Source organism: Pseudomonas sp. PDM27, from assembly GCF_019219205.1.
GTDB lineage: Bacteria > Pseudomonadota > Gammaproteobacteria > Pseudomonadales > Pseudomonadaceae > Aquipseudomonas > Aquipseudomonas laurylsulfatiphila.
This window is the reverse complement of record NZ_JAHUWF010000009.1, coordinates 169,332-225,824: the sequence shown is the minus strand read 5'-3', so window position 1 is coordinate 225,824 and position 56,493 is coordinate 169,332. Positions and strand designations below refer to the sequence as shown.

Annotated in this window: 53 protein-coding genes and 1 pseudogene (2 of these 54 running past the window's edge); 31 read left to right on the top strand and 23 right to left on the bottom strand. The window is 60.2% G+C overall.

The annotated features are described in order from the left end of the window. From KW838_RS19610 to KW838_RS29725, 4 genes are all read left to right on the top strand, one after another. A protein-coding gene (locus KW838_RS19610) for an alpha-2-macroglobulin (protein WP_218502701.1) crosses the window boundary here: on the top strand, positions 1–3,373 show its 3' portion. Its footprint begins 1,187 nt before the window's first position; 3,373 of the gene's 4,560 nt are visible here — the last part of the coding sequence; its start codon lies off the left edge, out of view; it ends in the stop codon at positions 3,371–3,373. Continuing rightward, positions 3,351–4,982, top strand: a complete 1,632-nt coding sequence (locus KW838_RS19605; protein ID WP_218502694.1) for a DUF2300 domain-containing protein — start codon at positions 3,351–3,353, stop codon at positions 4,980–4,982. Before KW838_RS19610 ends, KW838_RS19605 begins: the two co-directional genes overlap by 23 nt. 3 nt (positions 4,983–4,985) lie before the next feature. After that, a complete protein-coding gene (locus tag KW838_RS19600; RefSeq protein WP_218502684.1) occupies positions 4,986–5,798 on the top strand; it encodes a YfaP family protein in 813 nt (270 codons plus the stop codon). 598 nt (positions 5,799–6,396) lie between these two features. Further along, the gene (locus KW838_RS29725; protein WP_218502682.1) at positions 6,397–8,622 is read left to right on the top strand and encodes a calcium-binding protein; all 2,226 of its coding nucleotides are present in this window, start codon (positions 6,397–6,399) and stop codon (positions 8,620–8,622) included. A gap of 567 nt (positions 8,623–9,189) precedes the next feature. On the opposite strand, the gene KW838_RS19590 is transcribed toward KW838_RS29725, so the two are convergent. The 9 genes from KW838_RS19590 to KW838_RS19550 form a co-directional block, all read right to left on the bottom strand. Next, positions 9,190–9,936, bottom strand: a complete 747-nt coding sequence (locus tag KW838_RS19590) for a S24 family peptidase (protein ID WP_218502680.1) — start codon at positions 9,934–9,936, stop codon at positions 9,190–9,192. A gap of 229 nt (positions 9,937–10,165) precedes the next feature. Further along, positions 10,166–10,693, bottom strand: a complete 528-nt coding sequence (gene ppa, locus KW838_RS19585; protein ID WP_007894323.1) for an inorganic diphosphatase — start codon at positions 10,691–10,693, stop codon at positions 10,166–10,168. 113 nt (positions 10,694–10,806) lie between these two features. Then, positions 10,807–11,619 carry a zinc-dependent peptidase gene (locus KW838_RS19580; RefSeq protein WP_102702054.1) on the bottom strand — a complete coding sequence of 271 codons (813 nt, stop codon included), beginning with the start codon at positions 11,617–11,619 and terminating at the stop codon, positions 10,807–10,809. Positions 11,620–11,623: 4 nt separating this feature from the next. Beyond that, positions 11,624–12,280 carry a DedA family protein gene (locus tag KW838_RS19575; protein WP_095965734.1) on the bottom strand — a complete coding sequence of 219 codons (657 nt, stop codon included), beginning with the start codon at positions 12,278–12,280 and terminating at the stop codon, positions 11,624–11,626. Between the two features lie 234 nt (positions 12,281–12,514). Next, positions 12,515–12,976: an N-acetyltransferase gene (locus KW838_RS19570; protein ID WP_104451315.1), complete on the bottom strand. Its 462-nt coding sequence runs from the start codon at positions 12,974–12,976 to the stop codon at positions 12,515–12,517. Between the two features lie 114 nt (positions 12,977–13,090). Beyond that, positions 13,091–13,927, bottom strand: a complete 837-nt coding sequence (eutC, locus tag KW838_RS19565) for an ethanolamine ammonia-lyase subunit EutC (RefSeq protein ID WP_371317877.1) — start codon at positions 13,925–13,927, stop codon at positions 13,091–13,093. After that, positions 13,924–15,318, bottom strand: coding sequence for an ethanolamine ammonia-lyase subunit EutB (locus KW838_RS19560; protein WP_102702056.1), 1,395 nt, complete (start codon positions 15,316–15,318; stop codon positions 13,924–13,926). Before KW838_RS19560 ends, eutC begins: the two co-directional genes overlap by 4 nt. A gap of 194 nt (positions 15,319–15,512) precedes the next feature. Further along, entirely contained in the window at positions 15,513–16,886 is a 1,374-nt protein-coding gene (gene eat, locus KW838_RS19555; protein ID WP_104451318.1) for an ethanolamine permease, read from the bottom strand. A gap of 272 nt (positions 16,887–17,158) precedes the next feature. Then, positions 17,159–18,679, bottom strand: a complete 1,521-nt coding sequence (locus tag KW838_RS19550; RefSeq protein WP_218502677.1) for an aldehyde dehydrogenase family protein — start codon at positions 18,677–18,679, stop codon at positions 17,159–17,161. Positions 18,680–19,082: 403 nt separating this feature from the next. On the opposite strand from KW838_RS19550, the gene KW838_RS19545 reads away from it, so the two are divergent. The 4 genes from KW838_RS19545 to KW838_RS19530 all read left to right on the top strand — a co-directional run bounded on the left by KW838_RS19545 (position 19,083) and on the right by KW838_RS19530 (position 23,441). Next, a complete protein-coding gene (locus KW838_RS19545; protein ID WP_218502676.1) occupies positions 19,083–20,999 on the top strand; it encodes a sigma-54-dependent Fis family transcriptional regulator in 1,917 nt (638 codons plus the stop codon). A gap of 186 nt (positions 21,000–21,185) precedes the next feature. Next, positions 21,186–22,535 carry a UDP-N-acetylmuramate:L-alanyl-gamma-D-glutamyl-meso-diaminopimelate ligase gene (gene mpl, locus KW838_RS19540; RefSeq protein WP_218502674.1) on the top strand — a complete coding sequence of 450 codons (1,350 nt, stop codon included), beginning with the start codon at positions 21,186–21,188 and terminating at the stop codon, positions 22,533–22,535. Continuing rightward, positions 22,532–23,164: a flavin prenyltransferase UbiX gene (gene ubiX / locus KW838_RS19535; protein WP_015096988.1), complete on the top strand. Its 633-nt coding sequence runs from the start codon at positions 22,532–22,534 to the stop codon at positions 23,162–23,164. Before mpl ends, ubiX begins: the two co-directional genes overlap by 4 nt. Further along, the gene (locus KW838_RS19530; protein WP_102700923.1) at positions 23,157–23,441 is read left to right on the top strand and encodes a YceK/YidQ family lipoprotein; all 285 of its coding nucleotides are present in this window, start codon (positions 23,157–23,159) and stop codon (positions 23,439–23,441) included. The genes ubiX and KW838_RS19530 overlap by 8 nt, the downstream gene beginning before the upstream one ends. Before the next feature lie 146 nt (positions 23,442–23,587). Here KW838_RS19530 and KW838_RS19525 read toward each other — a convergent pair whose 3' ends face one another. The 3 genes from KW838_RS19525 to KW838_RS19515 form a co-directional block, all read right to left on the bottom strand. Next, the gene (locus tag KW838_RS19525) at positions 23,588–24,229 is read right to left on the bottom strand and encodes an oxidoreductase (protein ID WP_102700924.1); all 642 of its coding nucleotides are present in this window, start codon (positions 24,227–24,229) and stop codon (positions 23,588–23,590) included. Between the two features lie 27 nt (positions 24,230–24,256). Further along, positions 24,257–25,975, bottom strand: coding sequence for a C13 family peptidase (locus tag KW838_RS19520; protein ID WP_218502672.1), 1,719 nt, complete (start codon positions 25,973–25,975; stop codon positions 24,257–24,259). A 114-nt stretch (positions 25,976–26,089) separates the two neighbouring features. Beyond that, positions 26,090–26,545: a MaoC family dehydratase gene (locus KW838_RS19515; RefSeq protein ID WP_007979717.1), complete on the bottom strand. Its 456-nt coding sequence runs from the start codon at positions 26,543–26,545 to the stop codon at positions 26,090–26,092. 193 nt (positions 26,546–26,738) lie between these two features. On the opposite strand from KW838_RS19515, the gene KW838_RS19510 reads away from it, so the two are divergent. The 8 genes and pseudogenes from KW838_RS19510 to KW838_RS19475 all read left to right on the top strand — a co-directional run bounded on the left by KW838_RS19510 (position 26,739) and on the right by KW838_RS19475 (position 30,639). Beyond that, positions 26,739–27,101, top strand: a complete 363-nt coding sequence (locus tag KW838_RS19510) for a CidA/LrgA family protein (protein WP_015096984.1) — start codon at positions 26,739–26,741, stop codon at positions 27,099–27,101. Beyond that, entirely contained in the window at positions 27,098–27,814 is a 717-nt protein-coding gene (locus KW838_RS19505) for an LrgB family protein (protein ID WP_102700926.1), read from the top strand. Before KW838_RS19510 ends, KW838_RS19505 begins: the two co-directional genes overlap by 4 nt. A gap of 10 nt (positions 27,815–27,824) precedes the next feature. Next, complete coding sequence (locus KW838_RS19500; RefSeq protein ID WP_007998442.1) at positions 27,825–28,415, top strand: LON peptidase substrate-binding domain-containing protein; 591 nt, start codon at positions 27,825–27,827, stop codon at positions 28,413–28,415. Positions 28,416–28,912: 497 nt separating this feature from the next. Then, on the top strand, positions 28,913–29,116 hold the full coding sequence (locus tag KW838_RS19495) for a cold-shock protein (protein WP_102700927.1): 204 nt from the start codon (positions 28,913–28,915) through the stop codon (positions 29,114–29,116). A gap of 79 nt (positions 29,117–29,195) precedes the next feature. Then, positions 29,196–29,405, top strand: coding sequence for a hypothetical protein (locus KW838_RS19490; protein ID WP_102700928.1), 210 nt, complete (start codon positions 29,196–29,198; stop codon positions 29,403–29,405). Between the two features lie 130 nt (positions 29,406–29,535). Then, on the top strand, positions 29,536–29,739 hold the full coding sequence (locus KW838_RS19485; RefSeq protein WP_102700929.1) for a cold-shock protein: 204 nt from the start codon (positions 29,536–29,538) through the stop codon (positions 29,737–29,739). A 256-nt stretch (positions 29,740–29,995) separates the two neighbouring features. Continuing rightward, positions 29,996–30,276 (top strand): annotated as a pseudogene (locus KW838_RS19480) (ATP-dependent protease); the annotation flags it as partial. A gap of 111 nt (positions 30,277–30,387) precedes the next feature. Continuing rightward, positions 30,388–30,639 carry a hypothetical protein gene (locus KW838_RS19475; protein WP_218502664.1) on the top strand — a complete coding sequence of 84 codons (252 nt, stop codon included), beginning with the start codon at positions 30,388–30,390 and terminating at the stop codon, positions 30,637–30,639. 135 nt (positions 30,640–30,774) lie between these two features. Here KW838_RS19475 and KW838_RS19470 read toward each other — a convergent pair whose 3' ends face one another. Both KW838_RS19470 and KW838_RS19465 read right to left on the bottom strand, forming a co-directional pair. Next, a complete protein-coding gene (locus KW838_RS19470) occupies positions 30,775–32,091 on the bottom strand; it encodes a bifunctional DedA family/phosphatase PAP2 family protein (protein WP_102700931.1) in 1,317 nt (438 codons plus the stop codon). A 194-nt stretch (positions 32,092–32,285) separates the two neighbouring features. Further along, positions 32,286–32,984 carry a DNA-3-methyladenine glycosylase gene (locus KW838_RS19465; RefSeq protein WP_218502662.1) on the bottom strand — a complete coding sequence of 233 codons (699 nt, stop codon included), beginning with the start codon at positions 32,982–32,984 and terminating at the stop codon, positions 32,286–32,288. A gap of 189 nt (positions 32,985–33,173) precedes the next feature. On the opposite strand from KW838_RS19465, the gene KW838_RS19460 reads away from it, so the two are divergent. From KW838_RS19460 to KW838_RS19400, 13 genes are all read left to right on the top strand, one after another. Next, positions 33,174–34,445, top strand: coding sequence for a glutamate-5-semialdehyde dehydrogenase (locus tag KW838_RS19460; protein ID WP_218502660.1), 1,272 nt, complete (start codon positions 33,174–33,176; stop codon positions 34,443–34,445). 1 nt (position 34,446) lies between these two features. Further along, a complete protein-coding gene (nadD, locus tag KW838_RS19455) occupies positions 34,447–35,136 on the top strand; it encodes a nicotinate-nucleotide adenylyltransferase (RefSeq protein ID WP_007975898.1) in 690 nt (229 codons plus the stop codon). 73 nt (positions 35,137–35,209) lie between these two features. Then, entirely contained in the window at positions 35,210–35,704 is a 495-nt protein-coding gene (rsfS, locus tag KW838_RS19450; protein WP_007975896.1) for a ribosome silencing factor, read from the top strand. A 9-nt stretch (positions 35,705–35,713) separates the two neighbouring features. After that, a complete protein-coding gene (rlmH, locus tag KW838_RS19445) occupies positions 35,714–36,181 on the top strand; it encodes a 23S rRNA (pseudouridine(1915)-N(3))-methyltransferase RlmH (protein WP_007937439.1) in 468 nt (155 codons plus the stop codon). Between the two features lie 12 nt (positions 36,182–36,193). Then, a complete protein-coding gene (gene mrdA, locus KW838_RS19440; protein ID WP_102700933.1) occupies positions 36,194–38,089 on the top strand; it encodes a penicillin-binding protein 2 in 1,896 nt (631 codons plus the stop codon). A 31-nt stretch (positions 38,090–38,120) separates the two neighbouring features. Further along, entirely contained in the window at positions 38,121–39,224 is a 1,104-nt protein-coding gene (gene rodA, locus KW838_RS19435; RefSeq protein WP_102700961.1) for a rod shape-determining protein RodA, read from the top strand. Positions 39,225–39,241: 17 nt separating this feature from the next. Next, entirely contained in the window at positions 39,242–40,252 is a 1,011-nt protein-coding gene (gene mltB / locus KW838_RS19430) for a lytic murein transglycosylase B (RefSeq protein ID WP_218502657.1), read from the top strand. Beyond that, a complete protein-coding gene (locus tag KW838_RS19425) occupies positions 40,252–41,259 on the top strand; it encodes a septal ring lytic transglycosylase RlpA family protein (RefSeq protein ID WP_102700935.1) in 1,008 nt (335 codons plus the stop codon). The genes mltB and KW838_RS19425 overlap by 1 nt, the downstream gene beginning before the upstream one ends. A 185-nt stretch (positions 41,260–41,444) precedes the next feature. Beyond that, positions 41,445–42,602: a D-alanyl-D-alanine carboxypeptidase family protein gene (locus tag KW838_RS19420; protein WP_218502655.1), complete on the top strand. Its 1,158-nt coding sequence runs from the start codon at positions 41,445–41,447 to the stop codon at positions 42,600–42,602. Positions 42,603–42,685: 83 nt separating this feature from the next. Further along, on the top strand, positions 42,686–42,961 hold the full coding sequence (locus KW838_RS19415; protein ID WP_218502645.1) for a DUF493 domain-containing protein: 276 nt from the start codon (positions 42,686–42,688) through the stop codon (positions 42,959–42,961). Continuing rightward, the gene (gene lipB, locus KW838_RS19410; protein ID WP_007975880.1) at positions 42,961–43,608 is read left to right on the top strand and encodes a lipoyl(octanoyl) transferase LipB; all 648 of its coding nucleotides are present in this window, start codon (positions 42,961–42,963) and stop codon (positions 43,606–43,608) included. Before KW838_RS19415 ends, lipB begins: the two co-directional genes overlap by 1 nt. Before the next feature lie 25 nt (positions 43,609–43,633). Further along, positions 43,634–44,632: a lipoyl synthase gene (gene lipA, locus KW838_RS19405; RefSeq protein ID WP_162130289.1), complete on the top strand. Its 999-nt coding sequence runs from the start codon at positions 43,634–43,636 to the stop codon at positions 44,630–44,632. Positions 44,633–44,806: 174 nt separating this feature from the next. Then, positions 44,807–45,754: an LD-carboxypeptidase gene (locus KW838_RS19400; protein ID WP_218502643.1), complete on the top strand. Its 948-nt coding sequence runs from the start codon at positions 44,807–44,809 to the stop codon at positions 45,752–45,754. A 95-nt stretch (positions 45,755–45,849) separates the two neighbouring features. On the opposite strand, the gene KW838_RS19395 is transcribed toward KW838_RS19400, so the two are convergent. The 5 genes from KW838_RS19395 to leuS form a co-directional block, all read right to left on the bottom strand. Further along, the gene (locus KW838_RS19395) at positions 45,850–47,172 is read right to left on the bottom strand and encodes a lytic murein transglycosylase (protein WP_218502642.1); all 1,323 of its coding nucleotides are present in this window, start codon (positions 47,170–47,172) and stop codon (positions 45,850–45,852) included. A gap of 61 nt (positions 47,173–47,233) precedes the next feature. After that, the gene (gene arfA / locus KW838_RS19390; protein ID WP_015096971.1) at positions 47,234–47,398 is read right to left on the bottom strand and encodes an alternative ribosome rescue factor ArfA; all 165 of its coding nucleotides are present in this window, start codon (positions 47,396–47,398) and stop codon (positions 47,234–47,236) included. Between the two features lie 183 nt (positions 47,399–47,581). After that, a complete protein-coding gene (gene holA / locus KW838_RS19385) occupies positions 47,582–48,619 on the bottom strand; it encodes a DNA polymerase III subunit delta (RefSeq protein WP_218502871.1) in 1,038 nt (345 codons plus the stop codon). A 39-nt stretch (positions 48,620–48,658) separates the two neighbouring features. Continuing rightward, a complete protein-coding gene (gene lptE, locus KW838_RS19380; RefSeq protein ID WP_102700962.1) occupies positions 48,659–49,264 on the bottom strand; it encodes an LPS assembly lipoprotein LptE in 606 nt (201 codons plus the stop codon). 87 nt (positions 49,265–49,351) lie between these two features. Next, complete coding sequence (gene leuS, locus KW838_RS19375) at positions 49,352–51,958, bottom strand: leucine--tRNA ligase (RefSeq protein WP_218502632.1); 2,607 nt, start codon at positions 51,956–51,958, stop codon at positions 49,352–49,354. A 281-nt stretch (positions 51,959–52,239) separates the two neighbouring features. Between leuS and KW838_RS19370 the strand changes: the two genes are divergently transcribed. Together KW838_RS19370 and KW838_RS19365 are read left to right on the top strand one after the other, a co-directional pair. Further along, a complete protein-coding gene (locus tag KW838_RS19370; protein WP_015096967.1) occupies positions 52,240–52,560 on the top strand; it encodes a hypothetical protein in 321 nt (106 codons plus the stop codon). Positions 52,561–52,664: 104 nt separating this feature from the next. Beyond that, positions 52,665–53,444, top strand: a complete 780-nt coding sequence (locus tag KW838_RS19365) for a YdcF family protein (protein WP_102700941.1) — start codon at positions 52,665–52,667, stop codon at positions 53,442–53,444. Positions 53,445–53,562: 118 nt separating this feature from the next. Here the strand turns inward: KW838_RS19365 and lnt are convergent, their stop codons facing one another. The 4 genes in view from lnt to KW838_RS19345 are tightly spaced (at most 8 nt apart) and all read right to left on the bottom strand, a layout consistent with a single transcriptional unit that may run on beyond the window. Further along, a complete protein-coding gene (gene lnt, locus KW838_RS19360; RefSeq protein ID WP_218502615.1) occupies positions 53,563–55,086 on the bottom strand; it encodes an apolipoprotein N-acyltransferase in 1,524 nt (507 codons plus the stop codon). 8 nt (positions 55,087–55,094) lie between these two features. Then, entirely contained in the window at positions 55,095–55,934 is an 840-nt protein-coding gene (locus KW838_RS19355) for an HlyC/CorC family transporter (protein WP_007975860.1), read from the bottom strand. Positions 55,935–55,939: 5 nt separating this feature from the next. Continuing rightward, complete coding sequence (ybeY, locus tag KW838_RS19350) at positions 55,940–56,434, bottom strand: rRNA maturation RNase YbeY (RefSeq protein ID WP_015096963.1); 495 nt, start codon at positions 56,432–56,434, stop codon at positions 55,940–55,942. Beyond that, positions 56,427–56,493, bottom strand: the 3' portion of a protein-coding gene (locus KW838_RS19345) for a PhoH family protein (RefSeq protein WP_102700943.1). Its footprint extends 941 nt past the window's final position; the window shows 67 of its 1,008 coding nt (coding positions 942–1,008); its start codon lies beyond the right edge, outside the window; it ends in the stop codon at positions 56,427–56,429. The genes ybeY and KW838_RS19345 overlap by 8 nt, the downstream gene beginning before the upstream one ends.

Below are 56,493 nucleotides of genomic sequence, written 5' to 3'. Positions count from 1 at the left end.
GGGCCGCTTCCAGTTGCCGGACAATGCCGTGGCCGGTGGTTATGAACTGCGTTTCACCTACAAGGACCAGACCTACAGCAGCGCCTTCCGCGTCGCTGAATACATCAAGCCGCACTTCGAGATTTCGCTCAATCTGGCCAAGCAGGATTACCGCACCAGCGAGCCGGTCAAGGGCAACCTGGTGCTGCTGTACCCGGACGGCAAACCGGTGGCCAATGCGAAATTGAGCCTGAGCCTGCGCGCCCAACAGCTGTCGATGGTCGACAACGAGCTGCAGTACCTCGGGCAATTTCCGGTGGAGCTGACCAGTACCGAACTGACCACCGACGCCAAGGGCAACGCAACGCTCGACCTGCCCGCCGCCGACAAGCCGAGTCGCTATATGCTCACCGTGTTCGCCAGCGACGGCGCGGCGTATCGGGTCAAGACCACCAAGGAAATCCTCATCGACCGTGGCGCGGCGAACTTCCGCTTGAGCGCGCCCCGACGCTTCAGCGCGGTGGGCGACAAGGTCGCGTTCAGCTACACCCGCGAAGGCGAGCAGGCGCAGGCCGTTACACCGGGCAGCTACGGCTGGGTACGTCTGGAAGACCAGAGCACCGGCGAAGGCAAACTTGCGGCAACCGACAAAGGTTTCACCCTGGCCTTTGACCGACCGGGCACCTACAACCTGACGCTCAAGGATGACCACGGTCGCGTGGTCGGCGCCACCGGGCATTCGGTCACCGGGGAAGGTGTCAAAGCCGTACCCGGTACCGTGGAAATCGTCCTCGACAAATCCGAGTACATCACCGGCGATGAAGCGCTGGCGCTGATCACTTTCCCGGAACCGGTCAACGATGCCTTGCTGTCGCTGGAGCGGGACAAGGTCGAGGCGACCGCGCTGCTGTCCAGGGGCGGTGACTGGCTGAAGACGGAAAAGCTCAGCGATACTCAATACCGCGCGCGCATCCCGGTGAAGGACGGCTTCGCGCCGAACCTGACCTTCTCGGTGCTGTACACCAAGGGCGGGCAGTACAGTTTCCAGAACGCCGGCATCAAGGTGGTGACGCCACAGATCGACGTGGTCATCGCCACCGATAAAGACACCTACCAGCCGGGCGAAACCGTCTCGGTGGACCTGACGACTCAATTTGCCGGTAAGCCGATCCCGGGGCACCTGACGGTCAGCGTGGTCGATGAAATGGTCTACGCGCTGCAACCGGAAGTGGCGCCGAGCATCGACCAGTTCTTCTATCACCCGCGGCGCAACAACGTGCGCACCAGCGCCAGTTTGTCGTTCATCAGTTATGACGTCGCCTTGCCGGGCAGCCCCGGTGCACCGGGCAAAGCCAATCGCAGTGAGCGCGGCGTGAAGGTGCTGGAACGGCCGCGTCGCGAGGACGTCGACACGGCGACGTGGCAGCCAGAATTGCTGACCGACGCCAACGGCAAAACCCGCTTCACCTTCAAGATGCCCGACTCCCTGACCCGCTGGCGCATCACCGCCAGGGCCATCGCCGATGACGGTCAGGTCGGGCAGAAGAAGCAATTCGTACGCTCGGAAAAACCGCTGTACCTGAAGTGGAGCGGGCCGAGTCGATTCCGTACCGGCGACAAACCGGACCTCGGAGTGTTCGCCTTCAGTCAGGCCGAGAAACCGGTCAAGGCCGAATTGGTGACCCGTTACGCCGGCAACGAACAGCGCCTGCCTGTGACCCTGAACAGCGGCATCAACTTCATACCGTTGCCGGCATTTGAACTGGCCAATGGCGAGTGGAGCGCCGAGCTGGTGCAGGACGGCAAAATCGCTGATGCATTGGCGGTGCACCTGAGCGCGACCGGTGAAGGCTGGCGGGTGACGCAATCCCAAAGTCTCGATGTGAGCAGCGGCGATACACCGCTGACTCTGCCGGCAGACGCGACCGATATTCGCCTGCGTCTGGATGACAGTCCGCAAGCGTTGTTCCGTTCGGCCCTCGACGACCTGTTGAGCTACCCCTACGGTGGTGTCGAGCAGACCGCCAGTCGTCTGTTGCCGTTGAGCATTGCCTACCCGACGCTGGCGGCGAATCCGCAGATCCGCGATCGCTTGCGCCTGATCATGCAAAACAGTCGCCTGCGACTGGTACAAATGGCCGGTCCTTCGGCGAGCTTCACCTGGTGGGGCATGGACGGCGAGCCGGACGCGTTCCTCACCGCCTACGCCTATTACGCCGACTGGCACGCCAGCCGGGTACTGGACCTGAGCCTGCCGCCGGAGCATTGGCAGCGAGTGCTGGAGGTCTACGCCAAACAGGCGAACAACACGCCGCTGTTGCAGCGGGCGCTGATCCTGTCGTTCGCCAAACAGATGCAGTTGCCTGTCAACACCTTGCTCAGTGGCCTGATGGATGATCTGGCGAAAGCGGGCGAGGGCACTGCCGCCAACCTGATGGAAGACGGCGAAGACAGCCTCGTCATGAGCGACCCGGATTCAGCCTTGGGACTGGCTGCCGCGCGAGTGTTGACGGCCTCGCTGGCCAGGCAGGCGAAGGTCGCTGTGCCGGATGCGTTCAACCGGCAACTGGCCGACGCGCAGCAACGTCTGGCGTTCAGTTCCCAACCGTTTGCCGAAGCGCTGAACCTGTCGCTGCAACCCTTCGATCAGGCTCATGCCCAGGCGTTGTTGCAACGCCTGTTGCCGCAGCAATCGACCCTGGAACGGGCATTGGCGCTCACCTGGCTGCAGCGCAGCATCGAGCAGGCATCGCCCACCATTGCATTGGCGCCGGGTGAAGGCTGGAAGAAACAGTACGGGGTTTCTGGCGAGATGTATTGGACGTGGCAGGGGCCTGCGCCAGTGCCGGCGGTATTGATGCTGAGCGGGGTGCAGGAGCGTCCGCTGCGCGCTGCATTGAGCTATCGCAGTCAGCAGCCGGCGGTGGATCCGATGGCGGTGACCATCACCCGTCGCCTGTCGCGGCTGGTGCCGGGGGATGAGGCTTTCACTTTCAAACTCGAGGCAGTCGGCAACGCGCCGCTGTCCAGCGACAGCCTCTATCTCGACGAAGTGATCGTCACCAGCAAAGCCGCCAAACCGCTGCGTTACGGCCTGCTGGAAGTGCCGCTGCCACCGGGCGCCGATGTCGAGCGCACGACCTGGGGCATCAAGCTCATGGGCAAGGCTGGCACCGAACCGACATCGCTGGAGAAGGCGCGTTTCGAGCCGGGGCAAATGGCCTATGCCGTTCCGGTCGATGCCTTGAGTGGCGAATTGCGCCTGCGGCATCTGGTGCGTTTCTCGCAAAAGGGGCAGTTCAACTTGCCGCCAGTGCGATTCACTCAGGTGTATGCGCCACAGCATCAGGCGATGGAACAAAAGGCAGCCCTTGGCCAGGTCACGGTTCACTGACGTGCACAAGTTGCTGCTGTGTTTGATCCCTGTGCTGGCGACAGCACAGGACGAACCGCTGCGCCTGGCCTTCAAGGGCGATTTATTGTCGTTGAGCCGAACTCAGGTGATCGCCCGCGAGCCACTGCCGCAGACCTTGCAGACACCACTGGGCAGTGTGTGGAAGTTGTTCGTCTACGCCTGGCTGGTCGATACCGGTGCGCGTGAACCGGCTTATGAATGTCGCGGCCAGTCGAAGGAAGAAGTCTATTGCTGCACGGCGGGCGGCAGGATCGAGCGCGATCAGGCGTTGGTGAAGTCATGCGGTCTGTATTTCGAACCCGCGCGACTGGGCATCCGCGAGGCCGACTGGCGAGCCTATTGGCAGGCACGGCAGGCGCCGCATTGGCTGCTGGATTTGCCTTCGTTGCAACCGGCTACCCGGGCTTCGGTGGCGGAACTGTTAAAGGTGTTGGCCGTGCTGCCGGCGCAGGATCAAGCCCGACGTGTGTTGCTCGATGTGGTGCTCAATGCCGCCGACGGAAATGTCGTCGGCGAACTCGGAAGCCGCCTGCGGGTGAAGACCTGGAGCTGGTTGGCGGATCAAGATGCCACGTCACGCCAGGGCGGATTTGCCGGCTGGACGGCGGATGGTGCACCGGTCTGGGCCGGGGGGCGGGGCACCAGTCAGCGGGTACTGCGCGATTACGCCCAGGCGTTGTCTACGGTGATACCTGTTTCCTGGTCTGCGGATGCAGGGACGTGTGTAGAGGTCGATCTGTTCTCCCGCTATCCACTTCGGCGTGTCTTGTCAGGAGGCTCTGCGGTGACTTCCGGAGCGTTGCAGGGTGACTACCGCGTCGAATTCGCCAACGGCAATGCGCTGGATATCCACAGTGACGGTGAACTCTTTCTGCTGGACGACAAGCTCGTCGCCCGGCTGGATCGCGAAGAGTACGTCGCCCGTGTGCTCCAGCGCGAAGCCACTGCCGAGCCGGTCGAGGCCGCCAAAGCCCTCGCGGTGGTCATCCGCACGTACCTGCTGCAAAACGCCACGCGCAGCGGCGATTGCCTGAGCATCGACGACAGCAGCAGCCGTCAGCGGGTCGCGCCGCGTCCGGCATCGTCCAAGTCACGCGACATCGCCGCGTGGACCAGCGACCTGGTCCTGGCCGGCAGTACCGTCACCTATCATTCCGATCAACCCGGCCCGGACAAGCTGTCCTGGCAGCAAGCCGTCGAACAGGCCCGTGCCGGCCAGCGCTACGACGCCATCCTGCTGCACGCCTACCCACGCGCCAGTCTCAGTCGCTGGGACAACCCGATCGCGTCCTGCGAAGCATTGCCTGCCGCGCAAGACTGGCTGCAGAAACAGCGGCGCGGCTGGCGTGCGCGGTTGGAAGGCGAGGTCGGCTACAACGAAGTCGGCGCCTTCGCCGTATGCCGCCTGGCCTTCGGACGCCCCTATGTCGACCGCGAACGCCAGCGTATCTACGTGCGTGGCGTGCTGACGCTGCAAGACCGCCTCGACCTGACCCACGAATACCTGCACCTGGCCTTCGAGGCACACCCCAACGGCCAGGATGAAACCTACATCGAAGGGCTCGCCCGCCACCTCTTGCTGGAATAGACCATGAAACTCCGTTATCCACAGGTCTTGCTGTGTCTCTGCTCGCTGCTGGCGTTGCCAACAGTGATGGCGGCGGACAGCGTCAAACTCGACACCCCCGCAGGCGGCTGGCGCACCGGTGCGCCCGAGGGGGAAGGGGAAAGCTTCCGGCAGGTCGTCAACTACCCGGCCTCGTCGGTCAACACCCCGGCAGGGCAAGCCAACACCGCACGCATCAGCGGCCAGATCAAAGCCACAGCGAAATCCACAGAGCCCGGCCGGCTGATCGTCAACGGGGTGAACATGCCGCTGAAAATCGACCCGGCCGGTCGCTTCGATCGCCCGTTCTCATTCCCCAACGGCAGCAACAGCGTCGAAGTTCGCAACCCCGATGGCCAGCTCCGTCACCGCACGCAATTCCTCAACAGCAGCGGCGGTGCGATCCCGGCCAAGTTACGTGTGTTGCTGGCATGGGACAGCGACAACACCGACCTCGACCTGCACCTCATCACCCCCGACGGCGCGCACATCTGGTACGGCGACCGCATCGCCCCCAACGGCGCAGCGCTCGACGTCGATGTCACGACCGGCTACGGCCCGGAAATCTTCGCCATGCCCGCGCCGATCAAGGGGCAGTATCTGGTGTATGTGAACTACTTCGGTGGCGGCTACAGCAGTGATGAGGAAGGGCAGGAAGACGCGGTACAGGCGCTGACCACCGCGCAGGTGACGGTGATTACCGAGGAAGGGACACCGAGTGAAAAGATGGAGACCTTCCTGGTGCCGATGCGGGCGGTGGGGGAGTTGACGTTGGTGAAGTCGTTCAGCTATCCGTGAGGTTGAGGTACAACTTGCGCAGGGTTTGCACACGATTGCGCCCGTGATCCTTTGAGCCAGGCAGGCAGCCTTGAACTTATCCTCCATGTGCAATCCACTTGACAGAGTCCATGCTCTCAGTAATATCGTTTTGATATTATCTCGGCATAGGGACTGCATGAGAACAGCCGAAAAAATGGCTGCTGATCCATTCTGAACAATGAGGTCGGGGTAGTCAGGTGTAGTGGAATGGCGTCAAAAAGCCCCTGCGGCACCAACGTACGGGGCATTTTATTTTCCAAAGCCAATGTGGAAGTCGGGTCGACCTACGCCCCCAACTTGCCATCAGCCATCTGTGAGCGGGTGTAGTAAATCCCCTGGGTTTCGTAGATGCATCTAATAGTCGACTGTTGATCGAACTTGGCTAGTCGCCAATGTCGGCTTTGGATTGTAACTACGCAACTGGAGCAGGATTGAGAATAGTATGTGCAGCGATTTTTTAAACCAAGCAAGAGTTTGACATGAGCATGTACGAGGATGGGTTGCGCCTCGAGTTACTGCTTGGAGTTTAGCCTGTGGCAGAAGCCGCTTTTTTAGCAGTAAAGACAGGAGAGTCTAAATGGCAACAGTTAATGGAAAAACGGTAACCGGGCCCACCATCTATGGAACCACCGGCTATGATATAATTTATGGCGCCAACATCGCCGAAGTTATTTATGGCGGAACGGGTGACGATACCATTTATGGCAATGATGGTAACGATACGATCTATGGTGGCAGTGGGTCGGACGCCCTGAATGGCGGCAACGGCAACGATATCCTGGACGCGGGCACTAGCAGTAATAGTGTCCTTACAGGCGACGCGGGGGCAGATACTTTCGTCATAAATCGTGGAGCCAGTTATATAGGGCAAACCATCACGGATTTTGACGTGTCCGCAGATCGGCTGGATCTTCGGCAGGTCGGTATCTCCGACATCGAGACACTTAATCGCCTGTTTGAAGTCAGTTACGATGACAAGCTTTTATTTACAATCAATACTAACGGTTATTATTCGAAGACCACGCTGAACAATCTTTGGGCCACCGGGATCGGGGAGTTGGACGCGTCCAATGTGCTTCTCAATACGACCGTCAAAGACGATACGCTGACCGCAACCTCCAGGAGCGACCTGTTCGGAGGGTTGGGTAATGACCGGCTTACAGGTTCCTCGTCCAGCGACCGCCTTTTTGGCGAAAGCGGCAATGACACCCTCTTCGGCATGAATGGGAATGACCTTTTGGTCGGTGGTGCCGGCAACGATACCCTGAACGGTGGCGCCGATGAAGATGTGCTCGAAGGCGGTAGTGGCAACGATATCCTGAATGGTGGCACTGGGAGCGATCAGCTCATCGGCGGGGCTGGTAGCGACGTATTCATCGCTCAGCGGGCGAGCAATTACTCCGACGCGACCCGAGTCATCGATTTCAGTCTCGCGGAGCAGGACAAGCTCGATGTCCGCAGTATCGGGATCAGTGATATCGAAAGCCTCAAGCGCTTGGTTGAGGCGGTGGACGACAAAGGTGGCGACGTCATCAAAAATTGGTACGGCGGCTACTCGGCTGAGTTGACGCTCACGGGAGTTTCGGTCGCCGACCTGACAACGTCCAACGTGCTCCTCAATACGAGCACGGCCAACACAAATCAGTTCGCCACCGGCAGTAGCGATTTATTCGGGGGCTTTGGCAACAACCGTCTCGTTGGCTCCTCGTCCCACGATCGCCTGTTCGGCGAAGGCGGCGCTGACACCCTGGAGGGGGGCGATAGTTACGACCTGCTGGTGGGTGGCAGTGGTAACGATAGTTTGTTCGGTGGCAATGGTAACGACACACTGGAGGGCGGCATCGGCGACGACAAGCTCGATGGTGGCGACAACAATGACATCCTCAAGGGCGGCGTCGGTAACGATACGCTGAATGGCGGCCTGGGCGACGACGTGTTATCGGGCGGCACCGGTAATGACTTGCTGATCGGCAGCCTTGGCGACGACTTCCTGGACGGCGGTGAGGGCATCGATACCCTGTCCTACGCAGCAGAGGGATTGGCGCTCAACGTCGATCTCAACCTCACGGGCGAGCAGCGTGTCCTGGCATCCCGTTACGAGGATGATCGAATTCTCAATATCGAAAACGTTATTGGTGGTTACGCGAACGATCGCCTGGTGGGCAATGCCTATAACAACAGCCTCGATGGAGGCAACGGTGACGATACACTCAGTGGTGGACTGGGTAATGACGTCCTGCGTGGTGCGACTGGCAATGACACCATAAACGGGGGTAGCGGCGTGGACACGGCTACCTACGAGGGGGCAGCTTCCGGGGTCAAGGTCGACCTGAACATCAAGACTGCCTCCCAGAATACACTCGGTGCAGGTGTCGATCGCCTCCTCTCCATCGAAAATCTCACCGGATCCAGCTACGCCGATACACTCAAAGGCGATGCGGCAGCCAACGTGTTAACGGGCGGACTTGGCAAGGACACGCTCATCGGCGGCGCTGGCAGCGATATTTTCGACTTCAATTCGTTGTTGGAAACGGGGACGATCAGCTCCACCTGGGATGTCATCAGCGACTTCGTGCGAGGTAGCGACAAGATTGACCTGTCGACGCTGGATGCCAACACCGCCACGACCGCCAATGACGCCTTTTACGCGATCATCGGTAGCACGACCGCCTTTACTGCCGCCGGGCAATTGAAGGTTGCCAATGGCGTGCTCTACGGCAACACGGATGCGGACAACACTGCCGAGTTCGCCATTCAGATCACCGGCGTCACGAGCCTCTCGACTTCGGACTTCATACTTTGAGCGTGGGGGGCAAATAGCCCCTCATCGAGCCAAGGTTCTAAACGACCCTGGCCATTTCATCAAAGCTGTTCAGCTATGGAAGTTTGAATCCTTGATCAGCAGAAAAATCCGGAGCCTCCTAACCAGGTTCCGGATTTTTTATGTACGAGTACTCGCCGGATCAAGCCGAGGAAGCGGCCCAATTGATGCTCAATCAGGCGGAGACGCTCTGTGAGGCCTGGCTATAGGCGTGAGGCATGAGGCGGCACAGATCGTTGGTGCCACACACACACACCTACGTGGATTTCGGGCATTAAAAAGCCGGCTTGTGGCCGGCTTCTCGGGGACTGGCTTGGATCATTTTTGGTAAACCGCGCCAGCCTTCAAAACGTACACCCGGATCTTGCGTCCGGCTGTGGGACCTGGTGAGAAAATCATCTGTCAGGTCAGCGCATCTGAGCCGCAGGGCGGGTCGATGCGCAAATGTGGGGCGCAGCATACGCAGGTTTGATGGAAATTCCCAGCGGGAAGTGCCGCGCAGAGCCGTTCGGCCACCTGGGTGGGTGGCCGATGGGCGTTGTGGAGCGTTTAAAGAAAGGGCACCGCTGGCCGCCGCTTGTTCAGGGTCGACCACCAGAACACCCAACCCAGTACCCTGATGTTCTGTTCCTCGATTTGTGCCGCCCGGAAGATTTCATCCGGGTACTCGGCGCGGTTGTGGCTGCGCAGTCGCAGGGAGTTGCCCGGTAGTCGGTGCAGGTACTTGATGCGCAGCATGCCGTCATGTTCGATGGCGTAGATCTCGCCATCGATAATCTGGGTCAGGCCACGATCGATCGCGAGGGTCGAACCGTCTTCAATTTTCTCCCCCATGCTGTTGCCGCTCATGAAGGCGCAGATGGCGTCGGCGTGGTTGATTTCCAGTGAGTCGAGATGGTTGCGGGGCAGGCGGATGGATGTCTCGGGATCTTCTATGACGTGGGTTTTGTTGGATCCCGGGGCGATGACAGCTTCTTTGTAGAAAGGCAGTTCGACGTCAACAGGCTCGATGACCGTGTAGACGCCGCGGATGGTCTGGGCGTCGAAGATGTTGCCGGACTCCTCGATCAGGCGCAGGTGCTGGGCGTCTTTCGAGCCTTCGCCGGTTTTCAGCCAGTTGCTGCTGACGGAGAGTTTTCTGGCGACTTCTTCCATGCAATGGGCAGGCACGCCGCGGGTGTACCAGTTATGTACATTTTGCGGAGCCGTACCCAGAAAGTCGGCAAATCCGGTGGTCGTGATGTTCGCTGCTTCGAGGAGCGCTTTAAAGCGTGGGCCGCTAGTGTTCTTTTTCATGAACGCGAGTCTACTGGCGGCTGGTAGGGGTTTGAATAAACGCCTCGTTCAAATTTCGCGGGAAATTTACGACCGGATGTAAGACATTCTTGAGGAATTTTAAACAGGCAAAAACCAAGGTTGAACGTGGTTAAACGTCGTGTTTAAAGCGCTTATCAAGCGCCCACAAAAAACCCCGGATCACCCGGGGTTTTTCTTGCAGCCTGTCGCTGGAAGCTCGCGGCTTCTCTTAACCTTTATAGGCAGCAACCGACTTGGTGATCGCGTCGCGGGCGGCGTCTGCGCCGGCCCAGCCTTCGATCTTCACCCATTTGCCTTTTTCGAGATCTTTGTAGTTCGCGAAGAAGTGCTCGATCTGCTGGATCAGCAGTGCTGGCAGGTCGGTGTATTCCTTGACGTCGACGTACAGCTGGGACAGCTTGTCGTGCGGAACTGCGATGACTTTGGCATCGCCGCCACCGTCGTCGGTCATGTTCAGGATGCCGACCGGGCGAGCGCGGATTACCGAACCTGGAGCAACCGGGTAAGGGGTCACGACCAGCACGTCGAGGGGATCACCGTCGTCAGCCAGGGTGTTCGGGATGTAACCGTAGTTGGCCGGGTAGAACATTGGGGTGGCCATGAAACGGTCAACGAACAGGCAATCGCTGTCTTTGTCGATTTCGTATTTGATCGGCGCGTGGTTGGCCGGAATCTCGATCGCGACGTAGATGTCGTTCGGCAGGTCTTTGCCAGCCGGAATCTTGCTGTAGCTCATTGGGCGTTGCCCCCGTTAGTTGACCAGAAACACTTGGCCGGATTGACCAAAAAGTGGCGGCGATTATAGGCATATTCCTGTGTCGACGCCATGTACCAGAAGTCGTATGACGCTCACTGGTGTGCCTGATAGACAGGGTCATGCGCCTGAAGTTGCTTCAACCTTGCCAGCGGGTCCTGGCGATAGAACAGCTTCAGTTGCTGGTACACCTGTGGATAAGCCTCGTGCAGCAAATCCGGGGCGCTGAAAAAGTATTCGCTGGTGACGGCGAAGAACTCGGCAGGGTTTTCGGCGGCGTACGGGTCAATGGCGGTTTCAGCGTCGGGATTGCGTTCCAGTTGCCGGTCGAGGTCGTCGTAGGCCTCTTGCATGACCTTGGCCCAGTCGCTGACCCGCATGTCGGGATGCAGTGGCGGCAGGCCGTTGGCGTCACCGTTGAGCATGTCGAGTTTGTGCGCCAGTTCGTGGATCACCAGGTTGTAGCCTTCCCAGCCTCCGCTGGCCATGACGCCGGGCCAGGCGAGGATGATCGGGCCTTGCTGCCAGGCTTCACCGCTGTGCTCACCGTCCCATTCATGCTCGACGCCGCTGGCGTCGCGATGGCGCTGGGGGCTGAGGAAGTCATCGGGGTAGAGAATGATTTCGTGGAAGCCCTGATACCAGTTCAGGTCGCCGAGGTGAAGCAGCGGCAGTTGCGCCTGGGCAGCGAGCAGCAAGCGTTGCTCCTGATGCAGTTCGACGCCGGGCAGGGCGCTCAGGTGCTTGTCTTCGAGGAACAGCACGCAGGCTTCGCGCAGCCATTGGTCTTCGGCGGCACTGATGCCATCGAGAAAGCTCAGGTGATGGCGCACCCGTTGCCACATGTCATCGGCAATCGGGTGCCTGGCCAGGGTGCGTCGGCGACGCCAGGCGCTCAGGGACCACATCGTGTCAGCGCGATTCGGCTTTGGAGCTCGAACCGGCAAGGCGGCTGCGCACCATGCCGATGATCATCGGCACCAGCGAGAGCAGGATGATGCCCACAATCAGCAGCGACAGGTTCTTCTTGATGAACGGTACGTTGCCGAAGAAATAACCGAGCGTCACCAGGCCACCGACCCACAGGATGGTGCCCAGCACACTGAAGGCGAAGAAACGCGGATAGGGCATTTTCCCCACCCCGGCGACGAAGGGGGCAAAGGTCCGGATGATGGGCAGGAAGCGCGCCAGGGTCACGGTTTTGCCGCCATGCTTGTCGTAGAAATCGTGGGTTTGTTGCAGGTAGTCGCGGCGGAAGATCTTCGAGTTCGGATTGCTGAAAAGTTTTTCACCTGCCGTTCGTCCGATGATGTAGTTGGTGCTGTCGCCCAGGATCGCCGCCAGCATCAGCAGGCCGCCGAGCAGTACCGGGTCCATGCCGCCACCGGCCGCCACGGCGCCGGCGATGAACAGCAGGGAGTCGCCGGGCAGGAAAGGCATGACCACCAGGCCGGTTTCACAAAAGATCACCATGAACAGAATGGCGTAGATCCATGCCCCGTAGTTGGCTACAAGCATGTCGAGGTAGACGTCGAGATGCAGGACAATGTCGATCGGGTTGAAATCCATGGATAGCACCTGTGGTATTGGCCCGACTCTACAGGCCTGTGCGGATGACTTCGCGTAAGACTACGGATAGGGGTAGTTTTTCTTACAAGCCGGGAATATCGGAATTATACGAGGCGAGTGGTGAAAATCGCGTCGAGATTGTACCGGGGAATGTCATGACAGGGCTGATGTTTGATAACGAACAGGTGGGAGCGAGCCTGCTCGCGATGCCATCGCGAGCAGGGTGCCGGTGGTTCAGAGTTCGTCGCTGATCGGCAGCACATAGTTCTTGAATTCGGTGTCTACCTTGAAACCGATGGACTCGTAGGTTTTCTGCGCGATTTCGTTGTTGCTGCTGGTGGAAACGCGCATGCGTACGGCATTGGTTTCCTTGGCCATTTTTTTCGCGGTACGGATCAGGTTGTCGGCCACCAACTGGCGGCGGGCGTCCTCGGCGACATAGATATCGTTGAGGATCCACACACGCTTGAGTGACAGCGAGGAGAAGCTCGGGTACAGCTGACAGAAGCCCATCAGCTTGTGGCTGTCGTCATCGGACAGAGCCAGGTAGATCACCGACTCCTTGCGACGCAGGCGTTTTTCGAGGAACGCCCGGGACGAGTCCGGATACGGCAGGGAGCCATAAAACTCGCGATATCTGACGAACAACGGGGTCAACAGGTCCAGGTGTTCGAGGGTCGCTTGAATAATCCGCATGGTAGGTCTCGTCTTCAAGTGGCTGTCTTACGTCTCTGACGGCGATGGGAAACCCTTGGCGGCCGCGCAACGATCCTGCCTGAAACGGGTACGAATGTGCAATGTGGAAGCGGTTCAGGCATTCGGTGGCCCAAGCAGGAAATTATCTTTCATGTCGGCTCCCGCGTCCGACTCCAGTGTCTGGACCTGTGCTTCATCCTTCAGATTGACCCCTGACAACTGCCGCCGGCAGGCTTCGCGCATCAAATACAGCAAACGGTGTGCCGCCATGCCGTAACTCAGGCCTTCGAGCCGCACGTTGGAGATGCAATTGCGGTAGGCATCGGTAAGGCCGACCTTGGGATTGTAGGTGAAATATAAACCCAGGCTGTCCGGGGAGCTGAGGCCAGGGCGTTCGCCGATGAGGATGACGGTCATTTTCGCACCCAGTAACTCACCGATTTCGTCAGCGACCGCCACGCGTCCCTGTTCCACCAACATCACTGGCGCAACAGTCCAGCCTTCGGCTGCAATCTGTTCTTCGAGGCGTGCCAGAAAGGGCAGGGTATGGCGATGAACGGCCAGTGCCGACAGGCCGTCGGCGATCACAATCACCAGATCGACCCCGCCAGGATGCGCCGCAGCGTAGTCACGCAGGTTTTTTGCCGACGCATCACTCAGCTTTCGTCCCAGGTCCGGGCGTTGCAGGTAACTGTTGCGGTCGATTGCGGCGCTGTGCAGCAAAAGGCTTTCGTGTCCGCGTTCGGCCAGTTGTGAGTTGAGTGCCGCGTGATCGAACGGCAAGTGCACCGCATCCCGTGCCTGGGCGTGGGCGTACTGGAAGTCCAGTTGCGCGCGGGTGGGAATACTGGTGCCGGTTCGGCCCAGGGCAATTCGCGCCGGTGTCAGGCGTCGCAGTTCCAGCCAGGGGTTGTGGGGGTCGAAGGGTAGTTTATCCATGTCATTACTCATCCCAATTGCGCCAAGGCCTGCCGAAAGGCTGGCGGCAGGCTGTCACCGAAGAGAATCCTGCCGTCCGATTGAGTGAAGATGCCCATTTTCGCCAGCCATTGCTCGAACTCCGGCGCGGGCTTCAACCCCAGGGTCTGTCTGGCGTAGAGCGCATCGTGGAACGAGGTGGTCTGGTAGTTGAGCATGATGTCGTCGGAACCCGGGATACCCATGATGAAGTTGATCCCGGCGACACCCAGCAGGGTCAGCAGGGTGTCCATGTCGTCCTGGTCGGCTTCGGCATGGTTGGTGTAGCAGATGTCGCAACCCATGGGCACACCGAGCAATTTGCCGCAGAAGTGGTCCTCCAGGCCGGCGCGGATGATCTGTTTGCCGTTGTACAGGTATTCCGGGCCGATAAAGCCGACAACGGTATTGACCAGAAACGGGTTGAAGTGGCGCGCGACGGCATAGGCGCGGGTTTCGCAGGTTTGTTGATCGACGCCATGGTGAGCGTTGGCCGACAGGGCGCTGCCCTGGCCGGTTTCGAAGTACATCAGGTTCTGGCCCAGGGTGCCGCGATTCAGGCTCAATCCGGCGTCATGGCCTTCCTTCAACAGACTCAGGTTGATGCCGAAACTGGCATTGGCCGCTTCGGTGCCGGCGATCGACTGGAACACCAGGTCCAATGGGACGCCGCGATTGACCGCTTCGATCGACGTGGTGACATGGGTCAGCACACACGCCTGGGTCGGGATTTCGTAGCGTTGGATGATTGCGTCGAGCATCTCCAGCATCGCGCAAATCGAGGCGATGCTGTCGGTGGCCGGGTTGATGCCGATCATTGCGTCGCCATTGCCGTGCAGCAGGCCGTCGAGAATGCTCGCGGCGATGCCGGCCGGTTCGTCGGTGGGGTGGTTCGGTTGCAGTCGCGTGGACAGGCGGCCGCGCAGGCCCAGGGTGCCGCGAAACTGCGTGACCACGCGGATTTTTTGCGCCACCAGCACCAGATCCTGCACGCGCATGATCTTTGATACGGCAGCGGCCATTTCCGGCGTCAGGCCGGGTGCCAGGGCGCGCAGGACCTGTTCGTCGGCGGCATCACTGAGCAGCCAGTCGCGAAAACCGCCGACAGTGAGGTGGCTGACGATCGCGAAGGCCTGTTTGTCATGGGTGTCGATGATCAGTCGTGTGACTTCATCGGACTCGTAGGGGATCAGTGCTTCCTGCAGAAAGTGGCTTAGCGGAGTGTCGGCCAAAGCCATCTGTGCGGCCACTCGCTCGCCATCGTTGAGCGCGGCGACGCCGGCCAGAAAATCTCCGGAGCGGGCCGGGCTGGCCTTGGCCATCACTTCCTTGAGGCTGTCGAAGCGGTAAGTCTGGGCGCCGACGGTATGGGCGAATGTGGCCATGGGCGGTGTCCTTCTGTTCTGTAAATGTCGCAAATTCACCCGACTCCCTGTAGGAGCTGTCGAGTGCAACGAGGCTGCGATCTTTTGATCTTGCCCTTAAAGATCGCAGCCTCGTTGCACTCGACAGCTCCTACAGAGGGCGGCGTGCACTTCAATCATGCAGGCGCCGGGCAGCGGGCCCGGCACCGGTGCATTTAGATACCTTCGAGCATAGCGTCCGCCGGTGCTTCGGAGCGCTGCCGGGCGGTCAATTGGAAGTACAGGTAGCCGGCGATCATGAACCCGAGGAAGATCAGGCCGATCAAGGTGTTGAACCACGCCATCGCCACCAGGCACACCACCGCCAGGAACAGTGCGATCCCCGGTACGATTGGATAGCCCGGTGCGCGGAAGGTGCGTTCCAGATTCGGTTCGGTTTTACGCAGTTTGAACAGGCTCAGCATACTGATGATGTACATCACGATGGCGCCGAATACCGACATGGTGATCATCGCCGCCGTCAGCGTCATGCCTTGCAGGTTGACCAGGCCGTCGCTGTAGATGGCTGCAATGCCGATCACACCACCAGCCAGAATGGCCCGGTGCGGTGTCTGGAAGCGCGAGAGTTTGGCCAGGCCTTTGGGCAAGTAGCCAGCGCGAGCCAGGGCGAAGAACTGGCGTGAATAGCCGAGAATGATCCCGTGGAAACTCGCCACCAGGCCGAACAGACCGATCCACACCAGCATGTGCATCCAGGTCGAATTATTGCCGACCACGGCCTTCATCGCCTGGGGCAGCGGATCGTTGATGTTCGACAGTTGGCGCCAGTCGCCGACGCCGCCCGCCATCACCATCACGCCGATGGCCAGGAACACCAAGGTCAGAATGCCGCTGACGTAGGCCTTGGGGATGGTGCGTTTCGGGTCCTTGGCTTCTTCGGCGGCCATGGCTGCGCCTTCGATGGCGAGAAAAAACCAGATCGCGAAGGGAATAGCGGCGAAAATGCCAGGAATCGAGCCCATCGTGAACTCATTGGCACCCGACCAGCCGTTCAGTACGAAGTTGCTGAAACTGAAGCCCGGGGCGACCACGCCCATGAACACCAGCAGTTCTGCGACGGCCAGTACGGTCACCACCAGTTCGAAGGTGGCCGCGATGCTGACGCCGAGGATATTCAGGCCCATGAACACGAAGTAAGCGCCAACGGCGGCGATCTTCGGGTCCAGTTCCGGGTATTGCACATTGAGGTAGGCACCGATGGCCATGGCGATGGCCGGTGGGGCAAAGACGAATTCGATCAAGGTGGCGATGCCGGCGATCAACCCGCCTTTCTCACCAAAGGCCCGGCGACTATAGGCAAATGGCCCGCCGGCGTGGGGAATCGCCGTCGTCAGTTCGGTGAAGCTGAAAATGAAGCAGGTGTACATCGTCGCCACCATCAGGGCGGTGACGAGAAAACCCAGTGTGCCTGCGGTGCCCCAGCCGTAACTCCAGCCGAAGTACTCGCCGGAGATCACCAGGCCGACGGCAATGCCCCAAAGGTGCAGGGTGCCGAGTGTGGGTTTGAGCTGTGTGGAAGAAGTAGTCATAAGTCCTCTCTATTTTTTATTGTTCGATCTTTTGGACTTTCGGGTGTGACGGGTTGGGTGAAACGCTGAATGACGGGTACGCAAGGCCCGTGCCAGAGCGGCCAGAGCGGGGTGGTTTGTCATTTAGGGCGCCATCGCGAGCAGGCTCGCTCCCACAGGGTTATGGGGTGAAATCACTATTGAGGAGCCGGCCCGGATCTACTGTGGGAGCGAGCCTGCTCGCGATGGCTATCGAAAGGGCGATGCAGTGTTAAGTGCATCGCCCCCGCTGCTTAGAAGAAACCCAACGGATTGATGTCGTAGCTCACCAGCAGGTTTTTGGTCTGCTGATAGTGATCGAGCATCATCTTGTGGGTTTCACGGCCGACGCCGGACTTCTTGTAGCCGCCGAACGCGGCGTGTGCCGGGTACAGGTGGTAGCAGTTGGTCCATACACGACCGGCCTTGATCGCCCGGCCCATGCGGTAGGCGCGGTTGATGTCGCGGGTCCAGAGGCCGGCGCCCAGGCCGAACTCGGTGTCGTTGGCGATGGCCAGGGCTTCGGCTTCGTCCTTGAAGGTGGTGATGCTCACCACCGGGCCAAAGATTTCTTCCTGGAACACGCGCATCTTGTTGGTGCCCTTGAGCAGCGTCGGCTGGATGTAATACCCGCTCGCCAGGTTGCCCTCGAGTTTTTCCACCTTGCCGCCAGTCAACAGTTCGGCCCCTTCGCCCTTGGCGATTTCCAGGTACGAAAGGATCTTGTCGAATTGCTGCTCGGACGCCTGGGCGCCGACCATGGTGTCGGTGTCCAGCGGGTCGCCGCGTTTGATTTGCAGGACTTTCTTCATCACCACTTGCATGAATTCGTCGTAGATCGACTCCTGCACCAGCGCGCGGGACGGGCAGGTGCAGACTTCGCCCTGGTTGAAGAACGCCAGCACCAGGCCTTCGGCGGCTTTCTCGATGAAGGACGGTTCGGCCTTCATGATGTCTTCGAAGAAGATGTTCGGCGATTTGCCACCCAGTTCCACGGTGGACGGAATGATGTTTTCCGCGGCGCATTTCATGATGTGCGAGCCAACCGGGGTCGAGCCGGTGAAGGCGATCTTGGCGATGCGCTTGCTGGTGGCCAGGGCTTCGCCGGCTTCTTTGCCGAAGCCTTGCACGATGTTCAGCACACCCGGTGGCAGCAGGTCGCCGATCAGTTCGACCAGCACGGTGATGCCCAGTGGGGTTTGCTCGGCGGGTTTGAGCACGATGCAGTTACCGGCAGCCAGGGCCGGGGCGAGTTTCCACGCGGCCATCAGGATCGGGAAGTTCCACGGGATGATCTGGCCGACCACGCCGAGGGGTTCATGGATGTGGTAGGCCACGGTGTTGCCGTCGATTTCGGCAGCGCTGCCTTCCTGGGCGCGGATGCAGCCGGCGAAGTAGCGGAAATGGTCGGCGGCCAGCGGGATGTCGGCGTTGAGGGTTTCACGTACGGCTTTGCCGTTGTCCCAGGATTCGGTGATTGCCAGCAGTTCCAGGTTCTGTTCGATGCGGTCGGCGATTTTCAGCAGCACCAGCGAGCGCGCCTGGGCGGACGTGGCGCCCCAGGCATCGGCGGCTGCGTGGGCAGCGTCCAGGGCCTTGTCGATGTCTTCGGCCGTGGAGCGGGGGAATTCGGCAATCGGTTGGCCATTCACTGGCGAGGTATTGGTGAAGTACTGACCTTTGACCGGCGCGACGAACTCGCCGCCGATGTAGTTACCGTATTTGGCTTTGAACGAAACGATAGCGCCTTCAGTACCGGGGTGAGCGTAACGCATGGTGGTCTCTCCTTGCTTTTGTGCTTATAGGGAGTCGCGCATGTGCGCTTGCTATAAGCGTAGAGCAAGGGGCGGGCCAGTGCGTTGCAGCTCAGGCAAATCAAGGCCTTGCGCATTTTTTGTCGGACGGATGGAGTGCACCTGTGACGCTTTCGGTACAGGTGGCGTGACACTTTGTACCGCTTCTGGCACAGCCTGTGACCGGGTGGTCTTGCCAGCATTGCAATGCGGGCCCGGCTGGAGGATGCTCGGGCAATCATAAGGACTGACGCTGCATCACCCCTGTAGGAGCTGCCACAGGCTGCGATCTTTTGACTTTGATTTTTTCAAGATCAAAAGATCGCAGCCTGCGGCAGCTCCTACAGGGAACGTGTACACCTTTCGGGGGGGAGAACAATAAGAAATGCACGACAACCATTTGAGTCGCCATGCCCAGCAAGTTCTGACCGTCACTCAGGGCAAGGCCCACCTGCATGGCCCTGGCAGTGACCCGTCCATCGCCCGCTCCTGGCTGCGCTGCCTTGAGGACTATCACCTCGACCCGGCCCTGAGCATCGCACCGACGGTGCTGGAACACGGTCGTGTCCTCGAAAGTCGCGAACGCTTGCAGCAAGTGCTGCACATCGCTGGCAATGAAATGACCAGCCTGCACCAGCAACTCTCCGGTGCCGGCCATGCAGTGCTGCTGACCGACGCCCGCGGCGTGATCCTCAATTGCGTCACCGCACCTGCCGAACGACAGATTTTCGAGCGTGCCGGGCTTTGGCTCGGCGCCGACTGGAGCGAGGCCTGCGAAGGCACAAACGGCATCGGCACCTGCCTGGTGGAACGTCAGTCGCTGACCATCCATCAGGACGAACACTTTCGCGGCCGCCACACCGGCCTGACCTGCTCGGCGAGCCCGGTCTTCGATCCCCATGGCGAATTGCTGGCCGTGCTCGACGTGTCGTCGGCGCGGCGCGATGTGTCGCGGCAAAGCCAGTTCCACACCATGGCGCTGGTCAATCTGTCGGCGAAGATGATCGAGAGCTGCTACTTCCTGCGCTGCTTCGACAATCAATGGTTGCTGCGTTTTCACTTGCAGGCCGAGTCCGTTGGTTTGTTCAGCGAAGGGCTGCTGGCGTTCGACGGAGAAGGACGCATCTGCGCGGTCAATCAGAGTGCGCTGAACCTGCTGGGGCACATTCGCGGCGGCTTGCTGGGTAAACCGGTGGAGGCGTTTTTCGATTGCTCCCTCGATGAGTTGCTGGGGCGGGCGAGTATCAATGCCGCAGCCAGTTGGCCATTGCGTACCCGTGATGGTCGCAAGTTGTTCGCGGTATTGCGCGGCGAGGCGCGGCGGTCGCTGCCGACTCCGATGGAGCCTGCTCCCAAGGCTGCACCGGCACCGCGCCTGTCGGGCATTTGCCTGGATGATGTGACCTTGCAGGCGGACTTCCGCAAGGCCTTGCGCGTGTACGAGCGCGACGTGCCGCTGCTGATCAACGGCGAAACCGGGTCCGGCAAGGAGGCCTTCGCCAAAGCGGTGCACCACGCCAGCCAGCGGGCGGAAAAAGCCTTCGTCGCCCTCAATTGCGCGGCCATTCCCGAGAGCCTGATTGAAAGCGAGCTGTTCGGTTACCGTGGCGGCAGCTTCACCGGCGCACGCAAGGAAGGCATGCGTGGCAAGTTGCAACAGGCCGACGGCGGGACCTTGTTCCTCGATGAAATCGGTGACATGCCACTGGCCCTGCAGACGCGATTGCTCAGGGTGCTGGAGGACCGGCAGGTGGTGCCGATCGGTGGCGAGCCGGAAGCGGTAAACGTGCGGATCATCAGCGCCACCCACCGTAATTTGCTGGATCGCGTGCAGGACGGCAGCTTCCGCGAGGATTTGTATTATCGCCTCAACGGGCTGGAAGTCGCGCTGCCGGCTTTGCGTGATCGCAGTGATAAATCGCAGTTGCTCGATTTTTTACTGGCCGAAGAGGCGCACGGAGAAGCGGTGTTGATTGACGGGCCGGCACGCGAGGCTTTGTTGGGATTTGCCTGGCCGGGCAACGTACGCCAGTTGCGAAATGTGCTGCGTACGCTGGCAGCTCTGTGTGAAGACGGACGGATCGGCCTGGAAGATTTGCCGGCCATGATCCGTTCGGCCAGGCCGGCGGTGGCGCAGGCTATCGAAGAGCCATCGGAGCATCCGCTGGAGGATGCCGAGCGGCTGGCGTTACTCTGTGCGCTGGAGCAGACGCGGTGGCATATGACGCATACGGCGGAGCAGTTGGGGGTCAGTCGAAATACCCTCTACCGGAAGCTGCGTAAACACGGTATTGCCCGGTAAACCGTGTCGCGGTCTTTCGCGAGCAAGCCCGCTCCCACATTTGCCCGGAGGTGTTCACAGATTTGTGTTCACTATAAAGCCAATGTGGGAGCGGGATTGCTCCGGGCGGCGTCCTCAACTCTGAAACATCAGGTGCGATTTTCCCCTCCCTAAGCTAACCTGCGACCAAGTTTTACGAGGTCGACTATGCACATTCATATTCTTGGTATCTGCGGCACTTTCATGGGGTCAATGGCGGTTCTGGCCAAAGAACTGGGCCATCACGTGACGGGCTCCGATGCCAACGTCTATCCGCCGATGAGCACTCAGCTGCAAGCCCAGGGCATCGAGTTGACACAAGGCTATGACCCGGCACAACTCGATCCGGCCCCCGATCTGGTGGTAATCGGCAACGCCATGTCCCGGGGCAACCCGGCGGTGGAGTACGTGCTGAACAAAGGCCTGCCGTACGTTTCCGGCCCGCAATGGCTGGCGGATCACGTGCTGCAAGGTCGTTGGGTGCTGGCCGTTGCCGGTACGCACGGCAAGACCACCACCAGCAGCATGCTGGCCTGGGTGCTGGAGCATGCAGGCATGGCCCCGGGCTTCCTGATCGGCGGCGTACCGCAAAACTTCTCGGTGTCGGCACGCCTGGGTGATACACCCTTCTTCGTCATCGAAGCCGACGAGTACGACAGTGCGTTCTTCGACAAGCGCTCCAAGTTCGTACATTACCGCCCGCGCACGGCAATCCTGAACAACCTTGAGTTCGATCACGCGGACATCTTCCCGGACCTGCCGGCCATCGAGCGGCAGTTCCATCACCTGGTGCGGACCATCCCGAGCGAAGGCCTGGTGATTCATCCGACCACTGAGCCGGCGTTGCAGCGCGTCATTGAAATGGGTTGCTGGACCCCGGTGCAAACTACCGGCGCCGGCGGTCAGTGGCAGGTCAAGTTGCTCAGTGAAGATGGCTCCAGGTTCGAAGTGATGTTCGAAGGCATCGCCCAGGGTGTGGTCGAATGGGACATGACTGGCCAGCACAACGTCGCCAATGCATTGGCCACTTTGGCCGCTGCACGCCACGTCGGTGTGGTGCCATCCATGGGCATCGCCGCGTTGAGCGCCTTCAAGAGCGTGAAACGCCGGATGGAGAAAGTCGCGGAAGTCCGTGGCATCACCATCTATGACGACTTCGCTCACCACCCGACCGCCATCGCCACCACGCTGGACGGCCTGCGCAAGCGCATCGCCGATGCACCGTTGATCGCGATCATCGAGCCACGCTCCAACTCCATGAAACTTGGCGCACACCGTGACGGCTTGCCGGAAAGCGTGGTCGATGCCGATCAGGTGATCTGGTACGCACCCGCCAACCTCGGCTGGGACCTGGCGGGCACCGCGGCACTGTGCACTGTGCCGTCGATTGTCAGCGACTCCCTTGAGGGCATCATCGATCGTGTGAAGAGCCAGGCCCAACCCGGGACTCACGTGGTCATCATGAGCAACGGCGGCTTCGGCGGCCTTCACGGCAAGTTGGCCGAGGCACTCAAATGAACAACGGCCCGGACCGTATCACCCTGGCGATGACTGGTGCTTCAGGCGCCCAGTACGGTTTACGCCTGCTCGACTGCCTGGTGCGGGAAGATCGTGAAGTGCACTTCCTGATTTCCAGGGCCGCGCAGTTGGTGATGGCGACCGAAACTGACGTCACGCTGCCGTCCAAACCGCAGATGATGCAGGCGTTTCTCACCGAGTACACGGGGGCCGTCGCCGGGCAGATTCGGGTGTACGGCAGGGAAGATTGGATGTCGCCGGTAGCCTCGGGTTCGGGCGCGCCAGCGGCGATGGTGGTGGTGCCGTGCTCCACTGGCACCTTGTCGGCGATCGCTAGCGGCGCCTGCAACAACCTGATCGAGCGTGCTGCCGATGTGACGCTCAAAGAGCGTCGCCAACTGATTCTTGTGCCTCGCGAGGCGCCGTATTCGAGCATTCACCTGGAGCACATGCTCAAGTTGTCGAACATGGGTGTGACAATCCTGCCGGCATCACCGGGCTTTTATCATCAGCCGCAAACCATCGACGACCTGATCGATTTCGTCGTGGCACGGATCCTTAACCTGCTGAATATTCCTCAGGACATGCTCCCGCGTTGGGGCGAGCATCATCTGACCAGCGATGAATAAGCTGTTGGTGATGGCGCTGGTGCTGCAATTGGCCGGGTGCGCCACGGTGCGCACCCTCGATGCGGCCAAGCCGGGGGCGCCGGTGGTGTACGCCGGGACGCGGCTGGATTTGTATGCGATGAATGGCGGTTGTTGCGCAATGGACCGTTTCGGCGCGCAAGCGCCGAGCTATCCGGGCGTTGATCTGCCGGCCAGTGCGTTGCTCGACACACTGCTGTTGCCGCTGTCGTTGCTGACGGTGATCGGGGTGAGTTTTCAGGCAACGGGTGGGTTGTAAGGGTGTGGCGAGGGGGCTTGCCCCCGTTGGGCTGCGGAGCAGCCCCAAAACCGGCCATCTCCATTTTTCTGATACACCGCGAGTTCCATATTTACGACTGCTGCGCAGTCGAACGGGGGCAAGCCCCCTCGCCACAGATCCGCGGATTACTTGCCGAGTTTGCGCAACTCATCCGACTCGACAATCCGCACGCCATCCTGCTCTTCGAGCGCAAGACGCCACATGGCGCGGGCCAGTTGGCAGGCTTCGATGCCGTGGTATTTACCGGGGATCAGGCGTGACAAGGGGCCGGCGACTTTCTCGGCCAGGCGCGGCTCAACGCGATCTCCCAGCAACAGCGAAGGGCGGCAAATAGTCAGCTGCGGCCAGTCCTGTGCGCGCAATGCGTACTCCATCTCGCCTTTGACCCGGTTGTAGAAAATCGAGGATCGGCGATCGGCGCCCAGGGCACTGATCACGATCAGGTGCCGTGCGCCCATCTCCCGTGCCCGTTTGGCGAATGCCACCACCATGTCCAGGTCCACTGCGCGAAACGCCTCCTCCGAGCCGGCTTGCTTGATCGTGGTGCCCAGGCAGCAATAGGCTATATCGACCCGCCCGTTCAGTTGTGGCAGGAACGCCCTCGGGTCGCCGACCGGGTTTTCCAGGTGCGGGTGTTTGGCCAGTGGCCGGCGTGAAGGGGCCAAAACCCGGGTGATCGTTGGCTCGCTGAGCAAGCGATCGAGCAGATGTTCACCCGTCAAACCGGTGGCTCCGGCGAGCAGCACATGCTGAGGCGTCAAGTACATAGTGTTTCTCCCTTGATACTGTTCAGCTTAGTTGCTGTTTGCATCCTTGCTTTGCATGGATGCACTTTGCAGCGCTTTTCGTGCCTGTTGTTTGCGCAATAGTTGCCAGTGCGAGAGGACGGTTTTCGGTGCCCAGATCTGTGGTTCGGAGGCTTCGAAGCCGTCCGCCAGTTCACGCTCGGCGACAGTGGCTTTGGCTCGTTTGAAGGCTTGTTCCAGATCATCGGTCTGGTTCAGGGCCTGGACGAACAGGGCATCGCCGAAGTAGGTGAAGTTGGCTTCCTCCGAGCACCCGAAGGAGACTCGGTCTGCCCGCGAGGCCGTCATGACCAGGGTCCGTTCATCCTTGAGAGCGGGGATGAAACCGCCGGAGTAGCAGGACGAAATCACGATGATCTTGTCGCGGTTTTTCAGCGGGGCGAGAACAGCGGCCAATTCGTCGGCTGGCAGATCGGCCAGTTCCATGCGCGGCTGGTCCAGTACCAGTTCGTGTTCGCTGGTGCCATGGCTGGTCAGGTAGATGAAAATCAGGTCTTCCGGACCGCTGCGTTCAGCCAGCGCCAGGGCCGCGCGACGCAGGTTCTCCCGGGTAGCCATCGGGCGGTCGGCGAGGTGGTCACGATGGTTCACCAGGCGGATCTGGCCGAAGGCGCCGAAACGGGTGGAGAGCATATTGGCGACGTAGTCGGATTCGCGCAGAAACACGCTTTGCTTGCCATCACCGCCCAGGGTCAACGAATACAGCTCCACCGCCGGGGTCGAGGGCGGAATGTTGGCCAGCGCTGCGTCGAGCAAGCGCCCCTGTGCCAACAGGCCGAGCTCGAGTGTGTCAGGCAACAGTTTGCCCTCGGCGTCGCGCACGCGCTGGCCATTGATCCAGGTGCCGCTAAGCACGGTGCCATCGGTCAGCACCAGCGTGCCACGCCCCTGGTAGCTGTCGTTGTCGAACTGGCCGGTGTAAAAGCTGCCGTCGGCGAGGTTCAGCCGGCCCTGGCCGGAAAAGCGCCAGTCGTTGAACTGGCCGATGTAGTGGCTGCCGTCAGTGCCGATCAACTCGCCCTTGCCGTTCAGCGAACCTTCCTTGAACTGGCCCAGCCACACATCGCCGTCGGCGTTTTCGTAGCGGCCTTTGCCGTGCAGTTGATTGTTCTTGAAGCTGCCGACATAGATGTCGCCATCGGCGCTGTTGAACGTGCCGTTGCCTTCCAGTTGGCCGTCGACAAAGTGCCCGGTGAACTGATTGCCGTTGCCGTCACCGCGCTGGCCTTCGCCGTTGGGTTTGCCGTGGGCGAACTGGCCCTGATAGGAGCTGCCGTCTTCGAGTTCGAGGCGACCCAGGCCGGCGTATTGATCGGCCTTGAACTCACCGCGGTAGCTCATGCCGTTTTCATTGAGCGTGCCTTCGCCGTCGCGGCGACCCGCCTTGAAGCCGCCGCTGTAGCTGTTGGCGTTGGTGGTCAGTGCACCCTGGCCGTCGAACAGTCCCTGATTGAACTGCCCGCGATAGACTTCGCCATTGCTGCCATGCCATTCGCCCTGGCCCTGCCACTGGCCTTTGTCGAATTCGCCGGCGTACCAGCTGCCGTTCGGGTAGTCGATGCGACCCTTGCCTTGCAGCAAGCCATTGACCAGGTCACCGCGATAGCGTCCGCCGTCCGGCAGGCGTGCGTCGGGGGGCAAAAGAGATTCGCCGTCGCCGCAAGCGGTGAGCATCAGGGTCAAGGCAAGGAGTGCAAGTGGGCGCATAGCGGATTCCGGGCAATTAGGCGAGGGAGTATGCCGCAGCCATGTGTCCTTATATAGGGCGAGGTACCGCAAGAGGGCGCGAAACAGCAGGAGCTGCTTCGCATCCCGGAAGGCTTACACGAAGCACAGGGACAGGGGTTCGGCGATATACGCCGGCTTGTCCGAACCTTCGATTTCCAGGGTGGTGGTGGCCTTGAGCAGCCATTGGCCGGGTTTCTTCTCTATGACTTCGGTCAGGTCGACCTTCAGCCGTACCCGCGAATTAACCTTGACCGGCTGGATGAAGCGCACGCTGTCGAGGCCGTAGTTGACCACCATCTTCAGGCCTTGTGGCATGACGAGGATGTCTTCCATCAACTTCGGAATCAGCGACAACGACAGAAAGCCGTGAGCGATAGTGCTGCCAAATGGCGTTTGCGCGGCCTTGACCGGGTCGACGTGGATGAACTGGAAATCCCCTGTGGCTTCGGCGAACAGGTTGATGCGGTCCTGATCGATGGTGAGCCATTCGGAACGTCCAAGTTCCTTGCCGACATAATCTTTGAGCTCTGCAACTGGAACATAGGGCATTGAGACTCTCCTTGGGTTCATCGGTTTTATAGTTTTGAGTTGGGGGGATTTGACCTCCCGGCTTACCACTTTAGATCAACATGGCTGAACGTCGCGGTCAACTGGCCATGCTTTTGGCGAATGCCGGTCTATAGCGTGAGCATGCTTATAATGCCAAGCCAATGCGGGTGACGGATTTTGCGGGAGATCTTTGATGTTGTTACGGGGCCTGACGTGGCTGGTGCTGTTCCAATTGCTCGGCACGGCGATCAATCATTTGTTTCTGCCTGTGCTGCCGGGGCCGATTGTGGGGTTGCTGCTGTTGCTGGTTTACCTCATCTGCCGCGGCCAGGTCGGCGAGCCACTGAACCTGGCGGCCGGCAGCCTGCTGCGCTACCTGCCGCTGTTGCTGGTGCCGCCGGCCGTGGGCGTGATGGTGTATGCCGCTGACATCGCGGCGGACTTCTGGGCCATCGTCGGTGCGCTGGTGTTGTCGCTGTTGCTTTCGATGGCCTTCGCCGGGGTGCTGATGCAGCGCATGGTCAAGCGTCACGCGCACTCCGAGGACAACCAATGATCTTCGACTGGCACGGCGCCTGGGCCTCGGTGATTCACCATCCATTATTCGGCATCGGTATCACCCTCGGTGCCTATCAACTCGTCCTTGCAGCATTCGAGAAAACCCGCTGGATCTTTTTGCAGCCGGTGCTGGTCTCCATGTTGCTGGTGATCGGTGTGCTGGTGGGTTGCGGCCTGACTTACGCCGAGTACCGCAAAAGCACCGAGATCCTGAGCATCCTGCTCGGTCCGGCCACTGTCGCGCTGGCGGTGCCGCTTTATCTCAACCTGCGACGGATTCGGCAGTTGTTCTGGCCGATATTTACTACGCTGGTGATAGGCGGGGTGGTGGCCACGGGTATGGGCGTGTTGTTGGGGTGGTGGTTCGGTGCCGAGCACATGATCCTGATGACCATGGCACCGAAGTCGGTGACGTCGCCGATTGCGATGCTGGTGGCTGAACAGATCGGTGGGGTCGCGGCGCTGGCAGCGGTGTTCGTCCTGATTACCGGTGTGATCGGGGCGATTTTCGGCCCGGCCCTGTTGACTCGCCTCGGCGTGCAAAGTCCGGAAGCCAGGGGTATGGCACTGGGCATGACGGCCCACGCGGTCGGCACGTCGGTGGCGTTGCAGGAAAGTGAAGAGTGCGGCGCCTTCGCGGCGCTGGCAATGAGCCTGATGGGTGTGGCCACGGCGGTTTTCCTGCCGCTGGCGGTGTCGATGGTCGTGTAAGGAAATGTCTATGAGTCTGCCGCTTTTTCCGTTGAACACAGTGCTGTTCCCAGGTTGCATCCTCGATTTGCAGATCTTCGAAGCGCGCTATCTGGACATGATCGGCCGCTGCATGAAGCAGGGTGGCGGGTTCGGCGTGGTGTGCATCCTCGATGGCGAAGAAGTCGGAATCGCCCCGGCCGGCTACGCGCTGGTGGGTTGTGAAGCGCTGATCACCGATTTCAAACAGCAGGACAACGGCCTGCTGGGGATTCGGGTCCAGGGCGGTCGGCGCTTTCACGTTTTGCGTACCGAAGTACAACGGGATCAGTTGACCGTCGCCGAGGTCGAGTGGCTGGAAGACGAGCCGGAGCAACCGCTGCAGGACGAGGACGCCGATCTGGTGGCGTTGCTCAAGGCTCTGGCGGAGCACCCGATGGTCGAAGCCTTGAACATGGGCACCGAAGCGACCGGGCAACAATCGCTGGCTAATCAGTTGGCCTACCTGTTGCCATTTGCGGAACTGGACAAGATCGACCTGCTGCAACTCGACGATCCACAGCAACGACTGGATGCAATTCAGGCATTGTTGGACGAGTTACAAGGGGAGTTGTTTGCTTAGTTGTAGAAAATAGTAATGTGTAAAGTAATTCATTTCATGTGGAGCACTTGTTTGCTCTGGCTTTTTGACGTTTCAGTCAGCGTTGTATGACAAATAATTACACACTTATAAAGTTTGAGTGTGATTAACGGTCAGTCGCAATTAGTAGCGGTTTTGGCTTCGTGCCTGCATTGCATTGCAGTGTCGTTTGAAATAGCTTCTGAGTTCTCACGTTTTGGTGGGGTAACTTAAGGTATTGAAGATGAATGCTATAGCAAGTTCGAGGGCTTGCACTCCGGTTTGCAAATCCTGAGTTGGACAAGGGGATGTCAGAGTCATTTCAGCGAATGTCGCGTCATTGCTTGGTTGAATGCAAAGGCCTATAGAGTGTCATTCTGAATTTTGCATGAGTGCGCGCTCGCGCCAAGAGTGTGTGAGTAGTCGACTTATAAAAAAAGCTGCGCGCAATGGCGAGATTTTTTAACGATATTTGTATATTCAATAAGTGGAAGCGAGAAATGAAAACGGGAACAGTCAAGTGGTTCAATGATGAAAAGGGGTTTGGGTTTGTTACGCCTGATGATGGCAGTGCGGACCTTTTCGTTCACTTTAGCGCAATAAAGGCTGATGGTTTTAAAAGCCTTAAAGAGGGGCAGAAAGTATTTTTCAAGTCGATCCCAGGGCCTAAAGGAATGCAGGCAGAGGACGTGAATGTTGTTTAAACGCTCCGCTGGGCTATAACGAGCTGCTGGTAAGCACGAATGCAATTTTTTGTGGGGCTGGCTTACCCTTGGAGTAGATATGGAAAAAACAAATTCATCAGGGTCTCCTGATACAGAAAACTTCACTGAGGGGCTCGAGGAGCATGAGGTGTTTTTTTCCCTTGATCAGGCTGAGCTCGACAAGCTGAAAATCAAGCCCGGGCAATTGGTGAGCTACGAACTATGTCGGGGAGATAATGGAAGGTATTACGCCATCAACCTTGAAATCGTTGATGCCGAAGAAAGTTGACGGCGGCAATGTCCGATCGTTTGTGTCGCTGGAATGCTACGGGGTCATTGTGCTGGAAAAGTGTCCCGACGCGATACGATGGGTTGTTGTCTCTTGATCTATATATTATTAAGCAAGCGGAAGCACGAAAATGACAACAGGTACAGTCAAGTGGTTCAGTGATGAGAAGGGCTTCGGGTTTATCACGCCTGATGATGGAAGTTCCGACCTTTTTGTTCACTTCAAAGCAATAAAGGCTGACGGATTCAAAAGTCTCATAGCGGGGCAGAAAGTATCTTTCAAGGCCGTTCCAAGTGCCAAAGGAATGCAGGCAGAAGATGTGAATCTTTTGTAACGTTGCCTGGTTTTTTGCTGTCGGGGTATCGCCATCAATCTCCTATTGATTGATGGCGAAAAGCATTGAGCAGCAGCTACCCGGTATGAGTTGCAAGGGAAGATATCGTTTACAGGTGCAAAAATGTGGTCAGGAGCTGCCTGACCATGCCCTGGAATCGAGAGTCCCCAATGGATCAGAGAGCGAGGTTCATAGGCGACTGGCTGTCCGGCGCCTACTCCAAAAATGAGTTGGCGCGACACTACGTCGTTACCCGGCCTCTTTGCACTGGCTGGAAGACGAGCCGGAGCAGCCGCTGCAGGACGAGGACGCCGATCTGGTGGCGTTGCTCAGGCCCTGGCTGAACACCCGATGGTCGAAGCCTTGAACATGGGCACCGAAGCGACCGGGCAACAGTCACTGGCCAATCAGTTGGCGTACCTGCAGCCTTTTGCCGAACTGGACAAGATCGACCTGTTGCAACTTGATGATCCGCAACAACGACTGGATGCGATTCAGGCGTTGCTGGATGAGTTGCAAGGTGAGTTGTTTGCTTAATTGTTTTGTTCTAATTTTAAAGGCTGGAGATCTTGTAGTGGATGGTTGTTTTATATAAGTTCTCCGTGTGCCCCGGATTTGGGGTTGTTAATAACAAGGAGAGTTTGAATTATGAGCAATGATATTGAAGAAATTGGGTTGGTTCATCCCTCGCAGGAGAAAGAATCTTATTTGATTCGGTTGCTTGTCTGGAGTCAAGTGGCCGATGAGTTGCTTGAGGCCAATCCGGATGCCAGATATGTTGACGTCAAGGATAAGGTGGGAAAGGAGCTTGGTACTGTATTCCGACAATATTATGGGCGTCTGGATAAGTATCTTGAGGTGCGCGCTGAGGGCTTTATGAATGAGCTCCCACCGTTTTAGTTAAATATTTGTTGTTCCAGGTCGGTGGGGCGCTTCAAAGGTTAAAATCAATTGCCTGCTTGTAAAGTAATCCCGGTCAGTGCGATCGGGATTATTTTTGGGGGGGTAAGTTGGTGTGTCGCGTAAGTAACGCGCTTAATAAGCATATCTCAACATCGTATGCGGCAAATGCCGCAACACGAAGAACCCGAACAATGCCACCAAGGCTGGGAGCACCAGCCACCAGACCTTGGGCGGCAAGGCGTTGAGCGGTTCCTTGCGCTGGATCAGCCACAGGCTGGCCCCGCAGACACACGCCGCCAGCATTGCGCCGGCCAATACATCCGTCGGCCAATGCGCACCGAGGTAGACACGCGAAAGCGAAATCGCCAGTGCGGGCAGGCATCCCACCAGTAACCAGGTCAGGCGCATCCGGGGCGGTTGCCCGCGGCCGGCCAGAACGGCGAGTGTGAGGAACAGCGCGAAAGACCCTGAAGCATGGCCGCTGGGCATGCTGTAGCTGGTGAGCGGATCGCTCAAGACTTCGGGGCGCAAGCGCGCGAAAAAGTACTTGGTCGCGGTATTGGCCAGGGCCGTGAAGAGCAGTGTGCTGCCCGCGAAAATCGCGTGCCGCCATTGCCGCATCAGCAGCAGCAAACCGGTCAGCAGCGCACTGAATAGCAACATGTTGCGGAATTCGCCGATCAGCGTGAAGACCACCGCCACTTCATCCAGCAACGGTTTACGATGCTCCTGCACCAGCGTCATCACGCCTTGATCGAGTGCGGACAGGTGCGAATATCCGATAAACAGCCCCGCCAGAATCAGAAGACTCATACCGGTAATGAACAGCGTCGCGCGGCGATGCCGGCGCAGGCTACTGGTCGCGCTCAAGCCGACCATCAGAGCAATGCTGCCGGCAACAACCCCGGCCTGGAGCCAGAAGCCTTCGGGCAACGGCAAGCGGATTGCCGCGCCCGTAGCCCAGCCAGGCATCAGATAAGCCACCGACCAACCCGCGCCGGCCAACAGGCTGACAGCGAAGAAGCGCGGGAAAGGCATGTCGCACATTCCGGCCACCATCGGCAGCATTGGCCGCAGGGGGCCGATAAAGCGCCCAACCAGCAGGCTGGCGATGCCGTAGCGCTGGAAATATGACTCGGCCCCGGCGATCCATTCCGGATGATGGCGCAAGCCCGGCAGGCGCCGGATGTTCTGATGGAAGTGCCGCCCCAGAAAATACGAAACGACGTCACCCAGCACCCCGGCGACGAAACCCAGCAAGAGCGTCTCACTGAGCGTCAGCGCGCCACTGCCTGCCAGTACCGCCACGGCGAACAGCAACACCGTGCCGGGAACGATCAGCCCGGCAATCGCCAGGCATTCCACAAAGGCTACGATGAATACCGCTGCTGCCAGCCATTGCGGGTTGACCGCCAACCATCCGGTCACGCTATCGAGCCATGGGCCCATAAAAACCACTCCATTGAATTCAATTGGCCCTTGGTGGGCAAACGCAAATTTTCGTAACGGCGCCGAACCCTGTGGGAGCGGGCTTGCCCGCGAAGGGGCCCTTTCAGTCGATATTTGTGTCGCCTGACACGCCGCCTTCGCGGGCAAGCCCGCTCCCACAGGGGATTTCTGTTTGCATCAAGTCTGAGTCAATTTCAGGACAGCACAAAATAATCGCGACCTTCGACTTGCCCCCGACGCAGCGGGTTCCGCGTGCAGTAAGCCGCGTAGGTTCCGTCGACGAAGCGGTACATCAGGTGTTCATCGCGTCCGTGGGGGATGCCCAGGCGCGTTGTCTGGATGATGTGGGCGGGCGTCTGGCCGACATGCTCCACCAGCAGCACTTCATGGTCGAAGCGTTTGGCGTCCCACACCGGCACTTTCAGGCCCAGCGCCTTGCAGAGCAGGGTTTGCCCGGCGCAGAGCTTTTGCGACGGGCGAGGGTGACCCTGGGCATCGGGATTGTTCAATAGCATCTGCGCCAGGCTGGCCGGCCCGCTCAGTTCATCGACCCACGGATAGGCGGACTTGATCAGCACGGCGTTGCCGGGCCCTTGGGCGCTGAAATTAAGGGAGTCGCCGCCCCGGGCGTAATACATATAGATGTGGCCGCCATCCAGAAACAAAGCCTTACGCTTTTCTGTGTAGCCAAGGGACGCGTGGCTGCCTTTTTCCGCGCAGTAATAGGCTTCGGTCTCGATGATCCGGGCGCTGAGCCACAGGTCGCCGACTCGATGGCGAATGACTTTGCCCAGTAAGTCCCGGGCCAGAATTTGCGCGTCACGGTCGAAAAACGCGTCCGGGAGGCCCGCGGGCAGGCTCATGGCGGACGCTCGAACAGTCAGATTGGACATGATGGCCGGCATTTGTCAGGGCTGAATGAGTCGTGATGATAACAATTTGCAGCTTAATCCCGGCTGAACGTCGGCAAATACACCTCCATTTCGACCATCCGCCCGTCACCGCTGTTAGTCCCGGGACGCGACAGCTATAATCTGCCGCTTTACTCTTTACCAAGACCTTATCAAAGACAACGCCAGACCATGACTGAGTCCGTTCTTGACTACATGACCCGCTTGGGTCGCGCTGCCCGCGAAGCTTCCCGCGTGATCGGCCGTGCCAGCACCGCGCAGAAAAACCGCGCCCTGCAGGCCGCCGCCAATGCGCTGGACGCTGCCCGCGCCGAGCTGACGGCGGCCAATGAACTGGATCTGGCCGCCGGTCGCGCCAATGGTCTGGAGCCGGCCCTCCTTGAACGTCTGGCACTGACCCCGGCGCGTATCGACGGCATGATCGTCGGCCTGCGCCAGGTGGCGGCCCTGCCGGACCCGGTCGGCGCGATCCGCGACATGAGTTTCCGTCCGTCCGGTATTCAGGTCGGCAAGATGCGCGTGCCACTGGGCGTGATCGGAATCATCTACGAGTCGCGGCCGAACGTGACCATCGATGCCGCCAGCCTGTGCCTGAAGTCCGGCAACGCGACCATCCTGCGTGGCGGTTCCGAGGCCATTCATTCCAATCGGGCCATCGCCGCCTGCATCCAGCGCGGCCTGGCCGACGCCGATCTTCCCGCCGCCGTGGTGCAAGTGGTCGAAACCACGGATCGTGCTGCCGTTGGTGCGCTGATCACCATGCCTGAATACGTCGATGTCATCGTGCCGCGCGGCGGTCGTGGCCTGATCGAACGTGTCAGCCGTGACGCCCGCGTCCCGGTGATCAAGCATCTGGACGGCATTTGCCACGTCTACGTGAGTGAACATGCCGACCTGGCCAAGGCCCAGCGCATCGCGTTCAACGCCAAGACTTACCGTTACGGCATCTGCGGTGCCATGGAAACGCTGCTGGTGGATCAAACCGTCGCCAAGGATTTCCTGCCCGCGATGGCCGCCCAATTCCGAGAAAAAGGCGTCGAGCTGCGTGGTTGCGAGCGTACCCGGGCGATCATCGATGCCGTGCCGGCCACCGAGGAAGACTGGAGCACCGAGTACCTGGCGCCGATTCTGTCGATCCGCGTGGTTGACGGCCTGGAGCAGGCCATCGAGCACATCAACCGTTACGGCTCCCACCACACCGATTCGATTGTCAGCGAACACCAGGGCGACACCCGGCGTTTCGTGGCTGAAGTCGACTCGTCGTCGGTGATGATCAACACCCCGACATGCTTCGCCGATGGCTTCGAATACGGATTGGGTGCCGAGATCGGCATTTCTACTGATAAGCTGCACGCCCGTGGCCCGGTGGGCCTCGAAGGACTGACCTGCGAGAAGTACATCGTGGTCGGCGACGGGCAGCTGCGCGGACAGGAGCCGGTCTGACTTGGGCGACTTCGACCCGTCAGCCCCGGTCACCGTCAGCGAGCCAGCGCCTCGCCGCATTGGCGTGCTGGGCGGAACGTTCGATCCGGTGCACATCGGCCATTTGCGCGGTGCGCTGGAAGTCGCCGAAACCCTGGCGCTCGATGAGCTGCGCCTGACACCCAGTGCCAGGCCGCCCCATCGGGACAAGCCGCAGGTGTCGGCAAAAGACCGACTGGCAATGGTCGAGTGCGCGGTGGCCGGTGTGGCACCGTTGGTGGTGGACGCCCGCGAATTGCAGCGGGACAAACCGTCCTACACCATTGATACCCTGGAACTGATGCGCGCCGAACTGGCCGTATCCGACCAGGTTTTTCTGCTTTTGGGCTGGGACGCTTTTTGCGGCCTGCCCACTTGGCACCGCTGGGAAGAGTTGCTCCAGCATTGCCATATCCTGGTGTTGCAACGCCCGGATGCCGACAGCGAACCGCCGGATGCCTTGCGCAACCTGCTGGCAGCGCGCTCGGTGAGCGACCCGCTGGCCCTCAAAGGGCCGAGCGGACAGATTGCATTCGTCTGGCAGACACCGCTCGCGGTATCCGCCACCCAGATCCGTCAACTGCTGGCCAGCGGTAAGTCGGTACGTTTCCTGGTGCCCGACGCGGTCCTGGCCTACATCGATGCGCACGGGCTCTACCGTGCGTCGAACTGAATAGGAGTGCCTCAAGGCACGTGGCAACAACGTGTATTGAAGCGCCCGAACAAACGAGCAAAACGAGTTTTATATGACGAGCAACAACGAAAGCAAAGTAAAACGCAAAGGCACATTCAAGAGTGCCCCGCTGCCGGAAAAGGTCCTCGCCGCCGAGCCGCCTAAAGGCGACGAGCTGGTCAAGATCGCCGTAGCCGCCCTGGAAGACGTCAAGGCCCAGGACGTGCTGGTGATCGATGTTCGCGACAAGCAGAGCATCACTGACTACATGATCATCGCCACCGGTACCTCCAACCGCCAGATCGGCGCGATGCTGGACAAGGTTCGCGAGGCCGTCAAAGCCCTGGGCATCAAGCCGCTGGGTGAAGAAGGCAAAGGCGACAGCGACTGGGTGCTGTTGGACATGGACGACGTGATCGTCCACATGATGACTTCCAACGCCCGTCAGTTCTACGACCTGGAGCGCCTCTGGAAAGGTGCCGAGCAGAGCCGTGCGGCCGATGGCAAGCACCACAGCCCTGAAGTTGGTCACGAGCACTTCAACAAGCTCAACAAAGACCAGGAATAAGGGACCGCTGTGCGACTGCGACTGATCGCCGTCGGTTCACGCATGCCCAAATGGGTGGAAGAAGGCTGGCATGAATATGCCAAGCGTCTTCCGTCCGAGCTGGCGCTGGAACTGGTGGAAATACCGCTCAATACCCGTGGCAAGAATGCCGACGTGGCCCGCTTCATCCGTCAGGAAGGCGAAGCCATGCTGGCCAAGGTCGGGCCGAACGAGCGCGTTGTCACCCTCGAAGTCCATGGCAAGCCCTGGAGCACCGAGCAGCTGGCGGTCGAGCTCGATCGCTGGCGGCTGGACTCGCGCACCGTCAACTTCATGGTCGGCGGCCCCGAAGGGCTGGCACCGGAAGTCTGTGCCCGGGCTGACCAGCGCTGGTCGTTGTCGCCGCTGACCTTGCCGCACCCGCTGGTGCGGATTCTGATCGGCGAACAGTTGTACCGTGCCTGGACCGTGCTGTCCGGTCACCCTTACCACAAGTAGTTCTGCCCTCTCATGACCCAGCCGATCCGCATCAAGGACCACGAAAAAGACGCCCGTCTGGTGCGTGGCCGCGTCGTGTTCGGGGCCATTGCAGTGGTGGCGCTGATTGGCGTGCTGATTGCGCGCCTGTATTTCCTGCAGGTGATCCAGTACGAGTACCACTCGACCCTGTCGGAAAACAATCGCGTCCATGTGCAGCCGATTCCGCCGACCCGTGGCTTGATTTTCGACCGCAATGGCGTGGTGATCGCCGATAACCGGCCCAGCTTCAGCCTGAGCATGACCCGCGAGCGGTCCGGCGACTGGCAGCAGGTGCTCGACGTGATCGTCGAAGTGCTGGAACTGACGCCAGAGGATCGGGTGATCTTCGAGAAGCGCATGCGTCAGGGGCGCCGGCCGTTCGAGCCGGTACCGATCCTGTTTGAGCTGACCGAAGAGCAGATCGCCCGGATTGCCGTGAACCAGTTCCGCCTGCCGGGCGTGGAAGTGGTCGCGCAACTGGTTCGTCACTACCCGCAGGGCGCGCACTTTGCGCACTCGGTGGGCTACATGGGGCGGATCAACGAGAAAGAACTCAAGTCGCTGGACCCGGTCAACTACAGCGGCACCCACCACATCGGCAAAACCGGCATTGAGCGCTTCTACGAGCCCGAGCTGCACGGCCAGGTGGGTTACGAGGAAGTCGAGACCAACGCCCGGGGCCGCGTACTGCGCGTGCTCAAGCGTACCGATCCGATTCCCGGCAAGGACATCGTCCTGAGCCTGGACATCAAATTGCAGGAGGCCGCCGAAGCTGCGCTCGGTGGTCGTCGTGGGGCGGTGGTCGCGCTGGACCCGAAAACCGGCGAAGTGCTGGCGATGGTCAGTCAGCCGAGTTTCGACCCGAACCTGTTCGTCACCGGCATCAGCTTCAAGGCCTATTCCGAGCTGCGCGACTCCATCGACCGGCCGCTGTTCAACCGCGTGCTGCGTGGCCTGTACCCGCCGGGCTCGACCATCAAGCCCGCGGTGGCGATTGCCGGTCTGGATGCCGGCGTGGTGACGGCGTCGACCCGAGTGTTCGACCCCGGTTACTACATGCTGCCCAACTACGATCACAAATACCGTAACTGGAACCGTACCGGCGACGGCTTTGTCGACCTCGACACGGCGATCATGCGTTCCAACGACACCTACTTCTATGACCTGGCGCACAAGCTGGGGATCGATCGGCTGTCGGCGTACATGACCAAGTTCGGCATTGGCCAGAAAGTCTCCCTGGACATGTTCGAAGAGTCGCCGGGGCTGATGCCGTCCCGCGAATGGAAGCGTGCGACCCGTCGCCAGGCATGGTTCCCGGGCGAGACGCTGATTCTGGGAATCGGCCAGGGCTATATGCAGTCGACTCCGCTGCAGTTGGCCCAGGCCACCGCGCTGGTGGCCAACAAAGGCATCTGGAATCGTCCACACCTGGCCAAGACCATCGAGGGTGTGAAGCCGGTGGATGAGAATCCGATGCCGGACATCATCCTGCGCGACCCATCGGACTGGACCAAGGTCAACCACGGCATGCAGCAGGTTATGCATGGTGCCCGTGGTACGGCGCGCAAAGCCTCGATCGGTGCGCAATACCGAATCGCCGGCAAGTCGGGTACGGCCCAGGTGGTCGCGATCAAACAGGGTGAGAAGTATGACCGTTCCAAGGTTCAGGAGCGCCATCGCGACCACGCCTTGTTCGTCGGCTTCGCGCCGGCCGACGATCCGAAAATCGTGGTGTCGGTGATGGTGGAGAACGGCGAGTCCGGTTCCGGTGTCGCTGCGCCAGTGGTGCGTCAAGTCATGGACGCCTGGCTCCTGGACCAGGACGGTCGGTTGAAGCCCGAATACGCCAGCCCTATCAGTGCAGAGGCTACCGCCCGTGATGAATAACTTCGATCGCATGCTCTCCAGTGAGGATGTGATGCGTCGCCGTGCGACGCTGCTGCAACGCCTGCACATCGACGGCCCGCTGCTGATCCTGCTGCTGACCCTCGCCGCCGGCAGCCTGTTCGTGCTGTATTCGGCCAGTGGCAAGAGCTGGGATCTACTGGGCAAGCAGGCGACTTCGTTCGGCATCGGTCTGGTGTCGATGATCGTCATCGCCCAGTTCGAGCCGCGCTTCATGGCGCGCTGGGTGCCGCTGGGCTACGTGGTTGGGGTGATGCTGTTGCTGGTGGTGGACATCATGGGCCACAACGCCATGGGCGCCACCCGCTGGATCAACATTCCCGGGGTGATCCGCTTCCAGCCCTCGGAGTTCATGAAGATCCTGATGCCAGCGACTATCGCCTGGTATTTGTCCAAACGCACCTTGCCGCCCCAGCTCAAGCATGTGGGCGTCAGCCTGATGCTGATCGGCGTGCCGTTCATTCTGATCGTGCGGCAACCGGACCTTGGCACTTCGCTGCTGATCCTGGCCGGCGGCGCTTTCGTGCTGTTCATGGGGGGCTTGCGCTGGCGCTGGATCCTCAGCGTGCTGGCTGCCGCCGTTCCCGTGGCGGTTGCCATGTGGTTCTTCATCATGCACGACTACCAGAAGCAGCGAATCCTGACATTCCTCGACCCGGAGAGCGATCCGCTCGGCACGGGCTGGAACATCATCCAGTCCAAGGCCGCCATCGGCTCCGGCGGTGTGTTCGGCAAAGGGTGGTTGCTGGGCACCCAGTCGCACCTGGACTTCCTGCCGGAAAGCCATACCGACTTCATCATTGCCGTGCTGGGTGAAGAGTTCGGCCTGGTAGGGATCTGTGCGCTGCTGCTGATCTACCTGCTGTTGATCGGTCGCGGTCTGGTGATTACCGCCCAGGCGCAGACATTGTTCGGCAAGTTGCTCGCGGGCAGCCTGACCATGACGTTTTTTGTTTATGTTTTCGTCAACATCGGTATGGTCAGTGGCCTGTTGCCGGTGGTGGGGGTGCCGTTGCCGTTCATTAGCTACGGAGGAACTTCGCTGGTGACGCTGCTGTCAGCGTTTGGGGTTTTGATGTCGATCCATACCCATCGCAAGTGGATCGCGCAGGTTTGAATAAGGTGAAATTTTCAATGCAAGTAATGCGTGGCTGGGCGACTCGATTTGCGCCATGGGTCGGCCTGGTAAGCATCCTTGGCAGCGTGCAGGAAGCGTTGGCCGGCGACTACGAAGGCTCACCCCAGGTGGCCGAATTCGTCGGTGAAATGACCCGCGACTACGGTTTCGCCGGTGAACAATTGATGGGCGTGTTCCGCGAAGCCGAGCGCAAGCAGTCGATTCTGGACGCCATCTCGAAGCCCGCCGAACGGGTCAAGCAGTGGAGCGAGTATCGCCCGATGTTCATCACCGATGCGCGCATAGCCCGCGGGGTGGACTTCTGGCGTCAGCACGAAGCGGTGCTGGCCCGTGCCGAGCAGGAATACGGCGTGCCGGCCCAGGTGATTGTCTCGATCATCGGCGTTGAAACCTTTTTCGGCCGTAATACCGGAAATTTCCGGGTGATCGATGCCTTGTCGACCCTGGGTTTCGACTATCCTCCCCGTGCCGAGTTTTTCCGCAAGGAATTACGTGAGTTCCTGCTGCTGGCCCGCGAAGAGCAGGTCGATCCGTTGACGCTCAAAGGCTCCTACGCTGGCGCAATGGGCTTGCCGCAATTCATGCCGAGCAGCTTCCGCGCCTATGCGGTGGATTTCGACGGTGATGGCCATATCAACATCTGGACCAACCCGGACGATGCCATCGGCAGTGTCGCCAGTTACTTCAAGCGTCATGGCTGGGTCGCCGGCGAACCGGTGGTCAGTCGCGCCAATGTCCGTGGCGATCAGGTTGACGAAGGTTTGACCGCAGGCATCGAACCGACGAAAACCGTCGGGGAGTTGCGAGCCCTGGGGTGGTCAAGTCATGATGCGCTGCGCGATGATATGCCGGTTACTGCTTTCCGCCTGGAAGGCGACAATGGCCCCGAGTACTGGATGGGCCTGAAGAATTTTTACGCGATCACGCGTTATAACCGCAGCGTGATGTACGCCATGGCCGTACATCAACTGTCTGAACAGCTGGTCCAAGCACGGGGCGTCAAGTAATGCGGGCATTGCCTATCAATAAACCCCTGAAGCTGATGGCATGCGCTGCGCTGGCAGTGCTGGTCGCCAGTTGTTCGACCAGCCGTGCGCCGGCCCAGAAGCCCACCACCACCGTGCGCACGACGCCGGGGCTGGACATCAACCGCGCCCACAAGGATGGCGCGCCATGGTGGGACGTCGATGTTTCGCGTATCCCGGACGCCACGCCGACCCTGCACACCGGCCCGTACAAGGCCAACCCGTACACTGTGCTGGGGAAGACTTACTTCCCGCTGCAAGAATCCAAGACCTACGTGCAGTCGGGTACGGCGTCCTGGTACGGCACCAAGTTCCACGGTCAGAACACCGCCAACGGTGAAGTGTATGACCTGTACGGCATGAGTGCCGCGCACAAGACATTGCCACTGCCGAGTTACGTCCGGGTGACCAACCTGGACAACAACAAGAGCGTGATCCTGCGAGTCAACGACCGCGGTCCGTTCTACTCGGACCGGATCATCGACTTGTCCTACGCTGCCGCGAAGAAACTCGGTTACGCCGAAACCGGCACGGCGCGGGTCAAGGTCGAAGGCATCGATCCACAGGCGTATTGGGCGGCCAAAGGCCGTCCGGCACCATTAATGCTCAACGAACCGAAAGTCGCGCAGAATAGCGCCCCGGTGATCACGGCTTCGGCCGGCACCGTCGAGCAATGGACACCTCCGCCGCAGCAACACGCCGCTGCGGTCGTGCCGGTTCAGCTCGATGCAAAAAAAAACGCTTCTGTACCAGCCTCTGGCCAGTATCTGCAGGTGGGCGCGTTCGCCAACCCGGACGCTGCAGAACTCCTGAGATCCAAGCTCAGCGGGATGGTGAGCGCTCCGGTGTTCATCAGCTCGATCGTGCGCAATCAGCAAACCCTGCATCGGGTTCGCCTGGGCCCGATCGGATCGCCGGGTGAAATCCAGCAGGTGCAGAACAGTGTGCGCCTGGCCAATCTCGGTTCGCCGAGCGTTGTGACTGAGTAATACGTAGGACTTGATTGATGGTTCATCTGCGGTTTTGGGGGGTGAACCAGGTTGTTGGCTCTTCGAAGAACAAAAGCCCGGCAAAGGGTGATTGGAGTGAGCAACTGAACACGCGATGACTCGTTAGAAAGTCATCTGATTAGTTTTGCCTTCGGGCAGTTTCCATTAGCGATTTCGAGAGACGGATGAACATCACCACCTTTGCCAAACGCCTGTTCCTGTTAGTCCCGCTGCTTCTCTCACCCGCTGCTTTTGCGGTCGAGATGATGCCTTCGCCACCACAATTGGCCGCCAAGGCCTACGTGCTCATGGATGCCAGCAGCGGCAACGTGCTGGTCGAAAACAATGGTGACCAGCGTCTGCCACCGGCCAGCCTGACCAAGCTGATGACCGCGTACATTGCGACCCTGGAAATCCGTCGTGGCCAGATCGGTGAAAACGACCCGGTGACCGTCAGCGAAAACGCCTGGCGCACCGGTGGTTCGCGGATGTTCATCAAGGTGGGTTCGCAAGTCACCGTCAGCGACCTGCTGCACGGCATCATCATCCAGTCGGGCAACGACGCCAGCGTCGCGCTCTCCGAGCACATCGCCGGCAGCGAAGACGCCTTCGCCGACATGATGAACAAAACCGTTGGCGACCTGGGCATGACCAACAGCCACTTCATGAACCCGACCGGTCTGCCGAATCCTGAGCACTATTCGTCGGCTCACGACATGGCTGTGCTGGCCCGCGCGATCATCCACGAAGACCCGGCTCACTACGCGATCTACTCGCAGAAAGAGTTCTTCTGGAACGGCATCAAGCAACCCAACCGTAACCTGCTGCTGTGGCGCGACAAGACCGTCGACGGCTTGAAGACCGGTCACACCGACGAAGCCGGCTACTGCATGGTGTCCTCGGCCGTACGTGATGGCATGCGCCTGATCGCCGTGGTGTTCGGCACCAACAGCGAAGTGGCCCGTGCCGCCGAAACCCAGAAGCTGCTGACCTACGGTTTCCGTTTCTTCGAAACCCAGACTTTCTACCAGAAGGGTACCGAGCTGGCTCAGGCTCCGGTCTGGAAAGGCGCCACCAACCAGATCAAGGCCGGTCTGGCTGAAGACCTGACCATGACCCTGCCGAAAGGCCAGCTGAAAAAGCTCGCCGCCAGCATGACCATGAACCCGCAACTGATTGCGCCAATCGCCAAGGGCGACGTGATCGGTAAAGTGGAAGTCAAACTGGAAGACAAAGTGGTGCACAGCGCCGACCTGATCGCTCTGGATGGCGTCGAAGAGGGTGGTATCTTCCGTCGCATGTGGGATAGCATCCGTCTATTCTTCTACGGCTTGTTCAACTGATAGTGTGCTCCTGCAAGGCCCCGTGCTGATCCGGCGCGGGGCTTTGCCGTCGCCACGGCTTACGCTTACGAGGCCGTTACGCCATGACCGATACCGAAGTAAAGGCGCCAAAGATCGAATTCCCTGCCACTGATTATCCAGTCAAGGTGATCAGCGACACCGGCGTGGGCAACAAGGACAGGATCATCGACATCGTCCGCAAGCACGCCAAGATCAACGATGAGCGTGTTGACGAGCGCCAGAGCAGCAACGGCAAATACACCACCATTCAGTTGCACATCGTCGCGACCGACCAGGACCAGCTGTACAACATCAACAGCGAACTGCGGGCCACCGGTTTCGTGCACATGGTGCTGTGATGTCCGGCACGCTGGGCTTTCGCGAGCTCGGCCAGATGGCTTACGAGCCGGTCTGGCATGCCATGCAACGCTTTACCAACGAACGCGGCACCGATGTCGCCGACGAGGTCTGGCTGGTGGAACACCCTGCGGTGTTCACCCAGGGCCAGGCCGGCAAGGCCGAACACTTGCTGCTTCCCGGTGATATTCCGGTGGTGCAGGTCGACCGGGGTGGTCAGGTGACCTACCACGGCCCCGGCCAGTTGGTGGCTTATCTGTTGCTGGACGTACGCAGGCTCGGGTTTGGCGTGCGCGATCTGGTCAGCCGGATGGAGCAATGCCTGATCGAGCTGCTGGCCAGTTACGGTGTCACCGCCGCGGCCAAGCCCGATGCACCGGGTGTCTACGTCGACGGGGCGAAAATCGCCTCCCTGGGTCTGCGGATCCGCCATGGCTGTTCCTTTCATGGCCTGGCCTTGAACGTGGACATGAACCTGGAACCGTTTCGACGGATTAATCCCTGCGGCTACGCCGGGCTGGCGATGACCCAGCTGAGCGATCACGCAGGATCGATTGAATTTGCCGAGGTAAGTGCCCGGCTGCGCGCGCAGCTCGTCAAACACCTCGACTATGCTGAGCAGACGACCCTCACGGGCGGAATCGACTGATATGACTACTGATGCAGTGCAAACCATGATCCCGACGCTCGATGTCACCGAGCGCCCGGCCCCGCGTCCCAAGGTTGAAGCCGGCGTCAAGCTGCGCGGCGCCGAAAAGGTTGCACGCATCCCGGTGAAGATCATTCCGACTACCGAACTGCCGAAGAAGCCGGACTGGATTCGTGTGCGCATCCCGGTTTCGCCGGAAGTCGACCGCATCAAGGCCCTGCTGCGCAAGCACAAGCTGCACAGCGTGTGTGAAGAAGCGTCCTGCCCGAACCTGGGCGAATGCTTCTCGGGCGGCACCGCGACCTTCATGATCATGGGTGACATCTGCACCCGTCGTTGCCCGTTCTGCGACGTCGGCCACGGCCGTCCGAAGCCACTGGACGTCAACGAACCGGAAAGCCTGGCCATCGCCATTGCCGACCTGCGCCTGAAGTACGTGGTGATCACCTCGGTGGACCGCGACGACCTGCGCGACGGTGGTGCCCAGCACTTTGCCGACTGCATCCGCGAAATCCGCAAGCTGTCGCCGAACGTGCAGCTCGAAACCCTGGTTCCGGACTACCGTGGCCGCATGGACATCGCCCTGGAAATCACTGCCGCCGAGCCGCCGGATGTGTTCAACCACAACCTGGAAACCGTGCCGCGCCTGTACAAGGCTGCGCGTCCGGGTTCGGACTACCAGTGGTCGCTGACCCTGCTGCAACGCTTCAAGCAGATGATGCCGCACATTCCGACCAAATCCGGCTTGATGCTGGGCCTGGGCGAGACCGACGAAGAAGTCATCGAAGTCATGAAGCGCATGCGCGAGCACGACATCGACATGCTGACCCTGGGCCAGTACCTGCAACCGTCCCGCAGCCACTTGCCGGTGCAACGCTTCGTGCACCCGGACACCTTCGCCTGGTTCGCCGAGGAAGGTTACAAGATGGGCTTCAAGAACGTTGCCTCGGGTCCGTTGGTGCGCTCCTCGTATCACGCCGACGAGCAGGCCAAGCTGGTCAAGGCCGAGCTGATGTCGTCCTGATCTGCGCACGGAAATGAAAAACGCCCGCACGGTATTCAGCCTTGCGGGCGTTTTTTTGCCTGGCCTACGGCGCTGGCCGCTTTTTCCTGCAACCTGCGGGGCGACTGACCCTCTTCAGTTTGTCCCCGTTCCTGACTACTGTGTGCTGAAGTTCTCACCCAGGGAGATTCACGGATGACCGCTCGACCGACCCACACCCTTTGCCCTCATGCTCCCGTCCCGGCACTGCCGTCGGAAGGCAGGATCGGCGTTATCGCACCCGCCGGTCCCGCGACGCTGGACACCGACAAGGCGGTGCAATGGATGTGTGCCCGAGGCTACTCACTGAAAGTGTTTCCCGGGGTCTACGAGAAAGATGGCTACCTGGCCGGCAGCGACGACGTGAGGCTCAATGACCTGCACGCTGCGTTCGCGGATCGTGAAGTCGATGCCATCATCTGCCTGCGCGGAGGTTACGGCACCCCCCGGTTGCTTGATCGCGTCGATTTCCAATTGCTGCGCGACAACGCCAAGCCATTCATCGGCTACAGCGACATCACTGCCTTGCATTTGGCAATCAGTCGTTATGCCGGCTTCGTGACATTTCATGGCCCGTTGCTCAACGCCGACCTGCTGGGTGGCAAGCAAATACCAACGGAGTCTTCCTTTTTCAACATGCTGCGCGGGCAGGTGAGGGCGGGCTCGGTGCTGGCTCATCCGGTGGCCTACCCGCTGACCACGATCGAGCCGGGCGTCGCTCATGGGCGCTTGCTCGGTGGCAATCTGGCCATGATCGCCGCGACCATGGGCACGCCCTACGAGATTGATGCCGAGGGCGTCATTCTGTTGATCGAGGACATCAACGAGCCGCTGTATCGCATCGACCGGTTGCTGACCCAACTGCGGCTGGCGGGCACGTTGCACAAGCTGCGCGGCGTGTTGGTCGGGGATGTGGCGGGGGTGGAGGTGGCCGCGCTGGACAGGTTGCTCAAACAGACCTTCGCGCCATTGAAGATTCCGGTGTTGTCCGGGTGGCGAAGTGGGCATTGCGACCCGAATCTGACGCTGCCCATGGGGGCGTTGGTCAGGCTGGATGCGGGGAATCAGGAATTGATGTTGGAGCAGGATGTGGTAATCAGGTAAGACGCGAACATCTGGAAAAGATCGCAGCCTGCGGCAGCTCCTACGGGGTTTTGTGTACACCCGTAGGAGCTGCCGAAGGCTGCGATCTTTTGCTTTTAGCGGTTGCGCAACCCTTCCAGCAACTTGTGCGTCGGATACCCATCCGCTGGCCAGCCAAACGACTGCTGGGCGCTGCGGATCGCCTTGCGGGTGTTGGCGCCGATGATCCCGTCGGCGGTGCCGGCGTCGTAGTTTTGTGCGCTCAACAGGTTTTGCAGCTCGATCCGCTCGGTACGGCTCAGTGGCAGGTCATCCTTTGGCCATGTGCCACTGATCAAGCCCCCCCCATTGAAGCGTTCGGACAACAAGCTCACCCCCAGGGCGTAGGACGACGAGTTGTTGTACTTGAGGATTGCCCGGAAGTTATCGAGCACCAGGAACGCCGGGCCACGGTAACCGGCCGGCAGCAGCAGGGCGGCGGACAATTGCTCGGAGTCGGCCGGGACCTGGCCACCGTTGGGCAGGGTAATGCCCAGTTGCCGCCATTCAGCGACGCTCTTGCGAATCGTGCCGTCGGCCAGCAGGTAGTTGAACCCGCTCGGCAGCTGGACTTCAAAGCCCCATGGCTGGCCTCTCTGCCAGCCAGAACTCTGCAGGTAGTGCGCGGTAGACGCCAGGGCATCGGCCGAGCTGCTCCAGATATCGCGACGCCCGTCACCATCGAAGTCCACGGCATGGGTGTTGTAGGTGGTCGGGATGAACTGGGTCTGGCCCATGGCGCCAGCCCAGGATCCCAGCATCTTCTCGGGCTCGATATCGCCTTGTTGCAGGATTTGCAGTGCAGCAATCAATTGCGCGTGGGCGAAACCGGGGCGACGGCCTTCGTAGGCCAGGGTCGCCAGCGAGTTGATCACCGACTTGTTGCCCTGGAACTGGCCAAAGTTGCTTTCCATGCCCCATACAGCTACCAGCGCCTGACGATCAACGCCATAACGCTGTTCGATGCTTTGCAGGACGTCGGCGTACTGGTTGACCAGCGACTGGCCTTTACGTACCCGCAGCGGCGACAGGGCACCATCGAGGTATTCCCACACCGGTTTTGCGAATTCCGGTTGGCTGCGGTCGGCACTAATCACGCTGGGGTCGAAGCTGACATTGGCGAAAGCGCGATCAAACAGATCGGCGCGGATACCCGCGGCCAGGGCATCCTTGCGGAAACCTGCCTGCCATTCGGCGAAGGTCTGGGTTGGCTGGATGTCGAGGTTCTCACCCGTCGGAACCACAGGCGGAACAACCGCCGGGGCGGTGGCGACAGGAAGCGTCTGAAGCGGCTGAGCGTCGGCTGCGGTCGGTTTTTCCGCACAGGCGACAAGCAAAACAAGGCTGGAGGCAGCGATCAATTGGCGTAGGTGCCAACGACGGGGAAGACAAAAGGGCATGCACGGGTCCAGGGAGTACGAATCAGGTACAGACCTTAACATGTTGAAGGGGTGTTCTGCTTTACGCAGCCAGAAAGTAAGAAGCCTCCCAGTTGTCAGACTGGAAGGCTTCGCGGCGGTAACTGCCTTTGCCCTTGGCGGGACGTTCCTGGCGGCTGCGGAACAATGGCTGGGCGATGATGGATTTGGCCTTGTTGGGGCCATGCGTTGATGGCTTTTTGCTCATGGTCGGGTCTCACGGGTAGGTAGGTTTTGCGGGGGAAATAATCTGCCGAAGTCGGGGTTCTGTCTATAGGGCAGAGGTCGGTGGGGTTTGTGGGAAGAAAGATCAAAAGATCGCAGCCTGCGGCAGCTCCTGCAGGGGATTGCGTTCACTTGTAGGAGCTGCCGCAGGCTGCGATCTTTTGATTTACTCGGCGGGCAACGACAATCTCTGGCCGGCCATCAACAACGTCAACCGGCTCAAGCTCATCCACGGCGAACCCGCCGCCTGGCCCTTGATCTGCGCGTCGATGCGTTGCGCTTCCAGCAGCAGTTGCGCCCAGCGTTGTGCCGAGTAGCGTTGCAGGGCTTTGCTCATCAACGGTTTACGTTTGTCCCAGACCGGGGGCTTGGCCTGGCTGAAGGCCTTGTCCAGCGGCGTCCCCTGGCTGTATTGCAGGGAAATATTGGCCAGCAGGCGCAGCTCCCGGGCCAGGGCCCAGAGAATCACCGGCGGCTCGACGCCTTCGCCGCGCAAGCCTTCAAGCATGCGTAATGCATGGGCTGCTTCACCATTGAGCACTGCATCGGTCAGGCCAAAGACGTCGAAGCGCGCACTGTCGGCCACTGCCGCCTGCACGGTTTCAACGGTAATCTGTCCCCCTTCGGCCATCAGTTTGAGCTTTTCGATTTCCTGGGCGGCGGCCAGCAGGTTGCCCTCGACCCGTGCTGCGATCAGCTCAACGGCGTCCTGGCTGGCGGACAGCCCGGCCTGGGACAGGCGTTGGCGGATCCAGCTGGGCAACTGGGCGACATCGACTGGCCAGATCTGCACGAACTGGGTCTGCTGTCCTTCGACCAGCGCTTTGCCCCACTTGGTTTTCTGTGCGCTGCCATCGAGTTTCGGCAAGCTGATCAGCAGCACGGTGTCGTCGGCCGGACGCGAGCAGTACTCGATAAGCGCGGCGGCGCCTTTGTCGCCGGGCTTGCCGGAAGGCAGGCGCAGCTCCAGCAGGCGCTTTTCGGCGAACAACGACATGCTGGCACCGGCTTGCAGCAAGGTCCCCCAGTCGAAATTGGCGTCGGCGGCAAACACCTGGCGTTCATCGAATCCCTGCTGACGGGCAGTCGTGCGGATGGCGTCGGCCGCTTCCTGGCACAGCAGCGGGTCATCGCCGCTGATGATGTAGACGGGCGCAAGGACGCCTTGCAGGTGTTTGGCGAGTTGGGCGGGGGCGAGCTTCATAGGAAAGGGCAAACGGGGCGCCTGAGCGCCCCGTAAGTCTTACTGCTGCGGCAGTTCGACAGGCGACTGACGCGGGGTTTCCGCTTCAGCCTTTTTTGCCGCTTCCAGTGCCGCGGCGTCAGCCTTGGCCTTGGCTTCGGCAGTCTGCTGCAACTGATCCAGTTGGCCCGGGGTCAGTTGCTCCAGACGCAGCATCATGCGTTGAACCATTTCCCGGCGGCCTTCCGCACGGGCTGTTGCGGCTTCCTGGTCGGACCCCACCAGATTGCTGCCGTCGTGCATAAAGACTTTCTGCACTTCAAGCTTGTCGCTCAACAATGGCAGATCACCGCTACCACGGATGTCGTAGCTCAGCACGGTGGTGAGCTGGTACTCGCCGGTACTGCTGGCGCCTGCGTAGCTGAGGATGCGCTGGCTTTCCTGCTCATTGGTCAGCACCAGTTTGTACGGTGCGCCGGTATAGACTTTGACGCCGCTACCTTCCAGTACGCGACGCAACTGGGTCACGGTTTCGCCATAAGCGTTACGGGCGCTCAGGTCGAGTTCCTTGATCGCCAGTTGGTTGGTGCCGGTGCCGCGCAGCTGGAAACCGCAGGCGCTCAGCAGAACCGCGAGGCCCATCACCAGCAGATTGCGTTTGATCATCTTGTTGCTCCCCTTGAAACCATGTGGGCCGATCAAGCGGCCCGAAAGGTTTTACTCGGCGCCAGGCTCACCTGGCGCCTGATCCAATTAGCTGGCGACGATATTGACCAGTTTCCCGGGCACTACGATCACTTTACGAATGGTCAGACCGTCGACGAAGCGCAGGACGTTCTCGTTGGCGCGGGCGGCGGCTTCGACTTCTTCACGGCTGGCACTGGCCGGCATTTCGATCTGACCACGCAGCTTGCCGTTGACCTGGATGACGAGCGTCAGGCTGTCCTGCACCAGTGCGCTGTCGTCCTGCACCGGCCAACCGGCGTCGATCACAGGATCAGCGTGGCCCAGTTGATGCCACAGCTCGTGGCTGATGTGCGGTGTGATCGGGGCGAGCAGCAGGGTCACGGTTTCCAGGCCTTCCTGAACCAGCGCGCGATCCTGTTCGGTGCCTTGTGCGGCTTTCTCCAGCACGTTCATCAGCGTCATCACCTGGGCGATGGCGGTGTTGAATTTGTGGTTCTGGCCGACGTCCTGGCTGGCCTGCTTGATGGCCAGGTGGATCGAGCGACGAACGGCTTTCTGCTCGTCATTCAGGCTGGCGACGTCCAGTTTGCCCGGCAGGCCCTGAGTGACGTGTGCTTGAGCCAGACGCCAGACGCGCTTGAGGAATCGGTGCGAGCCCTCTACGCCGGAGTCGGACCATTCCGCGCTCATGTCAGGTGGCGAGGCGAACATCATGAACAGGCGGCAGGTGTCTGCACCGAACTGGTCAATCATCGACTGTGGGTCGACGCCGTTGTTCTTCGACTTGGCCATCTTCTCGGTGCCGCCGATTTCCACCGGCAGGCCGTCAGCTTTCAACTTGGCGCTGATGACCTTGGCCTTGCTGTCACGCTCGAGCTCGACGTCCGCCGGGTTGAACCAGGTGTAGGCGCCATTGGTTTCGCGGCGATAGTAAGTCTCGGCGATCACCATGCCCTGGGTCAGCAGGTTCTTGAACGGCTCGTTGGAGCTCACCAGGCCTTCGTCGCGCATCAGCTTGTGGAAGAAGCGCGCGTACAGCAGGTGAAGAATCGCGTGTTCGATACCGCCGATGTACTGGTCAACCGGCAGCCAGTGGTCGGCCGCCGATTTTTCCACCAGGCCGCCTTCGAAGTGTGGCGAGGCGTAGCGGGCGTAGTACCACGAGGACTCGACGAAGGTGTCCATGGTGTCGGTTTCACGCTTGGCCGGCGCGCCGCATTTAGGGCAGCTGCACTCGTAGAACTCGGGCATGCGCGCCAGTGGCGAACCGGCGCCATCCGGCACCACGTCTTCCGGCAGCACGACCGGCAGTTGATCTTCCGGTACCGGCACGTCACCGCAGGTGGTGCAGTGGATGATCGGGATCGGGCAGCCCCAGTAGCGCTGACGGCTGATGCCCCAGTCGCGCAGGCGGAACTGGGTACGCGAGGCGCCCAGTTCTTTCTTGATCAGCGCGACTTCGATGGCGTCGAAGGCGCCCGCGAAGTCGAGGCCGTCGAACTCGCCGGAATTGATCAGCGTGCCGTGCTCGCCGTAGGCGTCTTGCCATGGCGCCGGGTTGCTGTCACCGGAGCTGGTGCGCACGACCGATTTGACCGGCAGGTTGTATTTGTGGGCGAATTCGAAATCGCGCTCGTCGTGGGCCGGAACTGCCATCACCGCGCCGTCGCCGTAATGCATCAGCACATAGTTGGCGACCCAGACCGGCAGCTTTTCGCCGGTCAGCGGGTGCTCGACGAACAGGCCGGTCGGCAGGCCTTTTTTCTCCTGGGTGGCGACGTCGGCTTCAGCCACGCTGCCGCCCTTGCATTCAGCGATGAAGGCTTGCAGCTCGGGATTGTTCTGTGCAGCCAGGGTGGCCAGGTGGTGTTCGGCGGCCACGGCGACATAAGTCGCTCCCATTAAAGTGTCCGGACGGGTGGTGAAGACTTTCAGTGCACCGGTTTCGCCGATGGAGTCGACGTTGTACGGGAACTGCACTTCCATGCCGCGGGACTTGCCGATCCAGTTGCGCTGCATGGTCTTGACCTGTTCAGGCCAGCCAGTCAGTTCGTCGAGGCTCTCCAGCAGTTCATCCGCATAGGCAGTGATCTTGAAGTAGTACATCGGGATTTCGCGCTTCTCGATCAGCGCGCCGGAACGCCAGCCGCGACCGTCGATCACCTGTTCGTTGGCCAGGACGGTCTGGTCGACCGGGTCCCAGTTCACGGTGCCGCTTTTCTTGTAGATCACACCTTTTTCGAACAGGCGGGTGAACAGCCATTGTTCCCAGCGGTAGTAATCGGGCTTGCAGGTGGTCACTTCGCGCGACCAGTCCACCGCCAGGCCCAGGCTGCGCAGCTGGCTTTTCATGTAGGCGATGTTTTCGTAGGTCCACTTGGCGGGCGCCACGTTGTTCTTCATCGCGGCGTTTTCCGCCGGCATGCCGAAGGCGTCCCAACCCATCGGTTGCAGAACGTTCTTGCCCTGCATGCGCTGGTAGCGGGAGATCACGTCGCCGATGGTGTAGTTGCGCACGTGCCCCATGTGTAGCTTGCCGCTGGGGTAAGGGAACATCGACAGGCAGTAGTAAGTCTCCTTGCCTGGCTGTTCACTGACTTCAAAGGACTTTTGCTCGTCCCAGAACGACTGGGCGGCGGCTTCGATTTCACGGGGCTGATATTGTTCGTGCATGGCTACTTTTGAACTGAATAGGGGTGGCCTAATCCTCTTCAATGCAACGCTGGACGTTGAAGCCGCCTCATTGGCGTTTTCGCTGGCCAGCCGAGCTGGAAGTGGAGTTACAGGAAGCGCCGTAGCATACATGACCGCGCTCTACCGAGGGAAACCCTGATTGTTGCCACACGTCCTGCGAAAACCGCTGCGAGGGCCGTTGGTCGCGGCGTTCAGCCGGTTTGTTCATGGAAGCTAAGCTCTAACTGGGGAGTAGGTCATATCTTCCAATGAGGTGAGGGATGGTTGAGTCACAGCAAAAAGCTACAAAACCGGAGCTATACGAAAGGCTGATCGATCGTTTGGCCTTGGCCCTGGAAGCGGCAAGGACCGCTGGCCGGTTGCGCGACGAACGCCCTCTGGAGCTGGAGCTGCGAGGCCTGAGCCCCGCAGAGTTTGCACTGGTCAAGGCGTATCTGGATCGCAGTGAACGTGAAACGCACGGATGCTTGTCAGAAGCGGTAAAGCAACTCGACGCACCACGTTCAGCCAAAATCATCTGGCTCAAGGACAAGGTTCCCGGCAGAGACGCGGTAAAGGTCCGGTCTTTGCAGTTCAAATAGGACACGGTGCCATGCTCCATGAGTTTTTGAAGCATAGTCCTTCCATATTGATTGTCGCATCGCGCCAACCCACTTAGGCTTCGGGCATCTCCAGGAGATGCTCGATGCCGTTCCGTTATTTCGTAAAACAACTTCTATTGCCGCCCGGCATTCTATTGCTGCTGCTTTTGCTTGCCTGGTGGTTGCGCCGCTCAAGGCCGAGGCTTGCCGGTGTGTGCTTTGCTCTGGGACTGGGTGGTTTCTGGCTGATGAGCCTGCCGGTGGTTGTGCAGTGGGGTGCCGGCCTGCTCGAGCGGGAGCCACCGCTGGCCCGCGATGAATGGGCAGTCCTGGGGCAGCGTGCGGACGCGATCGTGGTCCTTGGCTCGGGGCGCGAGCGCGGTGATGTGGCCTGGGGCGCCGACCAGCCCACGGGCGTCGGTCTGGAGCGCCAGCGCTTTGCCGCGCGACTGGCCAAGGCTTCCGGGTTGCCGGTACTGACCAGCGGCGGCCTGCATTACGGCACGCCGCCCAGCGAGGCGCAGATGATGGCTGACGCCTTGCGTGACGATTTCGGCTTGAGCGTGCGCTGGCAGGAAGGGCGCAGCCGCACGACCTGGGAAAATGCGCAGTTCAGCGCCGAGGTGTTGCTTCCCCAGGGCATCAAGCGTGTGGTGCTCGTGACTCAGGCCTGGCATATGCCACGGGCGGCCTGGAGTTTCCGCAAGGCCGGTTTCGAGGTGGTGCCGGCGCCGGTAGGGTTTCTGGGCGGCGATAACGCGCGACCTCTGGGTGGCTGGATGCCGGAGTTCAAGGCAATCTGGCAGAACGGGCAGTTGATGAACGAGGCGGTGGGGCAGGTCGGTTATTCGTTGTTCTATCGAGGTGATGTCGGCACTGATTGATGCGGTGCCTGTGATGCCGCCTTCGCGAGCAAGCCCGCTCCCACACTGGATCTAAGTCGGTCACAGTATTTGTGTAAGACGCCGATCAAATGTGGGAGCGGGCTTGCTCGCGAAGCTTTTAAACGGTTTTAGCCATCCGGCTCGCAATCAGTGCCCAGCCAAACAACAACACGCAGACTATGAGCAATGGCCATGAACGCCATTCCAGGTACGGCGTCAGGTTGTGCATCGGCACCACTTCGCCATACAGAATGCCGCGTTCGAACTGCGGGATCTGATCGGTGATCTGACCGAACGGGTTGATCAGGCCGGACACGCCGTTGTTGGTGGCACGGATCATCCAGCGGCCGGCTTCCAGCGCGCGCATCTGTGCCATCTGCAGGTGTTGCAGCGGGCCAATGGAGGTGCCGAACCAGGTGTCGTTGCTGATGGTCAGCAACAGGTCGCTGCGGGCGGCAAGGCTGGCGGCGAACTCCGGATAAACCACCTCATAGCAGATGAACGGCGCGATCTGATAACCCTTGGCCTGCAGCAGCGGCTGGTCAGCCGGGCCGCGAGCGAAGTCCGACATTGGCAGGTCGAAGAAGGCGATCAGCCCGCGCAGGATGTCCTGCAAGGGAACATATTCACCAAAGGGCACCAGTTTTTGCTTCAGGTAAGTGCCGTCGCCTTCACCGGTCACGGTGATGCCATTGAAGAAACGCTTCTCGTGGCGTACCTCCATGCGGACCGGGACACCGGTGATCAACGCCGATTTACGTTCGGCCGCGAAGTTGCCCATCATGTTCAGGTAGCCCTCGGCGGACTCCTTGAGCACCGGGATCGCCGTTTCCGGCCAGATGAGCAAATCGACGCGTTTGGAGCTGAAGCTCATGTCGCGGTACAGCGCCAACTGCGCGTTGAGCTGCGCCGGATCCCACTTCATGCTTTGTTCGATGTTGCCCTGAATGGCGGCGACGCTCAGTGGCGGGCCCGAAGGGCTGGTCCAGGCGTGGTGCTTGAGCGCCATGCCGACCAGCCATGGGCCGACCAGCAGCAATACACCGGCAGCGATGAAGCCTTTGCGTCCCGTGCGAACCAGGCGCAAGCCGTTGTAGATCAGCGCCGCTGTCAGCGCCAGGATAAAGGAAATCAGCCACATCCCACCGAGGGGCGCGAGCCCGGCCAGCGGGCCGTCGAGCTGGCTGTAACCGGAATACAGCCACGGGAAACCGGTCAGGAACCAGCCGCGGAAGGCTTCCTGGGCGACCCACAGCGCAGCGAAGGCCAGGGCGTCGGCCAGTGGCGCCTCATTGCGGCGCAGCCAGCGCGCCCAAATCCAGGCGGGCAGGGCAAAGAACCAGGCAATCGCCGCCGTGAAAAGCAGCATCAGGAAACCGGCCAGCATTACCGAAGCGCCGCCGAAGTGGTGAATGCTGTAGTAGATCCAGCTGGTGCCGGCACCGAACAGGCCGAAACCGAAACACCAGCCGCGACCCAAGGCTTGACGTGGGCTCAGTTCGCGCAGGCCGGCATAGAACAGACCGACGGCGAGCAGTGCCAGTGGCCAGATATCGAACGGCGCCAGGGCCAGGGTGGTGATTGCACCGGCCGCCACGGCCAGCAGGTTACCGGGCCAGCCGGGGCGGGTTGTCCAGCGCATTTCAATCCTTAGCGAGCAATGGGCGTCAGGCGAAGCAAGTGAATCCGACGGCTGTCGGCGTTCAGGATGCGGAAGCGGTATGGGCCGATTTCAGTGATTTCGTTACGTTTTGGCAGATGCCCGAACGCACTCATCACCAGACCGCCAACGGTGTCGAATTCATCGTCGGAGAACTCGCTGTCGAAAAACTCGTTGAAGTTCTCGATCGGTGTCAGGGCCTTGATCAGGAAATCACCGCTCGGCAGCGGCTTGATGTAGCTGTCTTCTTCGACATCGTGTTCGTCTTCGATGTCGCCGACGATTTGTTCCAGCACGTCTTCGATGGTGACCAGGCCTGCCACGCCACCGTACTCGTCGATGACGATGGCCATGTGGTTGTGGTTGGCGCGAAACTCGCGCAGCAGCACGTTAAGGCGCTTGGATTCCGGCACGAAGGTGGCTGGACGCAGCAGATCCTTGATGTTGAAGCTGTCGCCGTTCTCCTTGAGGATCAACGGCAGCAAGTCCTTGGCCAGCAACACGCCCATCACGTCATCGTGGCTTTCGCCGATGACCGGGTAGCGGGAGTGGGCCGAGTCGACCACGGCAGGCAGGAACTCGCGGGGTGTCTGGTTCGCCTTGATGCTGACCATTTGCGAGCGCGGGACCATGATGTCCCGCACCTGCAAGTCAGCCACCTGGATGGCGCCTTCGACGATGGCCAGCGCTTCGCTGTCCAACAGTTTGTTCTGGTGTGCATCGCGCAGCAGCTCCAGCAGCTCCTGGCGGTTTTTCGGCTCGTGGGCAAAAGCCTGGGTGAGCTTACCCAGCCATGACTTCTGCCCGTTGCTCGATCGATCTTCGCTCATAGCGATTACTCTGAATCCTTTGTTGTTTCTGTGGGGGATAAATCGGTTTCGTCGTCCGCATACGGATCGGGAAAGCCCAGTTCTGCAAGCAACGTTCGTTCCAGTGCTTCCATCTCTTCGGCTTCGTCGTCATCAATATGGTCGTAACCGAGCAGATGCAAGCAGCCGTGAATCACCAGGTGTGCCCAATGGGCCTTGAGTTGCTTACCTTGTTCGGCGGCTTCACGCTCGACCACGGCGACGCAGATCACCAGATCGCCCAGCAGCGGGATGTCGAGGAACTCATCCGGCACATCGGCCGGGAATGACAAGACGTTAGTTGCGTAATCCTTTTGCCGCCAGGTGTGGTTCAGCTCGCGTCCTTCGGCTTCGTCGACCAGGCGAATGGTCATCTCCGAGTCGGCGCTGCGCTGGCGCAAAGCCAGTTCGCACCACTGGCGGAACTCGGCTTCGCTGGGGGCAGGGGCTTGGGTAGCGATTTGCAGGTCAAGCTCAAGCATCGCGGCGGCTATCCTTGGCGGTTGCTTCATCGGCCGCACGGGTTTCGAAGCGCTCGTAG

What these genes read in the sequence shown, in the direction of transcription:
- mltB (WP_218502657.1), top strand. Translation starts at nt 39,242, where the DNA reads ATGCAAGTAATGCGTGGCTGGGCGACTCGATTTGCGCCATGGGTCGGC.
- KW838_RS29725 (WP_218502682.1), top strand. Translation starts at nt 6,397, where the DNA reads ATGGCAACAGTTAATGGAAAAACGGTAACCGGGCCCACCATCTATGGA.
- KW838_RS19425 (WP_102700935.1), top strand. Translation starts at nt 40,252, where the DNA reads ATGCGGGCATTGCCTATCAATAAACCCCTGAAGCTGATGGCATGCGCT.
- KW838_RS19530 (WP_102700923.1), top strand. Translation starts at nt 23,157, where the DNA reads ATGAATAAGCTGTTGGTGATGGCGCTGGTGCTGCAATTGGCCGGGTGC.
- KW838_RS19465 (WP_218502662.1), bottom strand. Translation starts at nt 32,984, where the DNA reads ATGTCCAATCTGACTGTTCGAGCGTCCGCCATGAGCCTGCCCGCGGGC.
- KW838_RS19485 (WP_102700929.1), top strand. Translation starts at nt 29,536, where the DNA reads ATGACAACAGGTACAGTCAAGTGGTTCAGTGATGAGAAGGGCTTCGGG.
- rodA (WP_102700961.1), top strand. Translation starts at nt 38,121, where the DNA reads ATGCGTCGCCGTGCGACGCTGCTGCAACGCCTGCACATCGACGGCCCG.
- KW838_RS19370 (WP_015096967.1), top strand. Translation starts at nt 52,240, where the DNA reads ATGGTTGAGTCACAGCAAAAAGCTACAAAACCGGAGCTATACGAAAGG.
- KW838_RS19515 (WP_007979717.1), bottom strand. Translation starts at nt 26,545, where the DNA reads ATGCCCTATGTTCCAGTTGCAGAGCTCAAAGATTATGTCGGCAAGGAA.
- eat (WP_104451318.1), bottom strand. Translation starts at nt 16,886, where the DNA reads ATGACTACTTCTTCCACACAGCTCAAACCCACACTCGGCACCCTGCAC.
- KW838_RS19520 (WP_218502672.1), bottom strand. Translation starts at nt 25,975, where the DNA reads ATGCGCCCACTTGCACTCCTTGCCTTGACCCTGATGCTCACCGCTTGC.
- KW838_RS19470 (WP_102700931.1), bottom strand. Translation starts at nt 32,091, where the DNA reads ATGGGCCCATGGCTCGATAGCGTGACCGGATGGTTGGCGGTCAACCCG.
- KW838_RS19400 (WP_218502643.1), top strand. Translation starts at nt 44,807, where the DNA reads ATGACCGCTCGACCGACCCACACCCTTTGCCCTCATGCTCCCGTCCCG.
- KW838_RS19545 (WP_218502676.1), top strand. Translation starts at nt 19,083, where the DNA reads ATGCACGACAACCATTTGAGTCGCCATGCCCAGCAAGTTCTGACCGTC.
- holA (WP_218502871.1), bottom strand. Translation starts at nt 48,619, where the DNA reads ATGAAGCTCGCCCCCGCCCAACTCGCCAAACACCTGCAAGGCGTCCTT.
- rsfS (WP_007975896.1), top strand. Translation starts at nt 35,210, where the DNA reads ATGACGAGCAACAACGAAAGCAAAGTAAAACGCAAAGGCACATTCAAG.
- mpl (WP_218502674.1), top strand. Translation starts at nt 21,186, where the DNA reads ATGCACATTCATATTCTTGGTATCTGCGGCACTTTCATGGGGTCAATG.
- KW838_RS19580 (WP_102702054.1), bottom strand. Translation starts at nt 11,619, where the DNA reads ATGTGGTCCCTGAGCGCCTGGCGTCGCCGACGCACCCTGGCCAGGCAC.
- KW838_RS19415 (WP_218502645.1), top strand. Translation starts at nt 42,686, where the DNA reads ATGACCGATACCGAAGTAAAGGCGCCAAAGATCGAATTCCCTGCCACT.
- lnt (WP_218502615.1), bottom strand. Translation starts at nt 55,086, where the DNA reads ATGCGCTGGACAACCCGCCCCGGCTGGCCCGGTAACCTGCTGGCCGTG.
- ubiX (WP_015096988.1), top strand. Translation starts at nt 22,532, where the DNA reads ATGAACAACGGCCCGGACCGTATCACCCTGGCGATGACTGGTGCTTCA.
- lipB (WP_007975880.1), top strand. Translation starts at nt 42,961, where the DNA reads ATGTCCGGCACGCTGGGCTTTCGCGAGCTCGGCCAGATGGCTTACGAG.
- KW838_RS19365 (WP_102700941.1), top strand. Translation starts at nt 52,665, where the DNA reads ATGCCGTTCCGTTATTTCGTAAAACAACTTCTATTGCCGCCCGGCATT.
- KW838_RS19355 (WP_007975860.1), bottom strand. Translation starts at nt 55,934, where the DNA reads ATGAGCGAAGATCGATCGAGCAACGGGCAGAAGTCATGGCTGGGTAAG.
- KW838_RS19560 (WP_102702056.1), bottom strand. Translation starts at nt 15,318, where the DNA reads ATGGCCACATTCGCCCATACCGTCGGCGCCCAGACTTACCGCTTCGAC.
- mrdA (WP_102700933.1), top strand. Translation starts at nt 36,194, where the DNA reads ATGACCCAGCCGATCCGCATCAAGGACCACGAAAAAGACGCCCGTCTG.
- KW838_RS19600 (WP_218502684.1), top strand. Translation starts at nt 4,986, where the DNA reads ATGAAACTCCGTTATCCACAGGTCTTGCTGTGTCTCTGCTCGCTGCTG.
- lptE (WP_102700962.1), bottom strand. Translation starts at nt 49,264, where the DNA reads ATGATCAAACGCAATCTGCTGGTGATGGGCCTCGCGGTTCTGCTGAGC.
- KW838_RS19500 (WP_007998442.1), top strand. Translation starts at nt 27,825, where the DNA reads ATGAGTCTGCCGCTTTTTCCGTTGAACACAGTGCTGTTCCCAGGTTGC.
- ppa (WP_007894323.1), bottom strand. Translation starts at nt 10,693, where the DNA reads ATGAGCTACAGCAAGATTCCGGCTGGCAAAGACCTGCCGAACGACATC.
- KW838_RS19575 (WP_095965734.1), bottom strand. Translation starts at nt 12,280, where the DNA reads ATGGATTTCAACCCGATCGACATTGTCCTGCATCTCGACGTCTACCTC.
- KW838_RS19550 (WP_218502677.1), bottom strand. Translation starts at nt 18,679, where the DNA reads ATGCGTTACGCTCACCCCGGTACTGAAGGCGCTATCGTTTCGTTCAAA.
- leuS (WP_218502632.1), bottom strand. Translation starts at nt 51,958, where the DNA reads ATGCACGAACAATATCAGCCCCGTGAAATCGAAGCCGCCGCCCAGTCG.
- ybeY (WP_015096963.1), bottom strand. Translation starts at nt 56,434, where the DNA reads ATGCTTGAGCTTGACCTGCAAATCGCTACCCAAGCCCCTGCCCCCAGC.
- KW838_RS19420 (WP_218502655.1), top strand. Translation starts at nt 41,445, where the DNA reads ATGAACATCACCACCTTTGCCAAACGCCTGTTCCTGTTAGTCCCGCTG.
- KW838_RS19395 (WP_218502642.1), bottom strand. Translation starts at nt 47,172, where the DNA reads ATGCCCTTTTGTCTTCCCCGTCGTTGGCACCTACGCCAATTGATCGCT.
- KW838_RS19460 (WP_218502660.1), top strand. Translation starts at nt 33,174, where the DNA reads ATGACTGAGTCCGTTCTTGACTACATGACCCGCTTGGGTCGCGCTGCC.
- KW838_RS19510 (WP_015096984.1), top strand. Translation starts at nt 26,739, where the DNA reads ATGTTGTTACGGGGCCTGACGTGGCTGGTGCTGTTCCAATTGCTCGGC.
- eutC (WP_371317877.1), bottom strand. Translation starts at nt 13,927, where the DNA reads ATGAGTAATGACATGGATAAACTACCCTTCGACCCCCACAACCCCTGG.
- KW838_RS19570 (WP_104451315.1), bottom strand. Translation starts at nt 12,976, where the DNA reads ATGCGGATTATTCAAGCGACCCTCGAACACCTGGACCTGTTGACCCCG.
- KW838_RS19590 (WP_218502680.1), bottom strand. Translation starts at nt 9,936, where the DNA reads ATGAAAAAGAACACTAGCGGCCCACGCTTTAAAGCGCTCCTCGAAGCA.
- KW838_RS19475 (WP_218502664.1), top strand. Translation starts at nt 30,388, where the DNA reads ATGAGCAATGATATTGAAGAAATTGGGTTGGTTCATCCCTCGCAGGAG.
- arfA (WP_015096971.1), bottom strand. Translation starts at nt 47,398, where the DNA reads ATGAGCAAAAAGCCATCAACGCATGGCCCCAACAAGGCCAAATCCATC.
- KW838_RS19525 (WP_102700924.1), bottom strand. Translation starts at nt 24,229, where the DNA reads ATGTACTTGACGCCTCAGCATGTGCTGCTCGCCGGAGCCACCGGTTTG.
- lipA (WP_162130289.1), top strand. Translation starts at nt 43,634, where the DNA reads ATGATCCCGACGCTCGATGTCACCGAGCGCCCGGCCCCGCGTCCCAAG.
- KW838_RS19505 (WP_102700926.1), top strand. Translation starts at nt 27,098, where the DNA reads ATGATCTTCGACTGGCACGGCGCCTGGGCCTCGGTGATTCACCATCCA.
- KW838_RS19490 (WP_102700928.1), top strand. Translation starts at nt 29,196, where the DNA reads ATGGAAAAAACAAATTCATCAGGGTCTCCTGATACAGAAAACTTCACT.
- KW838_RS19495 (WP_102700927.1), top strand. Translation starts at nt 28,913, where the DNA reads ATGAAAACGGGAACAGTCAAGTGGTTCAATGATGAAAAGGGGTTTGGG.